This window comes from Cellulomonas fimi (genome assembly GCF_012952065.1).
GTDB lineage: Bacteria > Actinomycetota > Actinomycetes > Actinomycetales > Cellulomonadaceae > Pengzhenrongella > Pengzhenrongella fimi_A.
The window spans coordinates 115,344-173,014 of sequence record NZ_JABCJJ010000002.1 but is presented as its reverse complement, the minus strand read 5'-3'; the positions used below and the strand labels follow the sequence as shown (position 1 = coordinate 173,014).

Annotated in this window: 42 protein-coding genes, 1 tRNA gene and 5 pseudogenes (2 of these 48 cut by a window edge); 18 read left to right on the top strand and 30 right to left on the bottom strand. The window is 70.8% G+C overall.

Annotated features, from left to right (window positions below; all coding sequences use genetic code 11):
• Nucleotides 1-734 (top strand): annotated as a pseudogene (poxB, locus tag HIR71_RS02280) (ubiquinone-dependent pyruvate dehydrogenase) (it extends 993 nt beyond the left edge of the window).
• Nucleotides 735-1,056: 322 nt separating this feature from the next.
• Here poxB and HIR71_RS02275 read toward each other — a convergent pair.
• Complete coding sequence (locus HIR71_RS02275) at nucleotides 1,057-1,446, bottom strand: universal stress protein (RefSeq protein WP_169323015.1); 390 nt, start codon at nucleotides 1,444-1,446, stop codon at nucleotides 1,057-1,059.
• Nucleotides 1,447-1,504: 58 nt separating this feature from the next.
• Entirely contained in the window at nucleotides 1,505-2,167 is a 663-nt protein-coding gene (locus HIR71_RS02270; protein ID WP_169323013.1) for a GntR family transcriptional regulator, read from the bottom strand.
• Nucleotides 2,168-2,305: 138 nt separating this feature from the next.
• Here HIR71_RS02270 and HIR71_RS02265 point away from each other — a divergent pair, with 138 nt between their 5' ends.
• From HIR71_RS02265 to HIR71_RS02245, 5 genes are all read left to right on the top strand, one after another.
• A complete protein-coding gene (locus HIR71_RS02265) occupies nucleotides 2,306-3,343 on the top strand; it encodes a Bug family tripartite tricarboxylate transporter substrate binding protein (RefSeq protein ID WP_169323012.1) in 1,038 nt (345 codons plus the stop codon).
• The gene (locus tag HIR71_RS02260) at nucleotides 3,340-3,891 is read left to right on the top strand and encodes a tripartite tricarboxylate transporter TctB family protein (protein ID WP_169323010.1); all 552 of its coding nucleotides are present in this window, start codon (nucleotides 3,340-3,342) and stop codon (nucleotides 3,889-3,891) included. Before HIR71_RS02265 ends, HIR71_RS02260 begins: the two co-directional genes overlap by 4 nt.
• The gene (locus HIR71_RS02255; protein WP_169323008.1) at nucleotides 3,888-5,396 is read left to right on the top strand and encodes a tripartite tricarboxylate transporter permease; all 1,509 of its coding nucleotides are present in this window, start codon (nucleotides 3,888-3,890) and stop codon (nucleotides 5,394-5,396) included. The genes HIR71_RS02260 and HIR71_RS02255 overlap by 4 nt, the downstream gene beginning before the upstream one ends.
• A 37-nt stretch (nucleotides 5,397-5,433) precedes the next feature.
• Complete coding sequence (locus HIR71_RS02250; protein WP_169323006.1) at nucleotides 5,434-6,570, top strand: MFS transporter; 1,137 nt, start codon at nucleotides 5,434-5,436, stop codon at nucleotides 6,568-6,570.
• Between the two features lie 389 nt (nucleotides 6,571-6,959).
• Nucleotides 6,960-8,111: a tyrosine-type recombinase/integrase gene (locus tag HIR71_RS02245; protein ID WP_169323004.1), complete on the top strand. Its 1,152-nt coding sequence runs from the start codon at nucleotides 6,960-6,962 to the stop codon at nucleotides 8,109-8,111.
• Between the two features lie 115 nt (nucleotides 8,112-8,226).
• Here the strand turns inward: HIR71_RS02245 and HIR71_RS02240 are convergent.
• The 6 genes and pseudogenes from HIR71_RS02240 to HIR71_RS02215 form a co-directional block, all read right to left on the bottom strand.
• Nucleotides 8,227-8,730, bottom strand: a pseudogene (locus HIR71_RS02240) (IS5 family transposase); the annotation flags it as partial.
• A gap of 196 nt (nucleotides 8,731-8,926) precedes the next feature.
• Nucleotides 8,927-9,370, bottom strand: a pseudogene (locus HIR71_RS16630) (IS5 family transposase); the annotation flags it as partial.
• Entirely contained in the window at nucleotides 9,318-10,013 is a 696-nt protein-coding gene (locus HIR71_RS02230; protein WP_211373677.1) for a PaaI family thioesterase, read from the bottom strand. The gene HIR71_RS02230 and the pseudogene HIR71_RS16630, both read right to left, overlap by 53 nt.
• A gap of 80 nt (nucleotides 10,014-10,093) precedes the next feature.
• On the bottom strand, nucleotides 10,094-10,948 hold the full coding sequence (locus HIR71_RS02225; RefSeq protein ID WP_169322998.1) for an SDR family NAD(P)-dependent oxidoreductase: 855 nt from the start codon (nucleotides 10,946-10,948) through the stop codon (nucleotides 10,094-10,096).
• Between the two features lie 60 nt (nucleotides 10,949-11,008).
• On the bottom strand, nucleotides 11,009-11,284 hold the full coding sequence (locus HIR71_RS17670) for a luciferase domain-containing protein (protein ID WP_472595084.1): 276 nt from the start codon (nucleotides 11,282-11,284) through the stop codon (nucleotides 11,009-11,011).
• A 236-nt stretch (nucleotides 11,285-11,520) separates the two neighbouring features.
• Complete coding sequence (locus HIR71_RS02215; RefSeq protein WP_169322994.1) at nucleotides 11,521-11,940, bottom strand: DoxX family protein; 420 nt, start codon at nucleotides 11,938-11,940, stop codon at nucleotides 11,521-11,523.
• Between the two features lie 124 nt (nucleotides 11,941-12,064).
• Between HIR71_RS02215 and HIR71_RS02210 the strand changes: the two genes are divergently transcribed.
• Both HIR71_RS02210 and HIR71_RS02205 read left to right on the top strand, forming a co-directional pair.
• The gene (locus HIR71_RS02210; protein ID WP_311836030.1) at nucleotides 12,065-12,388 is read left to right on the top strand and encodes a winged helix-turn-helix transcriptional regulator; all 324 of its coding nucleotides are present in this window, start codon (nucleotides 12,065-12,067) and stop codon (nucleotides 12,386-12,388) included.
• 104 nt (nucleotides 12,389-12,492) lie between these two features.
• Nucleotides 12,493-13,465: pseudogene (locus HIR71_RS02205) on the top strand (IS481 family transposase).
• 148 nt (nucleotides 13,466-13,613) lie between these two features.
• Here HIR71_RS02205 and HIR71_RS02200 read toward each other — a convergent pair.
• Together HIR71_RS02200 and HIR71_RS02195 are read right to left on the bottom strand one after the other, a co-directional pair.
• Nucleotides 13,614-14,627 carry an NAD(P)-dependent alcohol dehydrogenase gene (locus tag HIR71_RS02200; RefSeq protein WP_169322992.1) on the bottom strand — a complete coding sequence of 338 codons (1,014 nt, stop codon included), beginning with the start codon at nucleotides 14,625-14,627 and terminating at the stop codon, nucleotides 13,614-13,616.
• A gap of 273 nt (nucleotides 14,628-14,900) precedes the next feature.
• Nucleotides 14,901-18,011 (bottom strand): efflux RND transporter permease subunit, encoded by a 3,111-nt coding sequence (locus HIR71_RS02195; protein WP_169322990.1) that lies wholly within the window; start codon nucleotides 18,009-18,011, stop codon nucleotides 14,901-14,903.
• Nucleotides 18,012-18,076: 65 nt separating this feature from the next.
• Between HIR71_RS02195 and HIR71_RS02190 the strand changes: the two genes are divergently transcribed.
• Complete coding sequence (locus HIR71_RS02190) at nucleotides 18,077-18,571, top strand: MarR family winged helix-turn-helix transcriptional regulator (protein WP_169322987.1); 495 nt, start codon at nucleotides 18,077-18,079, stop codon at nucleotides 18,569-18,571.
• Nucleotides 18,572-18,726: 155 nt separating this feature from the next.
• Here the strand turns inward: HIR71_RS02190 and HIR71_RS02185 are convergent, their stop codons facing one another.
• The 7 genes from HIR71_RS02185 to HIR71_RS02155 all read right to left on the bottom strand — a co-directional run bounded on the left by HIR71_RS02185 (nucleotide 18,727) and on the right by HIR71_RS02155 (nucleotide 27,617).
• The gene (locus tag HIR71_RS02185; protein ID WP_169322985.1) at nucleotides 18,727-20,010 is read right to left on the bottom strand and encodes a chromate transporter; all 1,284 of its coding nucleotides are present in this window, start codon (nucleotides 20,008-20,010) and stop codon (nucleotides 18,727-18,729) included.
• A gap of 122 nt (nucleotides 20,011-20,132) precedes the next feature.
• Nucleotides 20,133-21,935, bottom strand: coding sequence for a sulfatase (locus HIR71_RS02180; protein WP_169322983.1), 1,803 nt, complete (start codon nucleotides 21,933-21,935; stop codon nucleotides 20,133-20,135).
• Between the two features lie 6 nt (nucleotides 21,936-21,941).
• Complete coding sequence (locus HIR71_RS02175; protein WP_169322982.1) at nucleotides 21,942-23,267, bottom strand: sulfatase family protein; 1,326 nt, start codon at nucleotides 23,265-23,267, stop codon at nucleotides 21,942-21,944.
• A gap of 26 nt (nucleotides 23,268-23,293) precedes the next feature.
• Nucleotides 23,294-24,136, bottom strand: a complete 843-nt coding sequence (locus HIR71_RS02170; RefSeq protein ID WP_169322980.1) for a carbohydrate ABC transporter permease — start codon at nucleotides 24,134-24,136, stop codon at nucleotides 23,294-23,296.
• On the bottom strand, nucleotides 24,129-25,001 hold the full coding sequence (locus HIR71_RS02165) for a carbohydrate ABC transporter permease (protein WP_169322978.1): 873 nt from the start codon (nucleotides 24,999-25,001) through the stop codon (nucleotides 24,129-24,131). Before HIR71_RS02165 ends, HIR71_RS02170 begins: the two co-directional genes overlap by 8 nt.
• 83 nt (nucleotides 25,002-25,084) lie before the next feature.
• Complete coding sequence (locus tag HIR71_RS02160) at nucleotides 25,085-26,548, bottom strand: ABC transporter substrate-binding protein (protein ID WP_169322976.1); 1,464 nt, start codon at nucleotides 26,546-26,548, stop codon at nucleotides 25,085-25,087.
• A gap of 58 nt (nucleotides 26,549-26,606) precedes the next feature.
• Nucleotides 26,607-27,617 carry a LacI family DNA-binding transcriptional regulator gene (locus HIR71_RS02155; protein WP_169322975.1) on the bottom strand — a complete coding sequence of 337 codons (1,011 nt, stop codon included), beginning with the start codon at nucleotides 27,615-27,617 and terminating at the stop codon, nucleotides 26,607-26,609.
• 250 nt (nucleotides 27,618-27,867) lie between these two features.
• Here HIR71_RS02155 and HIR71_RS02150 point away from each other — a divergent pair, with 250 nt between their 5' ends.
• Entirely contained in the window at nucleotides 27,868-28,836 is a 969-nt protein-coding gene (locus HIR71_RS02150; RefSeq protein WP_169323192.1) for a formylglycine-generating enzyme family protein, read from the top strand.
• A 55-nt stretch (nucleotides 28,837-28,891) separates the two neighbouring features.
• Here HIR71_RS02150 and HIR71_RS17335 read toward each other — a convergent pair whose 3' ends face one another.
• The 4 genes from HIR71_RS17335 to HIR71_RS02130 all read right to left on the bottom strand — a co-directional run bounded on the left by HIR71_RS17335 (nucleotide 28,892) and on the right by HIR71_RS02130 (nucleotide 36,618).
• Nucleotides 28,892-32,005 (bottom strand): anaerobic sulfatase maturase, encoded by a 3,114-nt coding sequence (locus tag HIR71_RS17335; protein WP_211373675.1) that lies wholly within the window; start codon nucleotides 32,003-32,005, stop codon nucleotides 28,892-28,894.
• A gap of 241 nt (nucleotides 32,006-32,246) precedes the next feature.
• On the bottom strand, nucleotides 32,247-32,585 hold the full coding sequence (locus HIR71_RS02140) for a hypothetical protein (protein WP_169322973.1): 339 nt from the start codon (nucleotides 32,583-32,585) through the stop codon (nucleotides 32,247-32,249).
• A 41-nt stretch (nucleotides 32,586-32,626) separates the two neighbouring features.
• The gene (mobF, locus tag HIR71_RS02135) at nucleotides 32,627-36,121 is read right to left on the bottom strand and encodes a MobF family relaxase (RefSeq protein ID WP_169322972.1); all 3,495 of its coding nucleotides are present in this window, start codon (nucleotides 36,119-36,121) and stop codon (nucleotides 32,627-32,629) included.
• A 236-nt stretch (nucleotides 36,122-36,357) separates the two neighbouring features.
• Nucleotides 36,358-36,618, bottom strand: a complete 261-nt coding sequence (locus tag HIR71_RS02130) for a hypothetical protein (protein WP_169322969.1) — start codon at nucleotides 36,616-36,618, stop codon at nucleotides 36,358-36,360.
• A gap of 224 nt (nucleotides 36,619-36,842) precedes the next feature.
• Between HIR71_RS02130 and HIR71_RS02125 the strand changes: the two genes are divergently transcribed.
• Both HIR71_RS02125 and HIR71_RS02120 read left to right on the top strand, forming a co-directional pair.
• Nucleotides 36,843-37,265: a hypothetical protein gene (locus HIR71_RS02125; protein WP_169322968.1), complete on the top strand. Its 423-nt coding sequence runs from the start codon at nucleotides 36,843-36,845 to the stop codon at nucleotides 37,263-37,265.
• Entirely contained in the window at nucleotides 37,256-38,620 is a 1,365-nt protein-coding gene (locus tag HIR71_RS02120) for a hypothetical protein (protein WP_169322966.1), read from the top strand. The genes HIR71_RS02125 and HIR71_RS02120 overlap by 10 nt, the downstream gene beginning before the upstream one ends.
• 36 nt (nucleotides 38,621-38,656) lie before the next feature.
• Here HIR71_RS02120 and HIR71_RS02115 read toward each other — a convergent pair whose 3' ends face one another.
• From HIR71_RS02115 to HIR71_RS02105, 3 genes are all read right to left on the bottom strand, one after another.
• Nucleotides 38,657-39,790: a DUF3644 domain-containing protein gene (locus HIR71_RS02115; protein ID WP_211373674.1), complete on the bottom strand. Its 1,134-nt coding sequence runs from the start codon at nucleotides 39,788-39,790 to the stop codon at nucleotides 38,657-38,659.
• Between the two features lie 330 nt (nucleotides 39,791-40,120).
• A tRNA-Met gene (locus HIR71_RS02110) sits at nucleotides 40,121-40,194 on the bottom strand.
• A 73-nt stretch (nucleotides 40,195-40,267) separates the two neighbouring features.
• Nucleotides 40,268-43,267: a UPF0182 family membrane protein gene (locus HIR71_RS02105; RefSeq protein ID WP_169322964.1), complete on the bottom strand. Its 3,000-nt coding sequence runs from the start codon at nucleotides 43,265-43,267 to the stop codon at nucleotides 40,268-40,270.
• A gap of 155 nt (nucleotides 43,268-43,422) precedes the next feature.
• Here HIR71_RS02105 and HIR71_RS02100 point away from each other — a divergent pair, with 155 nt between their 5' ends.
• Nucleotides 43,423-44,016, top strand: coding sequence for a PPA1309 family protein (locus HIR71_RS02100; RefSeq protein ID WP_211373673.1), 594 nt, complete (start codon nucleotides 43,423-43,425; stop codon nucleotides 44,014-44,016).
• A gap of 23 nt (nucleotides 44,017-44,039) precedes the next feature.
• On the opposite strand, the gene HIR71_RS02095 is transcribed toward HIR71_RS02100, so the two are convergent.
• Complete coding sequence (locus tag HIR71_RS02095; RefSeq protein ID WP_311836028.1) at nucleotides 44,040-45,206, bottom strand: YlbL family protein; 1,167 nt, start codon at nucleotides 45,204-45,206, stop codon at nucleotides 44,040-44,042.
• Between the two features lie 192 nt (nucleotides 45,207-45,398).
• Here HIR71_RS02095 and HIR71_RS02090 point away from each other — a divergent pair, with 192 nt between their 5' ends.
• The gene (locus HIR71_RS02090; RefSeq protein ID WP_169322960.1) at nucleotides 45,399-46,943 is read left to right on the top strand and encodes a zinc-dependent metalloprotease; all 1,545 of its coding nucleotides are present in this window, start codon (nucleotides 45,399-45,401) and stop codon (nucleotides 46,941-46,943) included.
• A 255-nt stretch (nucleotides 46,944-47,198) separates the two neighbouring features.
• Here the strand turns inward: HIR71_RS02090 and HIR71_RS02085 are convergent.
• A pseudogene (locus HIR71_RS02085) lies at nucleotides 47,199-47,801 on the bottom strand (M48 metallopeptidase family protein); the annotation flags it as partial.
• Nucleotides 47,802-48,048: 247 nt separating this feature from the next.
• Here HIR71_RS02085 and HIR71_RS02080 point away from each other — a divergent pair.
• Both HIR71_RS02080 and HIR71_RS02075 read left to right on the top strand, forming a co-directional pair.
• Entirely contained in the window at nucleotides 48,049-48,207 is a 159-nt protein-coding gene (locus HIR71_RS02080) for a DUF5679 domain-containing protein (protein WP_169322958.1), read from the top strand.
• A 209-nt stretch (nucleotides 48,208-48,416) separates the two neighbouring features.
• Entirely contained in the window at nucleotides 48,417-49,457 is a 1,041-nt protein-coding gene (locus HIR71_RS02075; protein WP_169322956.1) for a ThiF family adenylyltransferase, read from the top strand.
• 16 nt (nucleotides 49,458-49,473) lie between these two features.
• Here the strand turns inward: HIR71_RS02075 and HIR71_RS02070 are convergent, their stop codons facing one another.
• On the bottom strand, nucleotides 49,474-49,833 hold the full coding sequence (locus HIR71_RS02070) for a WhiB family transcriptional regulator (protein WP_311836027.1): 360 nt from the start codon (nucleotides 49,831-49,833) through the stop codon (nucleotides 49,474-49,476).
• Nucleotides 49,834-50,340: 507 nt separating this feature from the next.
• A complete protein-coding gene (locus HIR71_RS02065) occupies nucleotides 50,341-52,332 on the bottom strand; it encodes an ATP-dependent helicase (RefSeq protein ID WP_169322954.1) in 1,992 nt (663 codons plus the stop codon).
• A gap of 125 nt (nucleotides 52,333-52,457) precedes the next feature.
• On the opposite strand from HIR71_RS02065, the gene HIR71_RS02060 reads away from it, so the two are divergent.
• Nucleotides 52,458-52,736 (top strand): mycoredoxin, encoded by a 279-nt coding sequence (locus HIR71_RS02060; RefSeq protein WP_169322952.1) that lies wholly within the window; start codon nucleotides 52,458-52,460, stop codon nucleotides 52,734-52,736.
• A 26-nt stretch (nucleotides 52,737-52,762) separates the two neighbouring features.
• On the opposite strand, the gene nudC is transcribed toward HIR71_RS02060, so the two are convergent.
• Entirely contained in the window at nucleotides 52,763-53,719 is a 957-nt protein-coding gene (gene nudC, locus HIR71_RS02055; RefSeq protein WP_169322950.1) for an NAD(+) diphosphatase, read from the bottom strand.
• Nucleotides 53,720-53,797: 78 nt separating this feature from the next.
• Here nudC and HIR71_RS02050 point away from each other — a divergent pair, with 78 nt between their 5' ends.
• The gene (locus HIR71_RS02050; protein ID WP_169322949.1) at nucleotides 53,798-54,736 is read left to right on the top strand and encodes a phosphotransferase; all 939 of its coding nucleotides are present in this window, start codon (nucleotides 53,798-53,800) and stop codon (nucleotides 54,734-54,736) included.
• 41 nt (nucleotides 54,737-54,777) lie between these two features.
• On the opposite strand, the gene HIR71_RS02045 is transcribed toward HIR71_RS02050, so the two are convergent.
• On the bottom strand, nucleotides 54,778-57,671 hold the 3' portion of the coding sequence (locus HIR71_RS02045) for an ATP-dependent helicase (protein ID WP_169322948.1). 388 nt of this gene lie beyond the right edge of the window; 2,894 of the gene's 3,282 nt are visible here — the last part of the coding sequence; the start codon falls outside the window, past its right edge — the gene reads right to left on this strand; its stop codon occupies nucleotides 54,778-54,780.

Sequence of the window (57,671 nt, the reverse complement as noted above, 5' to 3'; positions counted from 1 at the left end):
ACGACGCCCGCGACCACTACGCCAAGACACGCGCCAGGCTCGACGACCTCGCCACGGAGTCGCGGGGCGACCGACCGATCCACCCCCAGTACGTGGCGCGCCTGGTCGACGAGCTGGCCTCCGACGACGCGGTGCTGATCCCCGACGTCGGCTCACCGGTCATCTACGCCGCCCGCTACCTGCACGCGGGAGGCGGGCGCCGGCTCATCGGGTCGTTCACCCACGGCACGATGGCGAACGCCCTCTCCCACGGCATCGGAGCCCAGAAGGCCTTCCCGGACCGGCAGGTGATCGCGCTCAGCGGGGACGGCGGGCTCGCCATGCTCCTCGGCGAGCTGCTGACCCTCACCCAGCACCGCCTGCCGGTCAAGGTCGTCGTCTTCAACAACTCCTCGCTCAACTTCATCGAGCTCGAGATGAAGGCCGCCGGCTTCGTGAACTTCGGAACCGAGCTGAAGAACCCCGACTTCGCCGCCGTGGCCGAGGCCATCGGGATCAAGGGCATCCGGGTCGAGCGGTCCGCAGACCTCCGCTCCGGCCTCGCAGACGCGTTCGCGCATCCCGGTCCGGCGCTCGTCGACGTCGTCACAGAGCGGGACGAGCTCAGCATCCCGCCCAAGATCACCGCCGAGCAGGTCAAGGGCTTCACCCTCTACGCCATCCGCACCGTGCTGTCAGGACGCGGGGACGAGCTGCTCGACCTGGCCACCGCCAACTACCGACAGCTCTTCTGAGACGCGCCCTCCTCCGCTGAGGGCGGATCCGACAACGGGTGTCCGGGCAGGCTGCAGATGCCGGTGGGTCATCATGCGCTCGGTGAACACCGCGGTCGGGTGGGCGAACCGCTCTGACCGAGATCGTCCAGGCACACGCGACCGGGTCAAGGCGGGACCACTGGTAGACGCCCAGCAGGCGTCCGCCGGGACTGTCGAGCGACCTCGGGCAGTTCCTTGATCACCTTCGAAAATCTGTCTCTCGACCGACGGCAAACGGCGTTCCGGCGGTGCGTCGATCTCTGTCGCGATCTCCACAGGAGCTCTCCTGGCCCGGCCCCTCTCAGGCCTTGACGGCCAGCACAGGGACGTCGACCGAGAGCAGGATCTTCTGGGCGTTGCTGCCGAGGACCAGCTTGCCCACGGGTGAGCGCTTGCGCAGGCCGATGACGAGCAGGCTGGCCCCTAGCTCGTTGGTGATCGCGTAGAGCTCGTCGGCCACGTCCTTGCCCCGCATGAGCTGGCGGACCTCCCCCTTCACACGGGCGTCCGCGAGCTGGGCGCGGACCTCGTCCAACTCGTCCTCGCTGGCGAGCAGCGGGTCAGCGTAGGCCTGCCCTGCCGAGACGTTGAGGACGAGCACGTCCTCGGCGTGGGCCTGGGCCTCGTGGATGGCGCGGGCGAGCGCAGCCCTGCCCTCGGGCTTGGTGGTGTAGCCGACGACGATCGTCATCGCGGTCCTTTCTCGGTCGAGGCGGTCGGGGTCTTGGCTGTCGGCGCGGTCCACAGAGCTAGCTCGGACACTCCGGCGGCAGAGCACGCCGGGCGGCGACGGCGCTGCTTACCACGTGCTCCTGCATCACCCGGTCGGCTGCGTCCGGGTCCCCGGACATCAGGGCATCGAAGATGGCGCGGTGCTCGACCGCGGCCTTCGCCGGCCTGCCCGGATCGCTCGTGGCCCAGGCCTTGTACCGGTCGACGTGGCCGCGGATCTCGTGCAGCAGCTGGCTGCACCAGGGGTTGTCGGCGCACTCGGCGACGGTAGCGTGGAACTCCCGGCCAAGGCGCAGGATCTCGGACTCGTCGCCTTCCGCACGGTCCATCCGCTCCAACAGCTTCTCGAGCCGCGACCTCGCCTCGAGCGTCATCCGCAGGGACGCGTCACGGGCAAGCAGGCCCTCGAGCCGTGCCCTGATGTCGAAGATCCGGGCGAGATCCTCCCGCCGCAGCGGCGCCACGCGCAGGCCGCCGGAGAGCTGACGGTGGACGAGCCCCTCAGCGAGCAGGAGGCGTAGCGCCTCGCGCACTGGGGTCCGGCTCACATTCAGCCGCTCGGCGAGAGCCGGCTCGGTCAGCCGGTCCCCCGGGCCTAGCGACCCGTCGATGATCTGCCCGCGGACCGTGGCATACACCGTCTCCAGACCTGTCCCCCGTCGGACGTTGGCAATCGACATGCCAGTTAGTCTTTCAGCAGATCTCGACCTTGCATACATGCATACACCGCAGTAGGTTCCGGTCAGCACCCGCGCTGGCGACCGGTCGACCGGGGGCAGACACTGACAACGATGTGCAGTCGAACCGGAAGGTCTCCGATGCGTCCTCGCAGCCCCCTTGGCCTCCTTGCCCTCACCACCGTCGCCCTGACGCTCGCCGCCTGCGGAGGCGGCGACACCGGCACCGGCGCCGCTGGCGGTGAAGAGACCTCCGCCACGGGCGGCGGCGCCGCGGCCGCCGAGCCCATCACCCAGCTGGAGATCATCGCACCCGCCGCCCCGGGCAGCGGGTGGGACCAGACCTCCCGCGCCGTGCAGGCGGCGCTGCAGGACGAATCGCTCGCCGAGCAGGTCACTGTCACCAACGTTCCCGGCGCGTCCGGCACGGTCGCCCTGGCGCAGATCGCCCCGCAGACCGGCAAGGAGGGCCTGTGGATGGCCTCAGGGTTGGCGATGATGACCGGCATCATCACCAACAACGCCGACATCACGCTCGATGACGTCACCCCTCTGGCCCGGATGATCGGCGAGTACGAGGTGATCGTGGTCCCGGCCGCCTCGGAGTTCCAGACCCTCGACGACCTGCTCACCGCCATCGAGGAGGACCCGGCCGCCGTGCCGATCGCCGGCGGCTCGGCGGGTAGCGCCGACCACCTCTTCCTCGGTCTCCTTGCGGAGGCACGGGGCATCACCCCGAGCGACCTGAACTACGTCCCGTTCTCCGGCGGCGGCGAGGCGACGACGGCGCTGCTGGGCAACCAGGTGGCGGCCGGCATCTCCGGCACGGGCGAGTTCGCGGCGCAGATCGAGAGCGGCGAGCTCCGTGCGCTCGTCGTCTCCTCCCTCGAGCCGGTCTCCTCCATCCCCGACGCCCCCACGCTGACCGACGAAGGCCTCGAGGACCTGGAGTTCTTCAACTGGCGCTCGATCATGGCCCCGGCCGACCTGCCCCAGGAGACCATCGACCAGTACATCGCCACGTTGGACGCCCTGCAGGAGTCCGAGACGTGGCAGCAGACCCTCACCGACAACGCCTGGGACGACGCCTACCTCTCCGGTGAGGAGTTCGGTACGTGGCTCGAGGAGGAGAACACCCGCGTCACCGAGGTTCTCGAGGGCCTCGGTCTCGTCCAGTGACGGCCGACGGCGGCGCCCGGCGGGCGACGCCGAAGACCCCCTCCGCCCCGGATGGGCGGGCTCGCCGCCATGTCGCGTGGGGCGAGCTCGTCCTGGGCGTGGCCGTCCTGGCCGTCGGCGTCCTCGTCGTCCTTGACGCCCGCTCGCTGCCGGCCTCGACGTCGGCCTCGGGCATCGGGGCGGGGTTCTTCCCCACCATCGTCGCGGTGGTGACGATGGTGGTGGCCGCGGCGCTCATCGTGCACGTGCTCCTCGGTGGTCGTGGAGACCCGGACGAGGGTGAGGGCGACGTCGACGTCGACGTCGCTCACGTCCGCTCCGCGCTCATCGTCCTGGTCGCGATCGCCTGGTACGGGCTGACCCTCGAGCGGCTGGGCTACGTGCCGACCGCCCTGGTGACGTTCTGGGCCATCGCGTACGCCTTCGGCGCCCGCCGCTACGTCCGCGACTTCCTCATCTCCGCGACGCTCGCCGTCGTGATCTACGTGGGCTTCACGAAGGGCTTGTCGATCCGCCTGCCCCCGGGCCTGCTCGAAGGGGTGTTGTGACCGACTCGCTCAGCTCCCTCGCGCAGGGCTTCGCCGTCGCGCTGACCTTGACGAACCTGCTCTACGCGCTGGCCGGCACCGCGATCGGCACGCTGGTCGGCGTGCTGCCGGGCATCGGTCCTGCGCTCACGATCGCCCTGCTGCTGCCCTTGACCTACGGCCTCGAGCCGTCGAGCACGTTCATCATGTTCGCCGGCATCTACTACGGCGCGATGTACGGCGGCTCGACGACGTCGATCCTGCTGAAGACCCCGGGCGAGGCCGGGTCGATCGTCACGGCGATCGACGGGAACAAGATGGCGCGCGCCGGCCGGGGTGCCGCCGCCCTGGCGACGGCGGCCATCGGCTCGTTCGTCGCCGGCGCCCTGGCGACGGCGGCCCTGGCGGTCGCCGCGCCCGCGATCGTGCGCGTCGCCCTCAAGCTGGGCCCGCACGACTACTTCGCGCTCATGGTCATGGCGTTCCTGACGGTCAGCGCGCTGCTGGGCCGGTCCGTGCTGCGCGGCCTCGTCAGCCTCTGCCTCGGCCTCGTCATCGGCCTGATCGGCATCGACTTCCAGAGCGGGCAGGCCCGCCTGGACTTCGGGCTGGTGCGGCTCCTGGACGGCATCGACGTCGTCCTGGTCATCGTCGGCCTCTTCGCGATCGGCGAGGTGATCTACGTGGCCGCCCACCAGACGGGGGCGGCGTTCTCGATCACGAAGCTCAGCGGACGGATGATGTCGGGCGAGGACTGGCGCCGCTCCTGGAAGCCGTGGCTGCGTGGCACCGCCATCGGCTTCCCGATGGGGACGATCCCGTCCGGTGGGTCGGAGATCCCGACCTTCCTGTCCTACTCGCTGGAGAAGAAGCTCTCCAAGCACCCGGAGGAGTTCGGCAACGGGGCGATCGAGGGCGTCGCGGGACCGGAGGCGGCGAACAACGCCAACGCCGCCGGCGTCCTGGTGCCCCTGCTGACGCTCGGCATCCCGACGTCGGCGACCGCCGCGGTCATCCTCGTGGCCTTCCAGCAGTACGGCATCCAGCCGGGCCCGCAGCTGCTGACCACCCAGGCCCCGCTGGTGTGGGGCCTCATCGCGAGCCTGTTCATCGGCAACGTCATGCTGCTCCTGCTGAACCTCCCGCTGGTGCGCGTATGGGTGAAGATCCTCCAGATCCCCAAGCCGTACCTCTACGCCGGGATCGCGCTGTTCGCCCTCCTCGGCGCCTACACGCTCAACGGTGCGGCTTTCGACGTGTGGGTCATGGCCGCGATCGGGCTGCTCGGGTACGTGATGCGCCGGTTCGGCGTCCCGGTCGCGCCGCTCATCATGGGCGCCATCCTCGGCCCGCTCGCGGAGCTCCAGCTGCGCCGGGCGCTCGACATCTCCGCGGGCGACCTCGGCATCCTGGTGAGCTCGCCGTTCTCCATCGTCGTCTACGTGCTCCTCGTGGTCGCGGTCGTGCTGCCGCGGGTGCTGGCCCGGCGGACCGCCGCGCGGGCTCGCGTCGACGCCGCCGTGTGACCCGATGGGCGTAGCACGAGGATGGCCGGTCGCCCTGATGTGCCACGCCGTCGTGGTTCAGGCGCTCACCTACGTCCTTCGCCCGACGACGGCGTACCGTGCCCTCGAGCTCGAGGTCCCGGCGAGCCAGCTCGGCCTGCTCTCCGGGGCCTTCGCCGTCGTCCCCCTGCTCATCGCGATCCCGGTGGGGCGGATGACGGACCTGCGCGGCGAGCGGCTCGTCCTCTGGACCGGCGCGGGCCTGATGCTGGTGGCGACGGCCGGGCTAGCGTGGCTGGCCGACTCCTTCATGGCGCTGCTGCTCTGGAGCGTGGTGCTCGGCGTCGGGCACCTGCTGACCATCGTCGGCGAGCAGACCACCGTGACCGTGGCGCGCAGCGCCCGCAGCCTGGACTCGGCGTTCGGGCGCTACACCCTGTCGGTATCGTTCGGCCAGATCGTCGGCCCGGGCTTGATCACGCTGCTCGGCGGCGACGGCGCCATCCCGGACACCTCGGCCATCTTCGACGGGGCGGTGGTGCTCGCCGTCGTGCTCGTGGTCAGCACCGCAGCGCTACGCACCTCGCGGTACGAGCCCGTCCGCGACGCCGTGCCGGGAAGCCTACGGCAGGCGATGAGCGTGACCGGACCCGTGCGCAGCGAGCTCCTCACTGCGATCACGGCCTCCCTCGTGCTGATCGCGGCCATCGACCTCCTCGTCGTCTACGTGCCCGCGCTAGGTGCGCAGGCGGGGATCAGCGCGGGAACAGTCGGCCTGCTGCTCTCGGTGCGGGCGGCGGCGTCGATGGTCTCGCGCATGTTCGTCGGCGGTCTTGTGGCTCGCTTCCGCCGCATCCCGACGCTCGGCGCCTCGCTGGCGATCTCCTCGCTGGCCGTCGCCGCCATCCCGGTACCGATGCCGCTCGCCGTGCTGTTCGCCGTGATGGCGCTGGGCGGGCTGACGCTCGGGATCGGACAGCCGCTGACGATGGCCTGGGTGACGGAGGCGTCGCCGCCCGGTGCCCGCGCCACCTGGCTGTCGGTGCGGCTGACCGGCAACCGGCTGGGGCAGACCATGGTGCCGACCGTCGCCGGGCTCGCCGCCTCCTCCGCCGGGGTCGGCGGCGTGCTGTGGGTGATGGCGGCCGCCCTGGCCGGCGTCGCGCTCGTGGTCCGGCGGGGCCGTCCCGCCTGATCTGAGCGAACCGCACCGGACCAGGTGGCGGGAGGGGGCCGACGCCGGACCACTCACCTGACACGGCGCGCCGGTCCAGGCGGAGCGGTCATGTCCGCGAGCGGCTTTCGTTGACGAACCGCTCACAAGAAAGTCCGAGGCCCTCCCGCTCTACTGAGCGAAAGGGCCTCTGACCTGGTACTTCACTTGTAGCGGGGGCAGGATTTGAACCTGCGACCTCTGGGTTATGAGTGCAGCCCCTGTTGTGCCCGCACCCCGCCTGAGTAGGCTCGCTGCATGTATCTGCGCACGTCAGCGCCCCTCATGCGTACGCCTGCGTTCGCGCCGGTCCGCCGGTGGTCGGCTACGTCTGCCCACATTGCGCCCACATCTGGGACACGGTGGTCGCGATGGCCTGGGTGACCGTCCGGCGGGCCGACGACGGCAGGAAGCGGTACCAAGGCCGCTACAGGGACGGGTCAGGGGCCAAGCGCACCGCCGGCACGTTCAGCACCGAAAAGGCCGCGATGCAGGCCGCCGTCCGCGCGGAACTCGCCCTGGCCGAGGGGACGTGGATCGACCCACGCGCTGGGCGCCTCACCTTCAGGGAGTACGCCGAGAACGTCTGGCTGCCCTCACGACACCTGGAGGTGACCACCTACGCCGCCTACGCCTCGAACCTGCGCATCCACTTCATCCCGTTCTTCGGGGACTACCCGATGGCGCGGATCATGCCCGCGATGGTGCAGGCGTGGGTCAACCAAGCCGGCACGCCGAAGACCGTCGCCGGCAAGGAACGCAAGGGCCTGTCCGCACGCTCCATCGTCAAGTACCACGTCATGCTTCACTCGATCTTCGCCCGCGCAGTCGCCGACCGGATCATCCCGTTCAACCCCTGCGCGGCTACCGACCTGCCCAAGGTCGTGGCTACCAGGACCCGCACCCTGACGCCCGACGAGTACACCCGGCTGCTGGCACAGATCCCACCCCGGTTCACCGTGATGGTCATGACAGCGATCGAGACCGGGCTGCGCTGGGGCGAGCTGGTCGCCCTCCGACCCCGGCACATCGACACCAACAGCTGCACCATCACGGTGCAGGACACCATCGTCGAGGTCTCCGCGAAGGACTCCCCCACCGGACAACGCATGCTCGTCAAGCCCTACCCCAAGGACGACGAACACCGGACCCTCGCCGTCTCCCAGGAGTTGATCGACACCCTCACATCACGCATCCACGATCTCGACCTCAGCGACGACGACCTCCTCTTCCCCTCCCGTGAGACCGCGGGCGGCCAGCCCCTCTCACGAGCCACGTTCAACACCCGCTACTGGCGGCCAGCCGTCCAGCGCTCCGGCATCGACTTCCCCGTCCGCATGCACGACCTGCGCCACGCCCACGCCTCATGGCTCCTCGCCGGCGGCGCCGACCTGCGATCCGTCATGGCACGCATGGGCCACGCGCAGATCCAGACCACCCAGAAGTACCTGCACACCCTCGACGACGCCGATCAGCGCGCACTCGCCGCCTTTCACGCCACCCGCTCTCGCGCCTCGAGGTGACCCCCCGGGGCGTTAAGCGCGCGGTTCCGCGGACCTCCGGCGCGTGGCGGGTTCAGGGTCGGACTGGAACGCACGCGCACAGGATCGCCGCCAAGACACGCACTAGAGCGTGTCTCTAAAGGTGCTTCAGCCAGATGGTGATCGCGCGCAGGACGGCCGCGCCGCGGTAGACGATCGCGAGCTTGTCGTAGCGGGTGGCCAGGGCTCGCCACTGCTTGACGGTGTTGAAGGACCGCTCGACGACGTTGCGGGCCTTGTAGAGCTCGGAGTCGAAGGCTGGTGGTCGTCCGCCGCGTGAGCCGCGGCGTTGGCGGTTGCGGATCTGGTCGCAGGGTTCGGGGATCACGGTCTTGACCCCGCGTGAACGCAGCAGCGTGCGGTGCGCTCGTGCGGAGTAGGCCTTGTCGCCCAGGACGGCGTCCGGTGTGGTCCGGGGCCGCCCGGGCCCGACGCGGTCGACGCGCAGGTGGTTCAGCAGCACCGGGAACATCGGGGAGTCGTTGGCCTGCCCGGGGCCGACCAGGACGACCAGCGGTCGGCCGCGACCGTCGACGAGGTGGTGGATCTTGGAGGACAACCCGCCACGCGAACGGCCGATGCCATGATCGACCGGCTCGTCATAGAGCCCGAGCGCGACCTCAGGAGCGTCCTGACCTGCCCGAATCGCAGAATCCTTGTGATTCGACCCAGCCCCCTGTGGGGCCCGCGAGGAGCCCGACGACCGCACGAGCCGACGCATCGACCCCTGCGGGGCCGAGCGGGGTCGAGGCGTCGCCGGTCACCTCCGATGCGATCTTCGGGTCGGTCTTGGGCTCCCGGGGCAGGTTCGTCGCGTGCCGGTGCGCGCGGTTGATCGTGGAGTCCACACTGACCGTCCAGTCGATCTGGTGCGCGGCGTCGGCCTGGGCCAGCAGCGTGGCCAAGATGGCGTCCCAGGTCCCGTCGCCGCTGAACCGGCGGTGCCGCTTCCACACGGTCTGCCACGGCCCGAACGAGGCCGGAAGATCCCGCCAGGCGATGCCGCAGCGATACCGGTAGATGATCCCCTCCACGACCTGCCGGTGATCACTCATCGGGCGTCCACGACCCGAGCGTTGAGCCGGTAGCAGCGGCTCGATCAGCTTCCACTGGCCATCGTCGAGAAGGGCTTCACGAGTCACCAGACCGGCCTGCGCGACCCACCCCCCAATCCTTTGGAGACACGCTCTAGCCGCGTTGCTGACCCATCTCGCCCTCCCGACCGGTGTCACGGTGGTCATCCGCGACGGGTGGCGTCGGGCTACCGCCGGAGACGCCTCCGTGCCGGGCGAAGTGTTCGACGTCGACCGTGATGAACACCGCGCTCGACGTGGCCACTGTGCGTTCGTCGAAGTCGCTCACGGTGGCGGCGACGAAGACCTTCCGGTCCTCCCGGCTCGTCACCGTCGCCTCGATCCGGTAGCTGACTCCGACGAGCACCGGGGACAGGTAGTCCACCGTGAGCTGGCGGGTGACGGCCGGCGTCCCCACCAGGTAGGGGAGGAACCCGAACAGGTCATCGAGAACGGTGGCAACGGCGCCGCCGTGCACGACTCCGGGAGCTCCGACGTGGCGCTCGTCAAAGACGTGGTCAGCCACCACCCCGTCCCCACGGCGGTGGACCTGTAGGTGATGGCCGTGGGGGTTGTCGAGGCCGCAACCAAGGCACCGTTCGTGGTGCGGTGGCAGGAGGGCGCCGTCTGAGTGGGGCCCGGCCCTCTCGGCCCAGTGCGCGAGCATCGTTCCCATGTCAGGCATCATGTCGTTGACCTTTCGCCATGCCGCGACCAGCGCCGCGGTCCGTGTTCGCCGGAGGGATCGGGTGGTGGCGGCCAACAGCACGACCGCGAAGACCTCTGCGCGAACAAGCCAGATCGGCGGCACCAAAGGGTCGGCGGCGTCGGTGACCGTCAGTCGCGCGGAGGCCAGGGAGCGTCGCCGAGGGCTCGCCTACATCCTCCCTGTCAAGCGGTAGGGGCATTGGTCAACTTCTTCATCACCTCTCCGAAGATCTGCTCGATCTCGGGGTCGGGGCGGCCGACGCCGCCGCCTGCGACCCAGCCGCCGTCAACGACCAGGTTCGCGCCGGTGACGTAGTCGGCCTCGTCTGAGCAGAGGTACACCGCTGCCATGGCGATGTCCTCGGGTCGCCCGATGCGGGGGTTGAGCAGTGCGCGCTCGACCGGTGCGCGCCCGCCGGCCTCCAGGAGTGATCGGGTCGCTGGGGTGTCGATGAATCCGGGGGAGACGGTGTTGACGCGGATGTTCCACGGTGACAGCTCGACGGCGAGATTGACGGTCAGGCGCAGGACGGCGGCTTTGGCCACGTTGTGCACGAGGTTGCCCGCGACGTTCCCGGGCATGGCCGCGCCGACCATCGCGGCGACCGAGCCTGTGTTGAGGATGGTGCCGCGGCCCTTGCGCTTGAAGACCGGGAGAGCTTTCTGGATCGCCAGGAACAAGATGGTGACCTCGTTGGTCATGTCGAAGTCCCAGTCCGCGCGGGTCAGGGACTCGATGGTGCCGCCGCGGACGCCCGAGGCGTTGTTGTACAGGATGTCGAAGTCTCCGTACTGGTCGACGGCGAAGTCGATCCAGCGCTGCACCCCTGCTTCGTCGCCCAGGTTCAGCGGCTGCATCGAGACCATCTCACCGCCCTGCGCCCGGACGAGCTCGACGGTCTGTTCGGCTAGGTCCGCCTTGAGGTCGCACCCGACGATCTTGGCGCCTTCAGCGGCGAAGGCGAGTGCGGCGGCCCGTCCCTGGCCGTCCGCCGTGCCGGTGATGAGGGCAACCTTGCCCTCGAGTCGTCCTGCCATGAGGTACTCCTCCTTGAGTAGTTGTCCGTACCAGCGCGACCCGCGAGCCGGACCGCGGCGTCAGTGCCCTATCAGGTTCTCGGTGCTGCGCGGAAGTTCCGAACCGGTTGCGTAGGCGTAGGACGCCCGGACGAGGTCGGCGGCGATGTCCGCCTCGTGCGCGTCACGCGGGGCGTAGACCATGACCGCTCCCGGCGAGATGATCCCGAGGCGGGCGATGGGGTGCTGCTCGGCCCAGCCGGCATCGATCGCAGCCTCGGCGGCCGCCGGCGGCAGCACCAGGTGCAGGGAGTGGTCGGGGGCTGGGTGGAGGTGGGCGAACTCGGTGCCGATCATGAACGCGTCGGGTGGCCCTTGGACTGGGCCTTCAGGCAGCGTGAGGGCTCGTGCACCCGGGACGGAGATCAGCGAGCCCGCCCAGACCACACCTGGCAGGTGGGCGAGCTGCCCGATGAGGTGCTGCCGCGGTCGGTCGTCGCTGGGCTGCTGGTCAAGCTGGGTGTGTGGGTTGGTCGGGGTCGTCGAGGGTCGCGGGCCAAGGCGCTGAGGCATGGCCACGGGGACGCCGTCCCTCACGAGAGGGTGAACAGCGGGTCGACCAGGACGAGGCCGAGCTCGTCACCGAGGTAGGCGAAGACGGCGAACATCACCAGTGCCGCACCGGCCAGGGCCAGGTCCTTGAGGAACTGGGTCTGTTCCATGGCCTTGGCTCCGGGGTCGGTCTCGGCCCAGAAGCCGTGCATGACGAAGGCTGTGGGAACCAGGAAAGCCACCAGTAGCAAGGCACCGACGTCGGGCCAGATCCCCAGGGCCACCATCAGTGCGCCGACCAGGAGCTGCAGCCCCGTCAGCGGGACCATCACGTTGGCGGCAGGCACCCCCTTGCCGGCGGCGTAACCGGCCATCATCTGCCGCTGTGCGAGGTGTCCGTAGCCTGAGCCGAGGAAGAGCAAGGCGAAGACCACCCTGCCGACGAGCACCAGAACGTCCACATCGTCCTCCGAAGATCGTCGCTTACAAAGCGTAAGTGATTGAGGTATAGCAGTACCCTGGGAGAAGGTCAATCACGCTTGAGCGGACGTGGGGGTCGAGGTGACGGACGGGACGATCGGCCTAGTGGGCGATGACTGCGGACGCTACTGCCCGTCGTTCCACCAGACCGTCGAGCTGCTCGGTCGACGGTGGAACGGTGTCATCCTTCACGCGCTGATGGCCCGCGCCGAGCGCTTCGGTGAGATCCGGGCCGTGATCCCCGGGCTGTCCGACCGCCTGCTGGCCGAGCGGCTGCGAGAGCTCGAACGCGAAGGACTCCTCTCCCGCATCTGCCCGGGCACCTCAGGCGCCCCGCGGTACGTGCTGACGGCTAAGGGACAGGCTCTGGGGCCGGTCATCGACGCGATCTCGTCCTGGGCAGCAGACTGGGCCCAGGCAGCCGACTAGCTGTACTCGGCCAGGACGTTGGTGACGTCGGGGGTCGTTGACGAGAGGAGAACCTCCGGGTGGGCTGTGGCTTGTCGAAGGCCCACACCCACCCGGAGGTTCTCGTGCCTCACGCTAACGCCCGTCTCAATCTGCGTGGCCGCCAGCTGATGATCAAGCGCGTCGTGCATCAAGGGCGACCGGTCGCCCACGTCGCCCACGAGCTGGGATTCGCCCGCCAGACCGGCTACCGATGGGTGCGCCGCTGGCGTGCCGAGGGAGCGAGCGGCCTGCTGGACAGGGCCTCCCGGCCGCACTCAAGCCCGGGCAGGACGCCGACCGCTCTGGAGGACGCGATCTGCGAGGCGCGAGCTCGCGAGCGGTCCGGCCCGGACGTGCTCAGCGGTGAGCTCGGGGTCCCGGCCCGGACGATCACCCGGGTCCTGCGCCGGCGCGGCATGCCGCTGCTGCGCGACCTGGACCCCCTGACCGGACAGGTCATCCGGGCATCGAAGGCCACCACGGTCCGCTACGAGCGTGACCGGCCCGGCGAGTCCGTGCACATGGACGTCAAGAAGTTCGGACGCATCCCCCGACGGCGGCGGTTGGCGAGCCAGCGGAGGGACGCTGGCCAGCCACCAGGCACGCGTGGACAAGACCCCGATCGGGTTCGACTACGTGCACTCGATGGTCGACGACTACTCCCGGCTGGCCTACTCCGAGATCCTGCCCGACGAGAAGGGCCCCACCTGCGCCGCCTTCCTGGCCCGGGCTGCGGCCTACTTCGCAGCCCACGGCATCACCCGGATCGAACGGATCATGACCGACAACGCCTGGGCCTACCGCTACTCCCTGGGCGCGGTCGCCGCCGACCTCGGCGCCGAGCAGGTGTTCATCAAGCCGCACTGCCCCTGGCAGAACGGGAAGGTCGAACGCCTCAACCGCACCCTGCAGACCGAGTGGGCCAACCGGCAGGTCTTCACCAGCAACGACGAACGCGCCGCAGCCCTTGCCCCCTGGCTCGAGGACTACAACACTCGCAGACGCCACAGCGCCCTCGGAGGACTCCCACCCATCAGCCGCCTGTCACCAACGTGACGGCCGAGTACACCTAGCCCGGACCTAGGGCAGACCTAGGGCATGTCCCCTGTCTTCAGGCGGGTGATGATTGTGGCGAGGACGACGGCGTCAGCGCACGATAACGCTCGCCGTGGCAGACGCGCCCTAGCGGGAGGTTGAGGAGTGCTCAGGGGATCAGGACGGCACGGCCCTGGATCTGGCCGGCGGCGAGGCGCGCGAACACGTCGTTGATCTCGCTCAGCGGATACCGCTCGATCGTGGAGACCAGGCGTCCGGTCCGGGCCATGGCAAGGACCTCCTCCAGCTCGTTGCGGCTGCCCCAGCTGCTGCTGGTCAGCGTCGCCTGGACCGGCAGGGAGAAGAACGAGAACGGGAAGGACCCTCCCGCCAGACCCACCAGGACGAACAGGCCCTGCGGCCCGAGCGACGACGCGCCCAGTGTCATCGTCGCGTCGGCCCCGACGAAGTCCAGTGCGACCGCTGCACCTTCGCCGTGGCTGGCGGCCTTGATCTGCTCCATGGCGTCGGCGTCCGCCGGGTCGACCACCTGGTCGGCGCCGAGTTCGAGGGCGAGGCGCCGCTTGTCCGCCGAGCTGTCGACGACGACCACCGTCGCCGCGGAGAGCAGCTTGAGGAACTGCAGCCCGTACTGGCCGAGCCCACCGGCGCCAACCAGCACCACGGTGGTACCGGGCACCAGACGCGGGAGGGCCTTCTTCACGGCGGAGTACGGGGTGAGCGCCGCGTCGGTCAGCGGGGCGGCGAGCGCCGGGTCCAGGTCGCCAGCGGCCAGCAGGTGCCGGGTGCTCGGGACGAGCATGTAGTCCGCGTAGCCGCCGTCGGGGCCGATGCCGCCCCACCGCATGGTGTCGCACAGCTGCTCTTGGCCGCCCAGGCACAGACGGCAGTGGCCGCAGCCCCACCCGCCGAACACCACGACGGGTTCACCGACCTCAAAGCCCTCGGCGCCCTGACCGATGGCGTCGACCCACCCGGCGTTCTCGTGCCCCAGCAGTGCGGGGAGGTGGACGGGGATCTCCCCCGCCCGGACGTGCAGGTCGGAGTGGCAGGCACCCGACCCGCCGACGCGGACCCGTACCTCACCGGGACCTGGCTCGGGCGTCGGGACCTCCTCCACCACGAAGTCACCGCCGAACTCGTGCAACCGTGCTGCCTTCATCGCCAACCCCTTCTTTGAGGTCGTGCCGCAGGAGCCTGGCCCGGGATCCCGGACGACTCGTTGAGCGTGCCACAGCCACCGCAGCGGTGTGAAGGTCCGCGAAGTCGTGCGGGGACCGGCAACTGAGGCCGGCGTGGCGCCGGCACTCGAAGATCGCCGAGGCGCGCTCGGCATGGTTGGGCCAGGCGCGCCGGTCCACGAACTCGAGCTGCAAGGTCGACCGGGAGCGACTGTGAATCACGAGCCGCTGGACGCCGCCGGGAGGTGTCAGGGTCATGCGGGGAGGGTGGCGGCCGTCCGGCGGCCTCGGCGCTCACGCAGGGCTGTGCTGGCGCGTTCGGTCAGGTTGTACAGGACTGGGACGAGCACCAGAGTCAGGACGGTAGAAGTCGTCAGTCCGCCGATGACGACCAGTGCCAGCGGCTGGGAGATGAAGACGCTGCCCCCCGTCAGTCCCAGTGCCATCGGGGTCAGGGCGCCGATCGTCGCCGCTGCGGTCATCAGGATCGGCCGCAACCGGTACCGGGACCCCTCGATCACGGCATCGTGAATGCTCAGGCCCTGCTCTCGCTTCTGGTTGACCAGGTCGATGAGCACGATCGCGTTTGTCACGACGATGCCGACGAGCATGAGCAGCCCGATCAGCGAGGGCACACCGAGGGGTGTGCCGGTGAGCAGCAGCAGGGCCAGTGCGCCGGTGGCGGCGAACGGCACCGACACAAGCAGGATGAGCGGCTGCAGCAGGGAGCGGAACGTGGCGACCATCACGAGGTAGACGATGGCGATGGAGGCCAGCAAGGCCAGGAACAGGTCGGCGAACGCCGATTGCTGCTCGGCGCTGACGCCTGCGATCTCGGCTTCTGCTCCGTCGGGCAAGTCGAGGGTGTCGAGCTGTTCCTGCAGTCGGGTGGTGATCCCGCCGAGGTTCTGGTCGGTCGCGGTGGCGGTCACCGTGGCGGTGCGCTCCCCGTCCTGGCGGGTCAGGCTGGTCGGCTGTTGGACCTCGCTGACCTCGGCGACCCGACCGAGGGGCACGATCCCGGTGGTGGTGGGGATGGGGGTGTCGCGCAGGGCCTGGACATCGGCGGGGGCCTGGCCCAGGAGCACCACGACGTCGGTCGTGCGTCCGGCGATGTCCGCCTGGCCGATCGGGGCACCACGCAGCAGGCCGGCCACGGCCTGTCCGATTGCGGTCTCGCTGGTGCCGGCCAGCGTGGCCGCCTGTCGGTCGACCTGGATCTGGACGGCTGGTGCGTCCGAGGCCAGGTTGTTCACGACGTCGGTCGTGCCCTGGACATCCGCCATGGCCTCGGCGACCAGGTCTGCGGCCTGACGCAGCGTCTGGTCGTCGTCGGCGCGGACCACGACCTCCACCGGGGGCAGACCGAACCCGGCCTGGCCGGTGCTCACGGTCAGCTGTCCGACGTCATCCAGCTCCGCGATCGCGGCACGAAGATCCCGTTCGACGCGGGCCTGGTCGGCGTCCAAGGCTGTGGTGATCGCGAAGGTGGCCGTGTTCGATCCGCCACCACCGCCCAGGAAGGCGGTCTGCAGCCCGTTGCCGCCCGAGCCGACGGTCACCTGGTAGGTCTCGACGCCGTCCAGAGCAGCGACGACCTCCTCGACCTGTCGCGCGGCGGCGTCGGTGACATCCAGGCTCGTCCCGGCCGGCAGCTGCTGGTCGACGCTGAGTGTGTTCTGCCCGGCGTCGCCGATGAAGTTGGTCTCCAGCCGCGTGGCCCCTGCGAGGGTCCCGCCGAGCACGGCGACGGCGATGGCGAGGGTGATCACCGGGTGGGCGATGGCCCCCCGGAGCACCGGAAGGTAGCTGCGCTGGAGGACTCCGTGCCGCTCCCTCTGCTCGACACGGTCCCGGTCCACAGCCGTGTCCGCGCGCTCGGCCGGGGCGCGCAGGAACCAGTACCCCAGCACCGGGACGATGGTCAAGGAAACCACCAACGAGGCCAGCAGTGCTACGGCAACCGTGAAGGCGAAAGGCTGGAACAGCTCACCCACCTGACCTCCGACGATCCCGATCGGCACGAACACCGCCGCGGTGGTGATCGTCGACGCCGTCACGGCGCTGGCGACCTCGCGCACCGCGGTCAAGATGGCCTGCGCTTTCGGCTCCCCGTACCCGAGGTGTCGCTTGATGTTCTCGATCACCACGATCGAGTCGTCCACGACCCGCCCGACCGCGACCGTCAGCGCCCCCAGGGTCAGGATGTTCAGCGAGTACCCACCGACCAGCAGACCGGTCATCGCGATGAGCAACGACAGCGGGATCGAGATCGCGGTGACCAGCGTGGAGCGCAGCGACAGCAGGAAGAGCATGATCACGATCACCGCGAAGATCAGGCCGAGGAGGCCCTCGGTGCTCAGGTCCTCGATCGACTTCTCGATGAACGGTGCCTGGTCGAAGACCACGTCGACGGCAGCCCCCTCGCCCAGTGCGGCCTCGATCCCCGGGATGAGATCCCGCACGTCGTGCGAGACGCTGACGGTGTTGCCGTCAGGGGTCTTGGTGATCGCCAGGGCGATGCTGGCCTGACCGTTGGTCCGCGCATAGGAGGTGGCGGGGACCGCGGCCTGCCGGACAGTGGCCACGTCGCCCAGCAGGACCGGTGCCCCGGAGGGGGCAGCGGCGGGCAGCGCGATCGCGGCGATGTCCTGCACCGAGGACAACCGCTGGCCCACCACGACGTTCAGGCTGCGCTGCCCATCGGTGACCGTGCCGGCCGGGATGACCACGCCGTTGGCCTGCAGTGCCGAAGTGAGAGCATCGAGACCGATCCCCGCGGTCGCCAGGGCCACGGGGTCCGGAACGACCTCCACCCGGACCTCCCGCGCCCCGGACAGGGTGACGTCACGGACCCCTTCCAGGCCGCGCAGCCGCGGAACGATCTCGTCCTCCACCCGGGTCACGAGCTCCTGCTCATCCAGCTGCGGGGCGGCCACCGCCAGTTGCACCACCGGAAGCTGGTCGATGCTGCCGGTGATCACAGACGGTATGACGCCCGCCGGCAGGCCGGTGCCCGCCCGGGACAGCGCCTGCTCCAGGTCCTGCTGGGCCGCCTGCATGTCGGTGCCGTAGGCCAGCTCCACCGTCACCACCGACAGGCTGTTGCTGCTCGTGGATTCGGTCCCCTCCAGACCCTTGACACCGCTGACGGCAGCCTCGACCACCTCGGTGACCTGCCGCTCGACCACGTCGGGCGCCGCGCCCGGGAGAGGGGTCACCACCACGGCGAGCGGGATCTCCAACGAGGGGATGAGTTCCTGCTTCAGCGACGTGGTCGACAGGACGCCCACGACGATGAGGATCAGCGTGGCCAGTGCCACCACGGCGCGGTTTGCAAGGCTCAGGCGGGCAAGACGAGTCATGGAGATCTCCCGTATAGTCGCAGCAAGTCGAATAGTACGGGTCGACCGAAGGATCGGGGTACACGGTGGAACGCGACGCAGTGATGGCGGCGATCGCCGAGGACGAGGCCGCGTTGATCCGCCTCTTCTCGCGGGCGCAGTTCACCGCTCTGCTGCAGACGACCTTGACGATGCAGCAACTCAAGGTCCTCCTGCTGCTGCACGTCGACGGCTCCCTCATGAGCCACGAGCTGGCCGACGCGCTGAAGATCAGCCCGGCCTCAGTTACCGGTCTGGTGGACAGACTCGCGGACCGAGGCCTCGTCGAACGCGTAGCCGACCCGACCGACCGGCGCGCCCGACACGTACGCCCCACAACTCAAGGCTCACACCTGGTGGAGCAGTTGATGGCCGAAGGCGCCGGACATCGCGTCGCACTCCTCTCCCGCCTCGACGACGAGAGCGTGCAGACCATCGCCACGGCGTTCGCGGCGCTGCGGCGAGCCGCAGAGCAGATTTACGGTGACGACGTCAGTGGCGCGCCAGGCGAGCCATCAGGGCGGGGTTACCCAGCCGGCTGAGGCAGTCAATACCGTGCGCGCGGTCAGAGCCGCCGTCCGCGCCCGCGGCCGGTGAGGGGCTCACGTGCACCGTGCGAACCCGCCCGCACGTACGGCGTCCGACGTGCGACAGTCGTGTTCGGCGCCGGGGGTCCTCGTCGGGCGTCAGGGGGGCGTCACGCCGCCGTCATCGCGGCGAGCGAGGCGGCACCGCACAGGAGGATCAGGACGGCGTCGTGCACAGACCTGCGGTGGCGCAGCCACGTGACGAGGACGGTCGCGGCGAGCGAGAGCCACAGCGTGAGCCACGGCTGGACCCCGGCGCGAATCGACACATCCGCCCCGGCGTTGAGCATGGAGAGCGACGTCGTGATCAGCAGGCCGCAGATGACGGGGAGGATGTAGAGGCCGATGTCCCGTACGACGGCGGAGCGCTGGGCACGGTGGTACGCGCCCAGGACGAGGACGGCGACGGCGGTTCCCACGGTGACGGCCAGGAGGGCGCCGGCAGCCGCGACCACCCACGCGGCCGTCGCTCCCTGGGTGGGCGCGGTGGCGCCGTATCCCACGCCGGCGGCGATCTTCACCAAGATCGGGCCCGGGAGCGCATTGGCGACGGGAACGACTTGGCTGTAGAAGACGTCGGCGCTCAGGTGCCCGCCACCGACGAAGAACCCGTCTGCGACCCCGACGTATGCTTCCCCCCCGCCGAAGGAGGTGAGTGTCGACAGCGCTACCAGGGCCATCAGCGCCAGCGCCTCCTTCCCGCCGACCAGGGCTGCCGCCGCGGTCGCGCCAGCGGCCACGCTCAGCAGCAGTGCGGTGGACCGGAGGACCGCCGCGGCGCCGAGCCCGCCATCGTGCCCGATGGCCGGCAGCCGTGCCGGGTGCCCGCGCCTCAGAGCGGCCCGAAGAGCGATGATGACGAGCGCTGAGGCGACGAGCTGGACCGCGGTCAGTCGCGGGACCGACGGCTGCCACTGCCGTCCGATCAGGTGACCGATGAACTCAGCGGCGTCGGCGGCGCCTGTGGCGAGGAAGGACAGGGTGGCGATCCCGGCGGCGACGAGCCAGCCGGACCCCTCGGACGTCAGGACCTTGCCAACGTAGTGCACCAGGAGCGCGATGATGAAGACCGTGACTCCCACGGACGCCAGCTCGACGTAGCGGATCACCCCCTGCCCACCGGAGCGGACCGCGGAGAGGATCCCGACGGTGGCGGCGGTTCCCGGAAGCGAGACCAGTGTCGCCATCGTCAGGCACAGCCAGGCTCCGCCGACGGTGGTCCCCGCCAGGCCACCGAGCTTCACGGGCAGGGCGCCGGGGGTGATGCTGGCAACCACGATGTGCCTGCTGAACGTCGCCCGATCGAGGATGCGACGACGGGCCACCAGCTCGTCCTCCATGAGGGGGATGAGCGCGCTGCCGCCGCCGAATCCGATCAGGCCGACCCTGACCATGGACGCAAGCGACGCTCTTGCAGGGCCAGCGGGCATCGGTCTCCTCGGGTGTCTGGCGTCTCGGGGCAGCTTCGGGCACCGCCACGTGCCCGACCTCTCAATGGTCAGGTCGTGCCGCGGCCTCATCCAGCGGTGGGCGCATCCGCGGGCGGCAGTTCCGCCAGGTCGGCCGCGATCACGCGGAGCACGTCCCAGGGCAGCACGCCGACAAGGCCGGCTGCGGCCCGGTACAGCGGGATCTCTCCGCAGACGCGACCGAAGGGGCCGACCGTGACCGGCGTGCAGTGCCGGCGCAGGATCTCGGCGGCCGGGGGGTGGTTCAGCAGCTCCTTGACCGGGGTCCGGACGCTGAAGGGCGAGTCCGGGAACTCCTCGATCCGCGGTGCTTGCCGCCGCGCGAGCAGGACCTGCTCGTGCTGGGCGGCGCACAGCAGGTGGTTGTCCTCGACGGGGCCGACCTGGGGCAGCCCGAGCCGTTCGTACTGACTCCCCGGTGCCTCGCTCTGCCTGAGCATCTGCACCAGAGCACTGGCCATCCGACGTTCCGTCTCGTCGTCGACGAGGGGGTGCTGCTGCCGCGGGTCGTTCTCCAGGTCGAACAGCAGCGTTCCGAAGGCGAAGGGGTCGGTGAAGACGTGCCCCTCGGTGCGCAGCACCGGCACACCCTTGGTGAAGGAGAACCCTTCGTCGAGCGTGGCAGCCGACAGCTCATCGATGCTGAAGAAGCCGCGCATATGGGTCGGCATGAGGGTGTGCTCGTACAGGGGCCGGTTCCCAGGTTCCCGGCAAGCCCGCATGTACACGTACCGACCGTCGGTGATCGACACGTGGCCGCCGAACGCTCCGAAGATCGCGTACTCGCGCACGGGTCGGTCGGCCTCGATCACCTCACGCAGCGACGCCCCCTGCATGTCCGGGGTCCGGTCGACGCCGAAGAAGTCTAGGAGCGTGGGGCCGAGATCGATCGTCTGGACCAGCCGGTCACGCTGTTCACCGCGTACGCCGGTCCGGGGGTCCCAGACGAACAACGGCGTGTGGATCGTCTCGTCGTACCAGGGCTGGACGCTCTTGCCCCACCAGCCCTGCTCGCCCAGGAGGAAGCCGTGGTCGGTGCAGACGATCAGCAGCGTGTCCGACCAGAGCGCGTACTCGTCCATCGCGTCCAGCACCCTGCCCAGCGACGCGTCGCACATGGACACCAGCGCCGCGTAGTGCCTGCGGACGTTGGCCCGGACCGCGTCGCTCTCGACGACCTGGGCGTAGTCCGGCCAGTCGTACTCCGGGACCGATACGTCGTCGCCGCCGTACACGTCGAGGAACGAAGGGTCGCTGAAGAACGGCTCGTGCGGATCGAACGTCTCGATCTGCACGAACCACCTCTGCTCACGCGCATTGTCCCGGACGAACTCCAGGCCGGCGCCGAAGGTGCGGGTCTGGGGGTGGTCGGCCAGACCGTTCAGGTACTCACGGTTGATACGGTCCTGACGCCACGTACCACTCCGCTGGACGCGCAGGCTGTCCGGGACCTCCGGGTCCGCCACGCGTCCCTTCCAGGGGTCACCCTGCTGTCCGCGGATGAGGGAGCAGGTCCCGTACCGCGTGTGGTAAGTGGCGCCGCCGTCCTCCCAGTAGTGCATGTGGTCGGTCGCCAGGTGTGTGGTGACACCGGCTTCGCCCAGCATCTGGGGGACGGAGTCGTCGAAGGGCTCGATGGGCCCCCAGCCACGATGGAGGAAGTTGTACCTGCCGGTATGGAGCTCACGCCGCGCCGGCATGCACGGCATGCTGCCGCCGTACGCGTTGTCGAAGCGGACACTGCTACGGGCCAGGCGCTCGAAGTTGGGGGCGGCCGTTCCGCAGTCGGGGTCGTAGGGCGGCAGGTAACGGCGGTTAAGACTGTCGAACATGACCACGATGGCGCGCATGCGACGTCACCTTCCTGCCGCAGCTGCGGCTTGTGGTGAGCACGCCGTCCGAGGGTTGCAGGGCGGTCCTGGCGGGGGGACGTCACCGCGGAGAACGGGGTCGTCACTGTGCTCGAGATGGTCGACGAGCCGCGCCGCAAGGTCCTTCCGGAGGGCTTCGCACTCCGGGTCCTCGGCACGGTTGTCCAGCTCCCACGGGTCGTCCTCGAGCAGGTAGAGCTCCTCCTCCGGTCGCGGTGCCAGGTGCGCGTCCCCCATTCCCTGCCGTGTCTCGCTCCGTTCGAGGTCCAGCGACAGGGGAAGCCTGGGGCCGGGCACGAAGTTGCGGATGTACTTCGCCGAGGCGGTCCGGACCGCGCGAATCGGGTCGTAGCGGTCGTGGTAGGTCTTCTCCAGGAAAAGCACCCGGTCGCCTGTTCCGGACGGGCTGCCCTTGATGTGGTTGAGGATGCTGACGCCCTCGAGGTCCTCGGGCGGATCCACGCCGACGAGCTCGAGCAGCGTCGGGGCTACGTCCAGGTGGCTGACGAGCTCGGAGCGCCGGCCCGGGGATAGGCCCCAGGACGGCGGAGGGCTGACGATCATCGCGACCTTGACACCGGCGTCGTACAGCGTGCTCTTGGCCCCCGGAAACGCGACACCATGATCGGTGGTGAAGATGATCAGCGTGTCGGCGCCGCCGGGTCCTGAGCGAAGAGCGCGGACGATGCGGCCCACGGCCTCGTCCATCTGCCGGATTGCACCGTAGAACCCGCTGATGTCACGTCGGCTGTGCTCGTTGTCCGGCAGGTATGGGGGGACCGTGACGGACTGCGCATCGACCGGGTCGTAGTCCTCGTTCGGCCAGGGCCGATGCACCTCCCACAGGCCGATCGCAGTGAAGTACGGCGTACCCGCGTGAGCACGGCGCGTCTCCACCCAGCGCTCAGTCAGCCGGGCGACCTCGAGTGCGCGCGGGAGGAAGCCGAGCCCATGGACCTCGTCGTAGCCCAGCACTCGGGCGTCCATGTCTTCGTGCTGCAGCCCGAGCAGGGCCGTGCGGTAACCGGCCCTCGCGAGCAGCTCCGGCAGGGTAGTCACGCCGGGGCCGTACCGCCACCCGTCGTGTGCGAGCCCCATGAGCCCGTTCGCGTGCGGCAACCGGCCCGTGAACAGCGAGGAACGGGCAGGCGTGCACAGGGGGGAGGTCGCGAACGCCTTGTCGAAGACGATCGAGGTGTCCGCCAGCTCCTGGAGGTTCGGGCTGGGCACGGCGTTCCACCCGTAGCAGCTGAGCCAGTCCCCGAGGTCGTGGCAGTGGATCAGCGCAATGTTGGTCAGGGATGTCGTCATCTGCACTTTCCCGATCGGTAGTGTGGTCAGCCTTTGACAGCGCCGCGTGTCAGCCCGGCCACGATGTGCCGGTTCGCCACGATCGCAAGAATGATGATCGGGACGGCGGTGACGGCCCCGACCGCCGCCATGGGTCCGAACTTGATCTCCTGTGGCTGGATGAGCGTTGCGATCCCCACGGTGATCGGGGCTTCCCGCCCGCCGGTCGTGAAGACCAGGCCGAAGAGAAACTCGTTCCAGACTTGAATGGCTGTGAAGATGGCGACGGAGGCGATCCCGGGCGCCGCCAGGGGCAGCATGATCCGGCGGAAGGTCGCAAACTCGCTCGCACCGTCGATCGCTGCCGACTCCCGCAACTCTGTGGGCAGCGTGTCGAAGTAGAACTTGATGAGGATTACGGCGAACGGAAGGTTGAACACCGTGTTCAGCAGGATGAGGCCGCTCAACGTGCCGTTCAGGCCAAGGGTCTGCAGGGTCGCGAACAGACCAGGAACGAGCGTGACCGGAGGGATGACCTGGAGCAGGCCGGCGCCCCCGAGAATGGACGCGACCGTTCGCCGTGACCAGTGCAGCTGGCTCAGGCTGTAAGCGGCGAATGCTGCGATGACGAGAGTGATCGCGGTCGAGACCAGCACCAGGATGACGCTGTTGACGACCTGGGCTCCGTAGACCTGGCGAGGCCCGAAGACTTCTTCGAAGTTGGCCAGTGAGAACTCGAAGGTCCAGCCCGGCGAGATGATCGCGCGGGGGCGCTGGAATGCGATGAGGAGCAGCCACAGGATCGGCAGGATGGTCGAGACGACGGCGCCCGTGAGGAGGATCCGCACGAGCCAGGAGCCCTGGTGGTTCCGGTGGATGGCATCAGGCACGACGGACTCCTCGGATCAGGCTTCGGACCGCGAGCGCGACGAGCAGCGCGACGAGGACCAGGACGACTACGGTCACGCTGAGCGCGGAGCCGAAGCCGTACTGGAAGGATTCGAAGAACACCGACCGCAGGTAGATGCTGATCACCGTCGTTGCGGTCCCGGGGCCCCCGAAGGTGAGCAGATACATCTCGTCGAAGACCTTCACGCCCATCAGGACCCGGATCGCCACCGCGCCGAGGATGGCCGGGGTCAGCAGCGGCAGGACGATGTAGCGGACGGTGGCGACGTAGTTCGCTCCGTCGATGCGCGCGGCCTCGAGGACAGACGGGTCCAACGAGCGCAGTGCGGTGTAGATGAGAAGGAAGACGATGGGCGTCCAGTGCCAGACGTCGATGACGACGACGCTGGCCATCGCACCGAACGGATCGCCCAGCCAGCTCTGCGGGGATGCCCCCAACGACCGCAGGATCTTGTTCACCAGACCCACCTGCGGGCTCAGGATCAACAGCCACGCGACGCTGATCACCACAGGGGCGACGATGGCGGGCCAGAGAAGCACGTTCTGGACCAGCTTCTGGCCGCGTACCAGGCGGTCGGCCGCGAGCGCCAGCGCGATGCCCAGGACCACGGTGATCACGACGGTGAAGAAGATGAACACGAGGGAGTTCCACAGGGAGATCCGGAACGTCTCGTCCCCGAGCATCCGCTCGTAGTTGGCCAGCCCCGCGGAGTCCCAGATCAGCTCGCCCGCGGTAAGCCGCACGTTGCCGAACGACATCCAGATCATCTGCCCGATCGGGAAGGCCACGAGCATGACGAGCACGAGGAGCAGCGGGAGCAGCGAGAGCACCTTGAAGGGGGACATTCGACGGGGGTCCCGGCCGCCCGGTGCTCGCAGCGCAGTGCGAGCACCGGTGACGGTCGGGACCACGGGGGCCGGCGTGGTGGTCACGACCCGTAGCCAGCTTCCTCCACCACCCGGGTCAGGCCGTCCTGGATCCGGGTGATGGTCTCGTCCAGCGACATCGTACCGGCCAGGTACTCGCCGATCGCCGGGTCGGTGACCTCCAGCATGAGCGGTGCAAAGGTGTAGCGGAGGCCGCCGCGGATCATGTCGGCGGAGTCGATGATGACCTGCAGTTCGGGACGGTCGCTCTCGATATCCGTCCGGGTCGTGATGCCACCCACCTCGGCCCACTTCTGCATGGCCTCCTGGCTCGTCAGCCAGGTGATGAAGTCGTAAGCGGCCTGTGCACGCTCGTCCGGCAGGCCCGCAGGCACGCCGACGGTCCAGGTGCCGCTCACCGGTGTCTGACCGGGCAGGACCGCGTAGCCGATCTTCCCCGCGACGGTCGAGGAACCCTCGTTCTCCAGCGGCGCCGCCACGGCCGAGACGAGAGTCGCCTGGAGCACGGATCCGCCCTGCATGAGCGAGGTCGCCTCCGCTTGGGCAACGGTCTGAGGTGCGTCTGGGCCGATCTCGGCAAGCGCCTTGAACTGCTCGAGCGCAGACCGGAACTCCGGCGTGTCCGCGCCCGGGGTCCAGTCACCGTCCTGCTCGCCCGGGAACCAGTCCCCGTCCAGGGAGAACAGCAGCGCGCTGAAGTCGTACGTCGGCGTCTTGCCGCGCAGCACGTAGCCGTTCTCGATGCCTGCAGCCAGACCGGCCTTGCCGTTGGCGATGACCTCCTCCCAGGTCGTCGGTACCTCAAGGCCGAGCTGGTCGTAAAGGTCCCTGCGGTACATGAACTCGTGAATGTTCCCGTTCATCGGCAACGCGTACGGCACGCCGTCCATGGACGTCGTCCGGGCGTCCGCGTCCCATCGGCCGACCCCGTCGAACTCGATGAGGTTGGGGTCCCACTCGAAGTCGGGGTCCACCTCCTCGAGCGGCTGCACCCACCCGTTGTCGTAGAACTGCCCGACCCACTGCTCGTTCATCTGGAACACGTCGAACGCGTTCGAACCGTTCTGAGCCGCGTTCGCCTGCTGTGTGAGCAGGCCGTCGAACGGGAAGACCTGCAGGGTGACCGTCACTCCGGTCTTCTCCTGGTACAGATTCGCCATCTGCTCGTAACTCGCCAGCCACGGCGTCTCAGCGGTCGCGACGACGATCTCCTCGACCTGGCTGGCGCTGGGCTCGCTGGTCTCGCCACCATCATCCGTCCCGGGTTCTTCCGAGCTGCATGCGGTCAGCAGGCCGACAGCGGCCAACCCGGCCACAGCGGCCGACACTCGCCTAGACACTGGCCTTCTCATCACGATTCTCCCTTGGATCGATCCGAAATCGATGTGCCCTGAACGTGGTGCCGCGCTGACGAACGATGCCGACACCGGTGCAACTTCGACGACCAAGTGACCGGGGTCACCTTGGATCGATCCGAGGCTAGGGACGCGGCGCGGGCCTGTCAATGGGGCTGGACACGACGATGTGCCCGCCCGCCCGGGGTGCTTGCCGTCCGGGCCGGGCTCACGTGTCGTGCGAGCCGCACGACTCTCGCGCCTGGAGCGTGGGGGTGAAGACGACGGTCCGGCCACTCGCCGAAGTCCTCGGGTGGTCGATCCTCTCGAGCAGCAGCCTCGCAGCCGTACGGCCCATCTCCTCGCTCGACACGGAGACCGAGCTGAGGGAGGGGGACCACGACCGAGCGTGCTCGAGATCGTCATAGCCAAGTACTCGCACGTCACTGCCGACGGTGAGACCCGCGTCCCGCAGTGCACGCATGGCACCGAAGGCGATCGCGTCGCTGTGGCAGGCGACCCCCTCGGGCGGCGGACCTGACTGCAGCAGGGTCCGAACCGCTTCGTACCCTGCGGAGCTTGTGGTCTCGGTTCCTCGCGACCATTCCTCGACGAACCTCAGGCCAGCAGCGCGGGCCGCATCGACGAACCCGCCGTACCGGGTGGCGCGCGCGTAGGTCTCCGTCGGGCCGCCGAAGTACGCCAGCGACCGGCAGCCGTGGTTCACGAGGTGCTCAGCCGCCAACGTCGCGCCCCGACGGTCGTCCGAGCCCACCCAGTCGCCGCCAGCCCCCACCACCCGTCGTGTCAGCAGCACGTGCGGGACGGCGAAGCGCTCGATCGCGTCGAGGACTTCGCGGCCTGAGCCGATGGCCGGAACGATGAGCAGGCCGTCGACCCGATACTCCAGCAAGGTCTCCACCACGGCCTTCTGTCGCTCCGGCCTTTCGAGTGTGTTGGCCAGCAGCACAGTGAAGCCGGAGGGACCGAGTTCCTCTTCCACCGCCTGCACCAGAGCGGCGAAGAACGGGTTGGCAAGTCCGGGGATCAGCAGGCCGATCGTGTGGCTCTTTCGGGTCCGCAAGGCGGCCGCGCGGCGGTCGTAGACGTAGCCGAGCTCCTTGGCGGCCGCGAGCACCGCCGCCTTCGTGGTCGCTGCAACCATCGGGCTGTCCTGGAAGACGAGCGACGCCGTCGAGCGCGAGAAGCCGGCGTGGCGAGCTACGTCCGCAAGGGTCACCCGCCGTCCGCTCCGGACCGTGTCCATGGCCACTAGTGCCCCCTCCGGAACCGGGCGCTCCTTGACGAGCTAGCCGCTTGGACCGATCCTACGACGACAACCACGCGGGTATCGGCTGCTCGAGCACCGCCCCACGCCAGACCCCCCGCGGTCAGTCACGGATCCACGGGCGCGCGGCGGTACCCCGACGCCACCGCGGACCCAGGGCAGGCGAGGGCGGCATGTGAGCGCGGAGAGGAAGGTCGACACCTTGGCTCAGGACACCAGTGGTCCGTACGGCGCGTGCTGCACCCCTGCGCGGTCGAGTACCGACTCCGAAGCCGTGCCGCCGGGTGACCGGCATCCGACCAGCCGCGCGAAGCATGCGATCGGGCAGGTCCGGGTGCCTGCCGGCGAGTTCTGGATGGGGGATCACCACGGCGACGGGATGGCCGCCGACGGGGAAGTGCCCGTGCACCGTGTCGACCTCCAGACGTTCACCATCGACGCGACCACCGTGACGAACGCGGCGTTCGCCGGCTTCGTCGAGGACACCGGCTACGTAACCGAGGCCGAACGCTTCGGAGACTCAGCGGTGTTCCACCTGGCGCTCGCCGCCGATCCCGACGACGTCCTCGGACGTGCGGCGTCGACTCCGTGGTGGCTCGCTGTGCGCGGCGCGGACTGGCGGCACCCGGAGGGCCGGCGATCAAGCCTCGAGGGACGCGACGACCATCCGGTGGTCCACGTCAGCTGGAACGACGCACAGGCGTACTGCGCTTGGGCCGGGCGGCGCCTTCCCACCGAGGCCGAGTGGGAGTACGCGTCGCGAGGTGGCCTTGGGGCCGCCCGCTATCCATGGGGAGATGAACTTCATCCACCCGGCGCGTCGACGTGGCGATGCAACATCTGGCAGGGTCGCTTCCCGGTCGTGAATGCCGGGGACGACGGCTTCCTCACGACCGCACCGGTGCGCGCGTACCAACCCAACGGGTTCGGCTTGTGGCAGACGGTCGGCAACGTGTGGGAGTGGTGCAGCGACTGGTTCTCACCGACCTACTACGGCAGTTCGCCGTCCGCAGCACCACAGGGCCCGGCGCACGGAACCGCAAGGGTGATGCGCGGTGGGTCGTTCCTGTGCCACGACTCGTACTGCAACCGGTACCGCAACGCCGCCAGGTCGTCCAACACACCGGACTCCTCGATGGCCAACGGCGGATTCCGGACGGTATCCAGGTGAGGATGGCGCCCCGGAGGACGGCTTCTGCGCAGGCAGACTGCAGCGAAGACGGGCGCTACGGGCGGGCAGCGTCTTCCATGATCCTTGATGCCGGCTGCCCAGCCCGTAGGAGATGCGCCATCCGCTCGAGCGCGGGTCGGATGTGGCTGTAGTAGCGGTAGTAGCCGGCGCACAGGTAGTTGACGGGCGGTCGGCCGTCCGTCGTCGAGGCGAACCTGTCTTTCGGGCAGCCGCCGTGGCAGGCCCACCGGACGGGGCACGTCCGGCACTTCGTCGGTAGGGCGGTCAGTTTCGAACGGCCGAAGGAGCGCTGCTGGCCGGACTGGAGCATCGACTGGAGCGGGGTGTGTATGACGTTGCCGAGACAATGACCCGGTTCGACGTAGTGGTCGCAGGAGTAGACGTCGCCGTTGTGCTCGACCGCGATCGCGGTGCCGCACTGGGGGGCCGTGACGCACAACGTGTACTGGCCCAAGAGGTTGCCCAGCGCCACGTCGATGTCGCGGACGAAGACCTCTCCCACGTCACGCGACACCCATTCGTCGAAGATCGCGACGAGGAACTCCCCGTACGCGCGCGGATCCACCGAGCGGGAGGTCACCCGGTCCCCGTGCTGGCGGTAGAGCACCGTCCGGGGACCATGGTCGCCGGCTCGCCAGCCCTGCTCGGCAAGGGCCGACGACTCGGCCGGTACTCGTTCCACGACCGGGATGAACTGCAGGTACCGTGCACCGAGCCCATCGCGGAAGTAGCGGTAGACCTCTACGGCGTGGTCCTGGTTCGCGGCATTGACCGTGCAGAGGATGTTTACGTCCACCCCATGACGGGCCAGGACCTCCCAGCCGCGCTGGACCTGGGCGTGGGTACCCCGACCGGCCTTGTTGACCCGGAATGCGTCGTGCAGGTGCTGTGGCCCGTCGAGTGAAAGGCCCACGAGAAAGCCGTGCTCGGAGAGGAACCGGCCCCAGTCGTCGTTCAGCAAGGTGCCGTTGGTCTGGATGACGTGCTGCACCTGCTGCCGCGGGCGGCGCAGCTGCTCGGCCAGGGCGACCGCGCGACGGAAGAAGGGCAATCCGCGCATCGTCGGCTCACCACCCTGCCAGGCCACCTCCACCGGGCCGTCGGGCGATGACGACAGGAGGTTGGCGAGGTACGCCTCGAGCGCCCGCTCGGACATCCGTTGGGAGTCGTGGTCGTACAGAAGCTGCTTCGACAAGAAGTAGCAGTACGCGCAGTCCAGGTTGCACGCGGCCCCCATCGGCTTCGCAAGCGCCGAGAACGGCAGACGCCGAACCCCGGGTGGCGGACCGCCCGCGCTCACGCCGTCGTCCCCGCCCGGTCGAGCGTCTGCCGTCATACGCCTCAGCCTAAAGGGGAAGGGAGTCTGACCCGCTTCCCCGGACACCTGCCGTGAGGTGACGATGTCATCTCCGAGAGGAGTCCTTGTGCCTGCAGCCAAGCCGAACACCCTGTACCTGGAGAAGTCCATTACTGACGCGACTGCGCCGGCGGACGGTGGGGTTCCATGCTGAATGCCGTTCCGTACGCGCTGGAAGCGTTTCGCCAGCAGGTCTACCTCGTTCTCGAGTTCCGCAAGGAGGCGCAGGCAGGTCCCGGCGTCACCGATACTCAGCAGCCAACGCGCCGCGATCCGTCTGCTGCGGGTGTCTTCGACGCGCTCGAGCAGCTCCTCTTTCCGCTCCCAGGCGACATTGAAGTGATAGATGCGATCAACCCGGACAGCGCGCGCGAGCTCCGTATCGGTCCCCAACGGACGCGAGAGGCACACCTGGATGGTCCTCATGATGCCGGTTCGCCATGTGTGCATCGGCCACTCCTCGACGAGCCTCTCTTCGAGTTCACTGGCGTTCTCGAGGCGACCGAACGTTGCGAGGTGGTCGTGCGCAGCGTCGTGCAAGGCGAGGACCGTGCGCTCATCAATCGCGCGCGACGCGCTGGGGTGTTGCCAGGGGTCATCGGCTTGACCCGCCTCACCGAGCATCCGCACGGCCTCAGCGAGGTCCGGGGCGATCTTCGTGGCAAGCAGTCGCCCGACGAGAGGACCGTGCTCGGCCAGGGACTCAGCAAACGCGTTGCGTCCGTAATGCGCTCCTGTGTCAGGAGGGTCGACGGTATCCATGCCGGGCGGCCCCCACTCCTCGACCACCTCGCCATCCACAACGAGCAAGGACGGGCTGCGACGGCGCCATGCCGCGCCGCCGCCTTGAAGCCGTGCGACGTCGAGCATGAGTTGAACCTCCCGAGCTGCCTCCTCAACTGCGTCGCGGGTCGGCCCTTCCCCGAGTTCGACTCTCGCCAGCACCACATAGGGCCGACGACTGCTGTCCGGCGTCCAGTTGTGTTCGTCGAAGCTCCAGTTGTGCCCGCTCGCCGCAAGGGCGCGCAGCTCATCGCGAAACGCGAAGTCGTGACCGTTGCTCGCGATGGCGTTCGGAAGGCACCAGTCCGCCTCCACGAAGGTGACCGGTCCAAAGGTCGCTACGAACTCGCGCAGGTCGGCGCGCTCATAGGTGAGCCACACGACGCAGTCGCGAGCCGGCACCCGCCTGGTAAGAGCCCCGGCGGCCCGCTCGAGCCGCATGGCGAGCGATGGGATAGGGCCGACGTCGCCGCGCGACTCGTTGCCAACGACGTACCAGGCAACTTCTTGCAGCCGGCGGGAACCGTCGACTCCCCAAGCGCTCAGCTGCGACTGGAGACACTCTCTGCACCAGGCCGCGGCATCGTCATCAGCATCCCGGAGTGCGTCGACCAGGTCGAGCCACGTCGCAATGACCGCGTCGGGGGTGACCATGGACCCAAGCAGTGTCTCGCCGAGACTTCCGCCCGCAGCGTCCTTGGCTCCTGTCGCGGTCGCGAACACACTGACAGCCCACCGGACATGCTCCTCCAGCGCGGGGGCGAGAACTGACCTCAGGTGGCTGCCTGCGCCGGAGGCGCTCGACTCCAGATCCGCCGCGAGTGCCCGCCTGTTCGCCTTAGCTCGCCACGTCTCGGACGTCGCCACGCGCATCCAGTCCTCGAGCTCACCGATGGCGAGGCGCAGGGCGAGAGAGGACGAGGGCGCTGGGCCGGACGCGAGAAGTTCGACGAGACTACGAACCCACTCTGGATCACCCGAGCACCTGTCCCAGTCGATGACGAGCACGACGCGACCATAGACCGGCATGGACGCCATCTCGTCGGCCGTTGCTCCGCTTCGCCGTGCCGACTTCAGAAACGCTCGCGACTACGACCCGAACTCTCCGCCGCGATGGACCGACGACCGAACGTCCGTGACCGAAGCCCGCGCATCGATGAAGTTCCTGCCGTCGGCGCCTCGATCCTCGATCTTGGTGCCGTAGTGGTCCCCCAGACGCGGGAGCCCTCCCGCTCGCCCGCAGACTGGCTCATGGCCGGTGGTCGCCGGCCCGGCAGCCAGTACGAGCCACCCACTCCGCGAGCCTCGTCCGCGCGACTGCGAACCGCTCGTGCCAAGCCAGAGGTGCGTCGTCGTGGGAGGTCGTCGCGTAGGCACCTTCCCAAGCAAGCTGGAGAGCCGAGAGCTCCTCGATGAGCTCCCAGTGCTTGGTCCAGCACTCGGGAACGTAGCGGCGGTCGAGGCGGTAGTGGTCCACGAGCCACCTGACCCATACGTCGAGACCCTCCAAGAGGTGGCGCTGCTCCTCGCGGGTGTAGGCGGACCACATGATCGGTTCGGGTGGGAAGCTCGGCTGGCTGTTCACCATTTCGGGAAGGAAGCCTCGGTCAGTTCCTCTGCTCGTGCCGCTCACAGGGTCACGCTCCTCTCGCTTGCCGCTCGGTACACCGGCTCAACCGTCGTCGGCCGGTAGGCAGGGACGTGGCCCTCGAGGGCCGGGTCGGCGTCGCGGACGCTGCCGAACGCTGCCGAACCCAGAGCGTCTGCACGTTCGGCGAGGATGTCGTCCACCTGGTCGAGCAGTGCGCCGATGTCCGTGGAGCCGTCATCGGCGTCCGGGGTAATCGCCACCTCGGCCGGGTCCTCCGTTTGCGCCCGTAGCCACTCGTGCACGCGGTGGTGGAGCACCGCTGCGGTCTCCGCCGCCGGATGTGGTCCGTCGAGCGGCCGGGCGGCGATGAGACCCACGAGGACCTGGTGCATCGGGTGACCGAGCGCGCGCCCCCGCTCGAGCGCGGTGAGGAGCGGCCCGCGCGCGGGCGACGTCGCGATCTGGTTGCACTGCTCCGCAGTCAGCCCGACGGTTGAGAACACTGCGGCCCATCGCTCGGCTGCGGCGTCGGCGAGGAGCGTGTGCCGGATGGGCAGCAGGCGCCTGGGCGAGGCCACTTCGTCCTGCGAGGCTGCGATGGTCTCGGTCGCGGAGAGCTCTGCACCCGGCGTCGTGAGGATGGCTTCCAGCGCGTCGCGGCCGCCTTGGGAGATCTGGTGCTCGGGCGGGTAGTCGCAGGCGGCCTCGATGCTGTCGAGGGCGACGTAGACGTGGTTGTCGCAGCAGCCGCGGGTCATGGCGACGTAGAGGTTCTCGCGGACCATGCCGGGCCCGGCGAGCACATGCGCACGATCGACCGTGATGCCTTGGGCGCGGTGGGTCGTAGTCGCGTAGCCGAGCTCGACGTGCTGGGAGGCGTAGGGAGCAGGAAGGACGACCTCGTCCGCCCGCGCGTTCGCTGCGCGGTCCCGGCGGGAGAGCGGCACGACGGTCAGGGCGCCATCGCGTGCGACAGCCGTGACCTGCCACAGGTCGCCGTTGCGGACGTGCCCGTTGGGTGTGCGAAGGCGCCGGTCGTTTGCTCGCGTGATGACGTGGTCCCCGACGCCGATCTCCGTGCCGGCGCTGGTCGTGACGCCGGTGGCCGTAACGAGGCCGTCGGTGACCCGGTCGTTGTGAGCCCGAGTGTTGAGGATGTCGACGGTGCGTGAGTCGGAGGCGATGAGGATGGCGCTGGCTCCGCGTTCGGTGTCGGTCTGCCAGGCGGTGTACGCGTCCTCGCACATGGCCTCGGAAGGGCCGGCGCTGATGCGGGCGTGGTCGGCGTAGTCGTCGATGACGCGGGTGTCGCCGGTGCGCAGGCGCAGCGTCGCTGCGGCCTCCCACGGGTGGCTGAAGCGCCACAGCGAGGTCAGCGTGGCTGGTCGCCCGCGCTCGGCGAGGAGGTGGAAGGCGCCGCCGGCGTCGACAGCTGAGAGCTGCTTGTGGTCGCCGACGAGCAGCACCTTTGCGCCGGCTTCGCTTGCCTGGGCTGTGAGGGCGTCGAGCGCGAAAGTGCCGGCGAGGGATGCCTCGTCGACGATCAAGAGCTGGCCCGTGCGGAGCTGGAACCGGTCACCCTGAGCGGTCAGGGTGGTGATCGCGGTGTCGATGGCTCGTAGCCGCGCCCGCTGGTCCAAGCCCGTGGCGCCGGCGCGTTCGGTGTGGAGGCGGGCGAGGACTTCGGTGCGGCGCTCGGCGCCCGCGCCTGTGGACTCGTAGAGCCACTTGGCCGTGTTCTCGCACGCGATCCCAAGGGTGTGGCCGAGCTCGGCGGCGGCGGTTGCCGATGGGGCGAGTCCGACGACGCTGCCGCGTCCATGGCCCTGCTCCCAGGCCGCCTTGAGGGCCGCGAGGGTTGTGGTCTTGCCGGTGCCGGCGGGACCGACGAGGACGTTGAGGAGGCGGGTCGAGCCGGCGATGTGCTCGACGGCGGCCGCCTGGTCCTGCGCGAGCGTGGCCGTCCTGCCGTCGGTGCGGTGGATCGGCCGTGACGTGACGGCCTTGGCGAGCCATGCGGCGGTCGTGGGTGCGTCGGTCTCGCGGGTGGCGGCGTCCAGGAGGCGGGCTTCGGCGTCGAGCACCTGGTGGTGGGTGTACCGGCCTTCGTCGACTCTGGTGAACTGCGAGGTGCCGTCGGGCCGGGTATAGCGGGCGGGGACGACGAGCGGGTCGGGCGCCTGCAGGCTCGTGCACGAGCGAAGTGCCGCGTCGGTGACGCGCTCAAGGAGGGCGACGCGGTCGGCTGGGCCGGTCATGCGGATCGCCCGGGTGGCGCGCGCCGCCTCGGCCATGACGTTCCACCGGGTCCACGTCGAGCGCCGCGTCATCACCTGCTCGAGTGTGTGCTCGGCGAGCCGGTCGATGACGGCATCGGGGATGCGATCACACCCCAGCGGCGCGGCCTGGGACGCCTTGAGCACCGCGGCGGTGAGTTCGGCGGGCGTCCTGCCGGAGCGTTCCGCGGCCCGGGCGCGCCACAGCGTCATCAGGTCAGCCAGGGGCGTGACGTGCTTCTTCGGCCGAACGGAGCGGGTCACCTGCTGGCGCAGCCGGACGATCTCGATGCGGTTCGGGCCGCGCCCGTGGGTCGCGTAGAAGTCGGCGAGCACGCCCGTCATCGCCTCGTCTATCTGCGTCGCACGACTGGAGAACTCCGTCATCAGCTCGTCATCGACGCCGTCGAGCTCGAACGCCGGCGAGCGGCGCGGGCCGCGATGACGCCATCCGAACCGGACCGGTAGGCGACGGGCGACCTCGTCGGCCAGCAGATCGTCATACAGCTCGGAGACCACCACAACGGCGTGGTGCAGCGCCCGGGAGTCCACCGACAACCAGGCACCGCCGGGGCCCTGGACCTTGTTCGCGACGACGAGGTGGGTGTGCAGGTTCGGGTCCCCCGCGCGGGAGTCCCAATGGTCGAAGCCGGCCGCGATGAGGCCGGAGACCTTGTGCTGGCGGCAACCAGCGGTGCCCGTGCGCGTGAACGCGGCGGTGTCCTCCAGGAAGGCGAGCGCCTGCCCGACGGCGGCGCGGTGGGCCGCCAAGAGGGCGGCCCGTGTGTCGTCGTCGGCCACCGCCCAGAGGGTGGAGACGGACTTCGTAGCAGTGAAGGTCAGGTCGAACCCCGCGACCGCTGTAGGCGTGCGCTTGGCGAGCTCGACGCGGGTGATGGTCGCGACCGCGGCCTCGCGGGCCTCGTCCGTGAGGCCGGCCGGTAGGGCGGCGACCTGCTTGGCGATCCGCTCCGCCGCGGGCGTGTGCCTCGGGTACGGGCGGCCGAGCGACGTGCCGGTCCGCGGGTCCTTGCCCTCGCCGTACAGGTTCGCCATCTGCTCCTCCGTGACGTGAGCACCCTCGCCCGGGCCGCCGCTGGCGAGCCCCACGAGCCCACGCCCGTACCAGCGACCGGGCGGGTTCCCAGAAGCCATGTAGTACGTCGTCAGGTCCGACGCCGCGGGACGGTCAAAGTCGCCCGACGCGGTGCTGCGCAACAGGTACTGGTAGCCGCTGCCCGCGGTCAGGCGGTGCATCGTCATCACCACGGCGATGCACCGCCAACCACGGCTGCTCCCGGCGTCCGAGAGGCCCGGCTCGCCAGGACCCGCTGTCGCGTCGTCTCCACGCCAAGATGTGTGCCCGCAGGGATACCAACCTGAGGACCGGCGCCACCCAAAGTGCCAGACGAGTCAAGGGCCCTACCGCTCGTCGATCACCGCCGGTGGGGCCGGGCGTGGGGCCGGGCGTGGTACCGACGTCGACCGCGCGGTCAGAGCCGGTCGAAGTCCTCGGTACTCATGACTTCCAGCGCGACCAAGGATGCGCCGGCGACCTCGGCCGCGATGGCGACTGCCATGTCCGCGGCGTGCGGGATGTCGTGGGCGAGGAAGGTCACGTCCGCCTGCGCGCGGCCGAGCGGCGACAGCGACACGGCCGGGTGGTACGCCTGCAGCCCGTCGATGAGCTCATCACCGAAGTCGTCGATGTCCGTGCGGTCGAACTCGAGACGGGCGTTGTGCTGGGTGAGCATGGGTTCTCCGATCGTCGTGACGGGCGGCCGCTGATTGCGGCCTAGGTGCACGACGTCGCCATGGCAACCCACGGTAGGCGAGCCGACCTCGGCTAGGACAGACGTCCACGGCCGGCGCTCCACCGCCCGCCCCGCCGCACCTCCGTCCCGGAGGTTGGCACCTCCGCGGGCACACCTCTTGGCAGGAGCGACGGCGACGTCGCAGGGCCACTGAGGAGGAAGCGATGACGGCGACGTGGACCCGCTCCGCGGAGACGCTGCTGGGCGAGGCGGACCAGAGCTGGTCCGGCATCTGGGTACTCACCCACGCCGCGGCGATGGGCGCCCTCAACATGGCGATGACCGTGCCCCTGGGCGTGGGGGTCTCCATCTCCTACGCCGCGATGGACTTCCGCGAAGCTCAGGACGAACTCGAGTGGGCCAGGCCGGACGTCCGGGGCACAGCCGCACCGGTGCAGTTCGGAGCACTCCGGCCCGACGACGTGCCGGAGGCCCGAGAGGTCCTCGACCGGCTCGCCGCGTCCGCCCTGAACCGCGCGGCAGCCCTCGCGGAGGTGGAGACCGATCTGGGCGCCCAGGCCGCCCTGTCCCGCGTGATGGCCCGACTCATCACCGGCCGCGCGAAGGTCAGCGGGCGGTGGGCATGACCACCTACGCCGAGCTCCTCGCGCAAGCGACAGCCCACCTGCGCGAGGGCTCCACGACCCTCCGAGGAGACCGGTTCTGGACACCGGACGAGGCGCTCGACGCCATCGGAGACTTCCACGGGCTCCTCGACGCCATCGCCTCCCACGGGCGCCGCCTCCTTCGCCCGGCCCAACTCGGCCGGCTCGGCCTGACCCGACACCGCGACGGCCTCCCACCCGTGGAGCGGGCGTCGATCGACCTCATCACGCGGCTCGAAGCCCTGACCGGGGATGCGAGACCACACCCCTCCCAAGTCCGCCTTGGGACGACGCCGTGGGCCCGATCGGCTCTTGCCCTGCGCGCTGCCGCCGACCTCGTCGGAACGCACTTCTCGACGGACGGACGACCTCGGAGCCCGGACGCAGCTGCGGCCACCACCGCGAGCTTCGACGCGGGCCTCGTCGACCTCGGCCACCTCGCCGTGGCGGCCCTCGCACATGAGGGCCCCCTCGCTCTACGGGCCATCCAGGCTGGCGTGCCCCGCACCATCGTCACCAGGCAGCTGCCTGGGTTCGAAGCTCTCGCCGACGCCGCGCGCGAGCTCTCCACTCAGGGCGCGGGCCGCCCCGAGACGCTCCTCAACTCTCTCGGCCAGACCCAGCTTCGCGTACGCACCGACGACCCAGCGGCGGAGCTGAGCGACCGCATGGTGCGACTCCGCCAAGGTGTCTGGAGCCTCATCGCCGACCACGCCGACGTCCTGCCGTCCCTGCGGCTCACGGCCGGCCTCGGCGTTGCCGTCCACGCACATGCCGCGGCGCTCCATGGCGGCGACCTCACCGCACCGGACGGGGCCGGACCGACGGGGCCTGGCGCCCTCGTCGCGCACGGTCGAGCCTGGCAGCGCCTGCACCATGCACTCTCGCAGTTCGCGGTCTTGGCGCCTCCGGCCGCGAGCGTTCGGGCTGACGCCGTCGCGGCCGCCCGGCTGCTCAGCGAGCTCGTGCCACTCGATGCCCCCCGTGATCGCGCCCGCACCGCAACCGTGGATCGCCACGTCGGCGCGGCGCTCAATGGGGCCGTCCAGGTCATGGCGGACATCGCCGTCCACGAAGGCGCCGCGTTCGACCGCCTCTCACGTGCGGGCCTGCTCCACATCCCCGCGCGCGCACTTCCCCGTGACCTGGTTACCGACCACCCCGACGTCGCAGCGGCCCGGCTCAATGGCCGCACGGTCCCGGCGCCGAACGAGATCCTTCGCGCGGTGGCCACGATGTACGCGGAGGTCGCGGCCCACCCCATCGGAGTGCCTGCACCGAGGCCATCCGATCACCGCGCCCTGAGGTCTCAGGTCGAGCCGCTCTCGATCTCCTGACTATCGCGCTTGCCGACGCGAGTCACCCGTCTTCGCCTACGCCGACTCCTCCAGTCGAGAGCCCATGGAGGGCGCCGCCGGCGACGGGGCGGACTTCGTCCGCTTCAGTCTCGGCGCCTTGCCGACGACGCTCCTGAAGCCTGCCTCCGTGCTGCACTCCCGCACGAGCTTCTTGATGTACGCCTCGGTGTATCCGTAGTCCTTGTGCAACTCGTCGTAGACGCAGTACTTCTCCTCGGTCCGCTCCGGATGGGCCGAGCCGTACGGGGGGCGCACCTTGAGGTTCTTCCACGCCTCGGTGAAGTGAGCGACGTTGAACGCAAACGGGATCTGAGCCTCCACCTCAGCGGCGGCCCGTGTCGGCTTCAAGAGTCCATGGCCGAGGACGGGGCGACGACGCTCCTTGACCACGACGAGGCCCTTCTTTCCTGCCTCTTCAACCGCGGACTTCTGCTCATCAGTCATGTCGTCGAAGCGCGTGAACTGAAGCGGAAGCGTGTCCGGTCCCGCCTTCGGGGCCAGCTCCTGGAAGACTCGCAGACGGAGTTCGAAACGAGGGTCGTTCGCAACGGACTGGCTGAGACTGGCCTCGTACGCAGCTATGTAGGTCCGAAGAGCGGCAGGCAGGTGCTTGCGTAGCCGAAGAAGCGCCTGCTCGCCGGCCGTCGTGAAGGAGCCGATGAAGACTGGGAACCGGAGCCTGGTGGCGAGAGAACGCTCAACACCGAACTGGGCGACGAGTTCCTCTTCGTAGTTGAGGAGCAGTGCCTGAGCCTGGCCGCCGAGAACCGCGGTGAGTGCGACTTGAGCTCGCCTCGCGTAGCGGTGCTCGATCTTGTTTCGGAGCCCAATGAAGAACTCAAGGTTCGCCCGGACTGGTTCCTGATCACTCGGCCATCTCTCCCGGACCGACCTGGCGAGTTCCCACTGCTTGGGTTCCCCGTCGATGCGCTCGAGGTACTTCCGCTTCCCGACCGTCCTCCAGTAGCGGCAGTCGACCTTGTCGCGGGCGAACTGAGCATGCAGGAGGTACAGCCACGCGACGTGCATGTGAACGATGAACGCCTCGAACGACCGGGACTCGGCCGGGTCGTTGTACAGCCGCACGGCAAGCTGCGCTTCGTCCTGGGACGCTTCGACCATCTGCATGTACTTGCTGGGGGGAGCCACGGTGCACCACCTCGGTCTGGTGAAGCCAGGCTAGACGCCTGCCCCGACGCGGGCGGCGATGACACGAGAGGTCGTTGGAACGTCCAGCGCTTCTCGAAGCGAACCTGATGCCGGCCAAGCACACCCAGCTTGGAAGATCGACTACGCATGGTGATCGATCGCTTCCGCCGCAACCCACGCGCGCGGCCCCTTCGCAACTCCCCCGTCGCCGCCGGCCGCAGAAATCCGCCCACGTCCGCGGGCGGCCGCCGCCCACATCCTGCCCACATCAACACCAGAGGCCCTCCCGATCTCTCGATCGGAAGGGCCTCTGACCTGGTACTTCACTTGTAGCGGGGGCAGGATTTGAACCTGCGACCTCTGGGTTATGAGCCCAGCGAGCTACCGAGCTGCTCCACCCCGCGTCGGTGTCTCCACCCTACGTCACCCGGACCGCCTCTCCAAATCGGGCAGGCGGTCCGGGCTCCGCACCACGGCCTACTCCGCGAGCGCCGCCTCGGCCGCGATCGCCCGGTCGAGGGCCTCCCGGAGCCGGGTCTGCGCCTCGCCGTACGCAGCGAAGTCGCCCGCGGCGAGCGCCGTCTGGCCCGACTGGAGCGCGGCGTTCGCGTCGGCGAGCGCGGCGTCGAGCTGCTGCCGTGCGGCCGCGGCGTCCGGGCTCGCGCCGTCGGCCGGCGTCGTCGGCGCCGGGGTGGGCGTCGTCGGCGCCGGGGTCGGCGTCTCGGTGCCCGGAGCCTGCCCGTCGGCGTCGGGGGCGATCGGGCCGGTGTCGGTCGTCTCCTCGCCCACCTCGACGCCGGAGTCGCCGCCGAACACCTGGTCGAGGGCCTCCCCGAGCGTGTCGGCGAACCCGATCGTGTCGCCGAAGGCCACGAGCACCTTCTGGAGCAGCGGGATCTGCGTGCCGCTCGACGACTGGACGTACACGGGCTGGACGTACAGCAACCCGCCGCCGACGGGCAGGGTCAGCAGGTTCCCGTTCAGCACGTTCGAGTTCCCCTGGGCCAGCAAGTTCAGGGTCGTCGAGACGTCCGGGTCCGCGTCGAAGTTGTTCTGCACCTGGCCCGGACCGGGGACGGTCGAGTTCCGCGGCAGCTCGAGCAGCCGCAGCTTGCCGTACCCCTCGGCCGGCTTGCCCGCCTCGTTCCCCGCCTCCGCGTCCGCCGCGAGGAACCCGGTGAGCACGTCGCGCGTCCCACCGGCCGGGATGTACGCCGAGGTCAGGGAGAACGACGGCTGCTCCTGGCCGGGCATCTGCAGCGTCAGGTAGTACGGCGGCTGCTTGACGGAACCGCTCTGGGTCGGGTCGTTCGGCGTCGTCCAGAAGTCCTGGTTGGTGTAGAAGTCGCCCGCGTCCTGCACGTGGTAGGTCGAGAGCAGCTCACGCTGCACCTTGAAGAGGTCCTCCGGGTACCGGATGTGGCTCATCAGGTCGCCGCTGATCTCCGAGATCGGCTCGAGCGTGCCCGGGAACACCTTCTGCCACGCCTGCAGCAGCGGGTCCTCCGGGTCCCACGCGTAGAGCGTGACCTCGCCGGTGTACGCGTCGACGGTCGCCTTGACCGAGTTGCGGATGTAGTTCGCGGTCTGCGGCGCCAGCTGGGCCACCGTCGTCGAGCGCTCGGTCAGCGAGTCCGCGGTGACGTCGTCGAGCGACGCCGACTTCGAGTAGGGGTACGCGTCCGTGGTCGTGTAGCCGTCGACCATCCAGACGACCTTCTCGTCGACGACGGCGGGGTACACGCGGCCGTCGATGGTCAGGTACGGGGCGACCTTCTCGACGCGGTCACGCGGGTCGCGGTCGTAGAGGATCTGCGACTCGGTCGTGACGCGATCCGAGAACAGCAGCTCCTCGTCGCCGAACTTCAGCGCGTAGAGCAGCTTGTTCCAGTAGTTGCCGACGCTGGGGCCCGCCTGGATCTCGTCGGTGGGGAACGTGGTGTTCTCCTGCCCACCGGACTCGTCGTCCGGGTAGTCGAGCTCCCACTCGGGCGCGCCCTCGGGCGCCCCGACGATCGAGTACGACGGCGAGTTCTGGCCGAAGTAGATGCGCGGCTGGTACGGGCTGAGCTCACCTGTGGACGGGATGCCGCCCTCGAAGTACGCAGGCTGGCCGTCCGAGCTCGTGGTGTTGCCGAATGCCGCCACGACCCCGTACCCGTGCGTGTACACGGTGCGGTCGTTGACCCAGTTCCGCGCCGACGGGCCGAGCCCGGCCAGGTTGAGCTCACGCACGGCGATGACGGTGTCGCGGCTCTCGCCGCCGATGTCGTACCGGTCGACCGAGAGCGCGTCCGCGAAGTTGTAGTACTGCTTGTTCTGCTGCAGCTGCCGGAACGACGGGCTCACGATCGCCGGGTCGAGCAGGCGGATGCTGGCCGCGGTCTCGGCGTCCTGGCGCAGCGCCCCGGCCGAGGCCGTGGTGCTCGCCGAGTACGGCGTGACCTCGACGTCGTCGAGCCCGAACGCCGTGAGCGTCGCGTCGATGTTGCGCTGGATGAAGTCGGCCTCGAGCTCCTGCGCGTTCGGCTGGACCTGGAACCGCTGGACCACGGCCGGGTAGATCCCGCCGATCGCCACCGCGGAGACGACCATGAGGCCGACGCCGATGGCGGGGATCCGCCAGTTGCCGCGCACCGCGGTGACCAGGAAGAGGGCGGCGACGAGGACCGCGACGACCGCGAGGATGCCCTTCGACGGGATCACGGCGTTGACGTCGGCGTAGGACGCGCCCTCGAACTTCTCGCCCGCCTTGGTCAGCAGCGAGTAGCGGTCGAGCCAGTAGTTCGCCGCGACGAGCAGCAGGAACGCCGCCGCGAGCACCGAGAGCTGGACGCGCGCGGCACGCGTGGTGCGCGGTCCCTGCCCCCCGAGCCGCAGCCCGCCGTACAGGTAGTGCGTCGCGATCGCGCCGAGCCCCGAGAGCACGACGACGGCCATGAGGAAGGACACGACGAAGCGCAGGCCCGGCAGCGTGAAGACGAAGAACGACAGGTCCAGACCCCACTGCGGGTCGGTCCGACCGAACTCGACGGAGTTGAGCCACAGCTGGATCGTCGTCCACTGCTGCGACGCCGCTGTCCCGGCGAAGAGCCCGAGCAGGGCCGGACCGGCGACCATGACGAGCTTGCGCAGCGGCTCGACGGCCTCGCGGTACTGGTCGAGGTTCGCCTGCTCCTGGGTCGACGGCGCGTACACCGGGCGCGAGCGGTACGCGACGTTGAGGCTCGCCGCGACGGCTCCGGCCATGACCACGAACCCCGCGGCGAAGAGCAGCGACCGCGTCAGCCACTCGGTCCGCAGCACGTCGAGGTAGCCGACCTGGTCGAACCAGAGGACCTCGGTCCACACCTGGGCCAGGATCAGCAGCAGGACGACCAGCGCACCGAGCACCACGACCGTGGGGCCGAGCGCCCCCCGTCTCTTGCGGGCGGGCGGGGGCGCGGCTGGGCGTCGGGGTGGTCCGGTGAAGCTCACAGCGTGAAGTTCCTCAATCGTCGGTGGAGCGCGTCGGCGGAGCGGCGCGGGCGGCACGGGGATGCGGTGCGGCGGCCGCCGGTGTCATCCGGTGAACGCCTCGGCATGCCCCCAGGTTCCCACATCGGCTCGCACCGGATGCGACGATGGCGCCCATGAGCACCGAGCCCACCGAGCCCACGCCCGCCGGCTCCCCCGCGCCCCCGTCCTCCATTCCCCGCGCGCAGCGCTCGCTGGCCGACGCCGTCGTCGAGATCGAGCAGCACGTCGCCACCGCGGGCTGGGACGCCCCGGTCCGCGTCTTCGCGCTCGTCCGCACCGCGCAGGCCCTCGAGGCGTCCCCCGAGCTGGCGGATCAGCTCGCGCCCGCGGTCGTGGCGGCGGCGCAGGCCGACGACACGCACCTCACGTCGATCGAGCAGGAGGGTCTGCCTCAGGTTGCCGACCTCGAGGAGCTGCTGGGCGGGATCACGTGGCCGCCCAGCGTCGACGGGACCGCGATCACCGTCGAGCGCGTCGTGCTGCCCCCCGCGGCCGAGGAGGGCATGCCGGCCGAGCCCGACGCCGCGCTGGACTACCTCATGAGCCACCCCGACCGCCAGGACGTGCGGATCGCCGTCGGGGTCCTGCGGACCGGGGAGTCCTGGTCGGCGATCCGCACCCGTGCGCACGACGCCGACGACGCCGTCGCGACGGGCCCCGACCTCGTCCCGGGGCTGCTCGTGGCGCTCGGGGCGACGCTGGCCTGACGCCGGACCGAGGGCCGGCGAGGTCAGGGGGCCTCGCACGTCGGCAGCGCGTCGCCCGCGCCCGCGCCGATGGCCTCCATGGCCGCGCGCGCCTCACCCAGCGTCTCGACCCGCACGACGCGAAGGTCGTCCGGCACGTTGCCGACCACCTCGTCGCAGTTGGCCCCGGGAGCCAGGAACCAGTCGGCCCCGTCGCGCACCGCCCCGAAGAGCTTCTGGCGGATGCCCCCGATGGGCCCGACCTTCCCGTCCACGTCGACGGTCCCGGTGCCGGCGATCACCGCACCGTCGAGCTCGTCCTCGGGCGTCATCGTGTCGATGATCCCGAGCGCGAACATCATCCCGGCGCTCGGCCCGCCGATGTCCTCGATCTGGATCGTCACGTCCACCGGGAGGTCGAAGACCGGGTCGATGAACACGCCGAGCTGGCTGCCACCCCCAGCGCGCTCACCTGTGACGACGTCGACGTCGAGCGGCTCGCCGTCGCGCACGAGGCCAAGCGTGACCGTCGTGCCGGGCTCGGTCCTGGCGAGCGTCCGGACCAGCTCGGTGTACGACTCGACCGGCTCGCCCTCGAGCGACAGCAGCACGTCGCCCTCCTCGACCACCCCGTCGGCGCCCGTGCCGGCGACCGCTCCGGCCACCCGAAGCTCCGCCGGCACCTCGTAGCCGAGCTCCTCGAGCGCGGCCACCGTCGCGTTCTCCTGCGACGAGACCATCTCAGCCTCGTTCTGCTGGTCGATCTCGTCCTGGCTGCGGTCGGGCGGGAAGACGGACTCGACCGGCGTGACGACGCGTGCGCCGGACAACCAGCCCCGGAGCACGAGCGGGAGCGTCACGGGATACCCGGGACCGCCCGCGTAGGACACCGTCGTCATGCGCAGCTCACCGGTCGACTCGTACGTCGGGACGCCGTCGACCTCGATCAGCGGCTCGCCGTCGTACGCCCCCAAGGTGTCCCGCGTCGGACCGGGCGACCCGATGGCGTACGGCACCGGGACGAACACGAGCAGCGTGAGCAGGACGAGCGTCACGAGACCCGCGATGCTCAGCGTCGTCGAGCGCGGCGACGGCGGTACCGGGAGCGTCGGGGTGTCGGTCGGGTCGGTCGAACCGGTCGAACCGGTCGACGAGGTGGCCGGCGCGCCGGTGTCGGGGTGGGGGCCGGGGCCGGTCGACGCGTCACGCACCCGACGATCATCCCCCATGACGTGCTGTGACCTGAGCCATCCCCCGAGACGTGCTGCGCCCCGAGCCATCCCCCGAGACGTGCTGCGCCCTGAGCGAACCGCACGCTCAGCGCGGTCCGACGGGACGGCTGACCGCGCCTTGATGTGGTTAACGTGGTCACCCGCGTCCTCCCTCGTCCCAGGAGAGTCACCATGACCAGCGAGCTCCCGACCGGCCCCGGCGACGAGGGTTCGCCGCAGTGGGAGGAGCTGCTGCGCTCGATGTTCGGCGCCGACGCCGAGGAGGCGCTGCGCGAGCTGCGTGAGCGAGGCATGGACCCGACGGCGATGGCGGCTGCCGCGGGGCTGCCCGACGACCCGCAGCTGCTGGGTCAGGTGCTGGGCCAGGTGCAGCGCATGCTGGCCGCGTCGGGGCAGGGCCCGGTCAACTGGGACGTCGCGCACGACGTCGCGCGCCAGGCCGCCGTCATGGAGGGCGACCCGTCGCTCACGCGTGCCGAGGTGCGCGAGGCGGCCGAGGCGCTGCAGGTCGCCGAGTACTGGCTCGACGCCGCCACGGACCTGCCCGCGTCCGGCGGCCCCGCCCGGGCGTGGAGCCGGTCCGAGTGGGTCGAGCACACGCTGCCGACGTGGCGGGTGCTCGCGGAGCCGGTCGCGGCGTCGCTGTCCGAGGCGCTCGCCGCAGCCCTCACCGATCAGCTCCCCGAGGGCCTGGGGGACGGCACAGGTCTCCTCGGCACGGGCGGGCTGAGCGGGCTCGGCGCTGCCGGCCTGCCCGGCTCCTCCGGACCTCCCGGCGGGCCCGGGGGCGCCATCGACCCGGCGCGGCTGGTCCGCCAGCTCGGCTCCGCCGTCTTCGGCATGCAGGTCGGTCAGGCTGCCGGGACCCTCTCGCGCGACGTGTTCGGCGCGACCGACATCGGCCTGCCGCTGCTCGACCACGCCGCGACCGTGCTCGTCCCGGCGAACGTCGCGGCGTTCGCGGCCGGCCTCGACGCTCCCCTCCCCGAGGTCCGCCTGTTCCTGGCCGTACGCGAGGCGGCCCACGCGCGGCTGTTCACGCACGTGTCCTGGTTGCGCGGGCACCTCCTCGGCATCGTCGAGGCCTATGCACGCGGCATCTCGATCGACGTCGAGAGCCTCGAGGAGGCGGTGCGGTCGATCGACCCGACCGACCCGACCGCGCTCCAGGGCGCGCTGTCGGGCGGAGTCTTCGCCCCTCAGACGACACCCGAGCAGCAGGCCAGCCTCGCCCGCCTCGAGACGGCGCTCGCCCTCGTCGAGGGCTGGGTCGACGAGGTCGCGGCCGCCGCGACCCAGCCGCACCTGCCGCACGCCGTCGCGCTGCGCGAGATGATCCGCCGACGCCGCGCGGCCGGGGGTCCGGCGGAGCAGACGTTCGCGACGCTCGTCGGTCTCGAGCTCCGACCGCGGCGCTCTCGTGACGCCGCCTCGCTCTGGGCCGAGATCGCACGCGTCGCGGGTACGGAGGCGCGCGACGCCGTGTGGGACCACCCGGACCTGCTGCCGGCCGCGCACGACCTCGACGACCCGTCGGGCTACGCCGGCAGGCGGACGGCAGCGGCCGACGAGCACGCGGACGTCGACCGGGCGCTGGCCGAGATCTTCGGCGCGGCCGGTGGCGACGCGACGCCGCAGCCGTCCGACGAGGATCCGGGCACCGGCGCGGACGGCGACAGCGCGGACGGCGACGGCGCCGCCGGTGAGAGCCGCTGAGTCAGTCGGTCGCGGTCAGTCGCGCCGAGCGCGCCCGACCACGCCACCGGCAGGCTGCGAACCGGTGGCCGAGGAGGGCCGCCTCCCGGTGACCGACGCGACGCGACCGGTCTCGGCCGACGCCACGGCGTCCTCCGTGATCGCGACATCGGTGACGCCGTCCGACTCGGCGGACCGGTCGGCCTCGTCGACGTCCACGTCGTCGGCCACGTCCACGTCGTCGACCATGTCCACGTCGTCGGCCACGTCCACGTCGTCGGCCACGTCCGCGTCGTCGGCCACGTCCACGTCGTCGGCGGCGGGTCCGTCCGCGGGCGAGAGGTCCCTCCCGGCGCTCACGTCGCGTCCGCGCTCCTCGCCGAACGACACCCCCTCGAGGTATCCGCGCGCCCGCTCGGTGCGCGGGTAGCCCTCGAGAACCGCCCAGAACTCCGGGCCGTGACCCGCGTGCAGCAGGTGCGCGAGCTCGTGGAGCAGGACGTAGTCGAGCACCCAGCGCGGCATGCCGCGCACGCGCGTCGAGATGCGGATCGTGCCGTCGACCGGCGTGCACGATCCCCAGCGGCGACCCTGGTTGCCGGACCAGCTGACGCTCGTGGGCGTCGCCCGTCCGCCGAGGTACCGGGCGGACAACGTGGCCGCCCGTGCCGCCAGCTCCTCGTCGGAGGGACGCCGACGCCGCTCCTGGTCGGCCAGCCGGTTGACCATCCGGAGCACCCACTCGCGCTCCTGGGCGCGGGTGAATCGCGCCGGGATCGCCACGACGGTCCGCTCACCGTCGCGGTACGCCGTCACGGTGCGGAGGCGTTTGCGGCTCCTGCGGACCTCGACCAGGCCCTGCGGATCGTCCGGATGCACCCCAGCACGCTAGCGTCTTGCGACTCCTGGCGTCCGGTTGTCACCCGTTTGTCCTCCCTGCCTCTGGGGGGCCGACGCTCGCAACGTAGGATCAGCCTCGACGGCGCGCCGTGTGCGGTGGGGCGAGGGACCTGTGCGGCCACTATCGTGTCCGTGCACGGGAGCGTGCGGCCGTGGCCGCTCCTCCGTGCCGCCGGCCCGCCAACCCGCGGCGGGCGAGACACAGACATCCGAACGGAGACAGGTCATGGCCGAGAAGTACCAGGGCGAGTTCTACTGCGTGAAGTGCAAGGAGAAGCGCACGACGGAGGGCGACGTCGTCGTCTCGGAGTCGGGCCGCAAGATGGCCAAGGGCATCTGCCCGGTCTGCGGCACCAAGCTGAACCGGATCCTCGGCAAGGCCTGAGCCAGCACGCACCGCCAGGGGCGGCCCGCGCGTCAGTCAGCTGACGCGGCGGGCCGCCCCTGTGTCTTTTCCTGCGTCGTCTTTTCCTGCGTCGCCTCCCTGGGTCATCTCCCCTGTGGACGACGGACCTCCAGGGGCCGGTTGGTGCCAGGGTGGGCGACGACGCGCGGCACGTCTGGTGCCGCGCGACGCACCAGGAGGGGGGCGGGATGCGACTGCGGACAGGGCTGCGGGTGCTCTGGCGAGGCCCGGACGAGGTCCAGGTCGGCACCGACCCGCGCTGGGCCATCCGCATCCAGGGTCTCGAGCCGGCTGAGGTCGACCTGCTCACCTCGCTCGACGACGGGAGCACCGACCGCGCCCTCGTGACCCGGGCGCGCGCCGCCGGCATCCCACCCGCCCGGGTCGAGGAGCTCGTCGCACTCCTCGTGCATGCCCAGCTGACGACGCCCGACGGCGCGGCCCGGCCCGCGGCTCGCCCCCTCGCCGCGTCGGCAGCCCCGGACGTCGCGACCTGGAGCCGGCTGCTGGCCGACGGGTCGGGAGCGGCGCTGGTCGACGGACGCAGCGCGCGGGTCGTCGGTCTGCTCGGCCTCGGCCGGCTCGGCCTGAGCACCGCCGTGACGCTGGCCGCGGCAGGGACAGGCACGCTGCTCCTCGAGGACGACGGGGACGTCGCCGCCGGCGACCTCGGCGTCGGGGGCTACACCGCCCGGGACGTCGGCTCGCCCCGGCGCATGGCGGCCGCCCGCATCCTGCGCGACGTCGCACCCGACGTCCGGACGACCGCACGGCCGGGGGTGCCGCCCGACGTGATGGTGCTCGTGGAGCACGGTGCCGCGGATGCGGTGCGGTCGCGTGCGCTCATGTCCGCAGGCGTGGTGCACCTGTCGGTCGTCGTGCGCGAGGCCGACGTGCTGGTCGGTCCGCTCGTGCGGCCGGGGTCGTCGCCCTGCCTGCGGTGCCTGGACCTGAGCCGGACCGATCAGGACGAGCGCTGGCCTGCGGTCGCGGCCCAGCTCGCCTCGTCGTCGCGGACGCGCGGCGCGGCCGAGGAGTCGGTCCTCGCGGCGATCGGCGGCGCGCTCGCCGCCGGTCAGGTGCTCGCCGAGCTGGACGGCACGGGGCCGCGGACCGTCGGCGCTGCGCTCGAGATCGCCCTGCCGGCCGCGGTGCCCGAGGTGCGGACCTGGAGCGTCCACCCGTCGTGCGGCTGCACCGACCTCCCCGCGGCCCTCGCCTCGGCCTGACGCCGCCGTGGCCCCGTCACGCGGCCGGGGTCGCGGACGCCTCCTTGCGCGGTCGGCCCCGGCCCCTCTTGATGGCGACGATCCGGCCCTCGACGAAGACCTCACCGCCCCAGACGCCCCACGGCTCCTGCCGCTCGACGGCGCCTTCGAGGCACCCGGTCCGGAGCGGGCACTCGCGGCACATCGCCTTGGCGAGCTCCACCTGCGCCGTCTGCTCGGCGAACCAGAGCTCGGGGTCGTTCGAGCGGCACGGGATCAGCCCGGCCACCATCCGGTCGAACTGCCGGCGGTCAGCCGTGACGTCGACCGCCGCGGTGGGGGGCCAGGGTCCGGATCCGCCCTGGTTCACCGTGTCGAGCAGCGTGGTCAGCCGCACGATGTCCTCCTGTGTCCTTGCTGGTGCGATGAGCTGGTGCGTCGCGGGACGCGTTCCGCGGCTGCTGCTCCGCCCCAGGGATCTGGAGGACAAAGATGAAGGCCGCGGGTTCCGAGTGGGACTCCGCGGCCTGGGGGTGTGGTCTGGTCAGACCATCAGGATCCCTGGCGGGGAGTCGAGGGCGGAGACGCCGATACCGGACGTGCGGAAACCGCTGAGGCGATCGCCGACCGTGGGGGTGTCACCGTGCAGAGCTTCGCCCCGGAGTCGAGCCGTGGTGGGCACGAGGGAACGCAGAGCTCGGCACGCGGCATCCGCCGGGGTCGCCGTCCAGTTCAGGTTCATCACGATGCTCCACCCCCTCTCGAGCCAGGCCCACGCCTCTCGGCGCAACCTCCGACAAGGACGGGATCAAACGTAGGGGAGCCGCCGAGCGCAGCACAACGCATTAAATCCGCGAGTTTTCCCGGAGTTCACGCGGCGCTCCTACCGCAGCCGGTACTCGGGTCACGGACCGCCGGCGACCAGGGCCAGGATGCTCTGGCCGAACCGGTCGAGCTTCACCGGCCCGATGCCCCGGATCTGGGCGAGCTGCGCGATCGACGACGGCCGCAGTTCGGCGATCGCCGCGAGGGTGGGGTCGGACAGGACCGTGAACGCAGGCTTGTCCGTCTCCCTCGCCACCGCCGCACGCCAGTCCCGCAGACGCTCGAAGAGCTGCTGGTCGAAGGCGCCCGAGAGCGCAGGTCCGGTGGACCGCCGTCCACCCCGTGCGTGCGCCGACCGCCCGCCGTCGTCGGGCCAGAGCCCGTCGAGGAACCTCGTCCGGCGCCGCGAGGCCCTGCCGCCGGGGTTGCGCGCGCGTCCGTACGACAGCTCCAGGTGCTCGCGGGCGCGCGTGATCCCGACGTACAGCAGCCGGCGCTCCTCGTTCACCGCCTCCTCCGTCTCGGCGAGCGAGATCGGCATCAGCCCCTCGCTCATGCCGGCGAGGAACACCGCGTCCCACTCGAGCCCCTTGGCCGCGTGGAGCGAGGCGAGGGTCACGCCCTCGACGGTCGGTGCGTGCTGGGCGGCCGCACGCTCGTCGAGCTCGGCGATCAGGTCGGCGAGGCCGGCCTGGTGCCGCGCCGCGAGGTCGTCCGCGAGCGCGACAAGCGCCTGCAGCGACTCCCACCGCTCCCGCGCCGCGCCCCGTGCGGCCGGCGCCTGCTCGGCCCAGCCGACCGACAGGAGCACGTCTCGGACCACCTGCGGCATCGGGGTCTCGGCGTCCGCCGCCCGACCCGCTCCCCGCAGCAGCACCAGGGCCTCGCGCACCTCGCGGCGCGCGAAGAACCGCTCGCCTCCCCGGACGAGGTAGCCGGTGCCCGCGGTCGTGAGCGCCTGCTCGAACGCCTCGGACTGGGCGTTCGTCCGGTACAGGACGGCGATCTCGCTCGGGCGCGTCCCGGCCGCGACGAGCCGACCGATCCGGGCCGCGATGCCCGCGGCCTCCGCCTCGTCGTCGTCGTACGCGGTGAACGTGACCGGTGGCCCCGCGGGCCGCTGCGCGACGAGCTCGAGCGCGTGCGCGCCACGCCGGCCGCGCTGCGCGATCAGGCGGTTCGCGAGCCCGACGACCTGCGGCGTCGACCGGTAGTCACGGACCAGCCGCACGACCTGCGCGCCCGGGTGCGCCGCGGCGAACGACATCAGGTGGTACGGCGTCGCGCCCGTGAAGGAGTAGATCGTCTGGCTGGGGTCGCCGACGACGCACAGCTCCTCGCGTCCGCCCAGCCACTGCTCGAGCAGGAACTGCTGGAGCGGGGAGACGTCCTGGTACTCGTCGACGACGAAGTGCCGGTACTGGCCGCGCACCTCCTCCGCGACGTCGCGCCGGCTCTCGAGCATCGAGGCCAGCAGGAGGAGCACGTCCTCGAAGTCGATGACGCCGCGCTCGGTCTTCGCGTCCTCGTACGCCGAGATGAGCCGCGCGACCGTCTGGCGGTCGTAGCCCGCGGGCGCGGGGCGGTCGACGGCGGACGTCGCGCGCACGTAGTCGTCGGCCGGGACGAGCGAGACCTTGGCCCACTCGACCTCGCTCGCGAGGTCCCGCACCGCCACCCGGTCGACCGACAGCGCGAGCCGGGACGCGGCGTCGGCGATCAGCGGCGCCTTGTGCTCGAGGATGCGTGGCGGCGCCCCGCCGACGACCTTGGGCCAGAAGAAGCCCAGCTGGCGCAGGGCCGCCGCGTGGAAGGTCCGGGCCTGCACGCCGCCGACGCCGAGCTCGCGCAGCCGGGTGCGCATCTCCCCCGCGGCTCGTGCAGTGAACGTCACCGCGAGCACCGACGTCGGCCGGTAGACGCCGGTGCTGACGCCGTACGCGATCCGGTGCGTGATGGCCCGCGTCTTGCCCGTGCCCGCGCCCGCGAGCACGCAGACCGGCCCGGTCAGCGCCTGGGCGACCTCCCGCTGGTCGGGGTCGAGCGCGTCGAGGATCTGGTCGGCAGACATCGGGACGATTCTCCCAGCCCCCACCGACAACCGGGACCGGCCCCGGGAAGGGTTCGCGCGGCGGCGTGGTTGTTGACGACGCACACTTCTGGCGACGAGCCAGCCACCCACGCGAACGAGGACCCATGACGACGCAGACGACGCAGACCCCCGACGCGGGCACCGTGACGATGTACTCGACCACGTGGTGCGGCTACTGCCGGCGGCTCAAGACCCAGCTCGACTCGGCGGGGATCGGCTACACCGAGGTCAACATCGAGGAGCACCCGGACGCGGCGTCGTTCGTGGAGCAGGTCAACGGCGGCAACCAGACGGTCCCGACGCTCGTGTTCCCGGACGGCTCGGCCGCCACCAACCCGTCGCTCGCCGACGTGAAGGACCGCCTCGCGGCGTCAGGGAGCTGACGAGCGGCTGACCAGACCGGCGTCGGTCAGTCGCCTGGGAGCTCTCCCCCGAACCACTCCTCCACGAGCGCGCGCGCGATCGACGCCCGCATCGGCAGCAGCACCTCGCCGCTGCTCGCCGCCGCCCCGAGCTCGGCGCGCGTGAACCAGCGGGCCTCGGTGATCTCCGTGCCGTCGACCGTGATCGCGCTCGTGAGCGCGACCGCGCGGAACGCCAGCATGAGTGACGCCGGGAACGGCCACGGCTGGCTGCCGCGGTAGCTCACGGCGCCGACCGTGACGCCGACCTCCTCCGCGACCTCCCGCCGGACCGCGTGCTCGAGGGGCTCGCCCGGCTCGACGTACCCCGCCAGCGTGGAGAACCGCCGCTCGGGCCAGTGGCCGGCGTGACCGAGGAGGATCCGGTCGGCGTCGTCGACCACCGCCATGATCACCGCGGGGTCCGTCCGCGGGTAGTGGTCCGACGCGTCGACCGGGCAGCGTCGCACCCAGCCGCCCTGCACCGGCTCCGTGACCGACCCGCAGCGCGGGCAGCGCTGGTGCGTCGTGTGCCAGGAGGCGAGCGCCACGGCCGTCGTCGCGAGCCCCGCGTCGCGCGCCGTGAGCCTGGCACCGACCGTCCGCAGGTGCGACCACTCGCGGCCCGGCACGAGGTCCGGCCCCGGTTCGACCACGAAGCCCTCCGCGTCGCTCGCCTGCGTGCCGAGGTCGGCGAGGACGAGGCCGAGGTACGACGTCGGCCCGTCCGTCCCGAGGAACAGCCAGTCCCGCCCGGGTCCGGTCGCGTGGCCGACCGCCGACGGCGCGAACAGCTCGAGCGCGACGGCGTCGCCCTGGGTCGTGGTCGCCACGAGGCCGCGGTGGACGAGCAGGACGCGAGTGCCGTCCTCGGCGAGCAGCCGTTGGACCAGATCGGGTTCCGTCCGGCGCTCCGCGGCACGGTCGACGGTCGCGCGCGCGAGGGGCAGGTCGGTCCAGTCCACGCGGCAACCGTACGCGGGCGTGCGGACACGCCCGGAGCGGGCCACGGAATCGCGCGGGCGGACGCCTACCCTGATCGTGTGCCCCGCTCACCCCTCGCCCTCGCCGCCCTCGCGACGGTGGCGATCCCCGGCCTCGACGCGTTCGACGTGCGCCCGCTCGCGCACAGCGGGGCGGACTTCGACGTCGCGGTGGTCATCGACGCCACCGGGCGGAGGTGGGTCGTGCGGGCGCCGGTGCGCCCCGCCGCCGGCGCGTCGCTCGAGGCGGAGGTCGCGTTGCTCGAGCGACTGGGCGAGCACGTGGACTCCGGTGCGCTCCCGTGCGCCGTGCCACGTCCCGCGGGGTTCGCGCACCTGCCTGAGGGTGGCCGCGCCGTCGTGCACGCGGAGGTGCCCGGTGCGGCCCTGCGGCTCGACGCGCTGCGCCCCGGACCGGGACTCACCGCCTCGCTCGGCCGAGCCATCGCCGCCGTGCACCAGCTCCCGGTCGAGCTCATCGACGGTGTCGGCCTCCCGACCTACGATGCGGACGCGTACCGCGAGCGCCGCATGGCCGAGGTGGACGAGGCCGCGCGGACCGGCAAGGTGCCCCCGCGCTTGCTGCGGCGCTGGGAGGCCCGGCTCGAGGACGTCGCGATGTGGCGGTTCCAGCCGACCGTCGTGCACGGGGACCTGACCGCGGAGCACGTCCTGACGGACGGACGGACGGTCACGGGTCTGCTGACGTGGGGAGACGCCAAGGTCGCGGACCCGGCCGACGACCTGGCCTGGCTGCTGGTCGCGGCGCCCGAGGACGCCGTCGACTCGATCATGGAGGCGTACCAGCTGGGCCGGACCGAGCTGAAGGACCCGCACCTCACGGCGCGCGCGCTGCTCGCGGGCGAGCTGGCCCTGGCGCGGTGGCTGCTCTACGGCGTGCGGTCGGGCGACGCCGACGTCGTGGACGACGCGGTCCAGATGCTCGAGGAGCTCGACGCCCACACCGCGGTGCGTGAGGACGAGGCGTCGCTCGCCTGAGGGTCGTTGTCGGCCTGAGAGCCTCGGCCTGAGCCACCCCGTCAACCCGCCGCGTCGAGGAGAAGCGCCTCGATCTCGCCGGCGTCCAGCAGCCGCTCGGGCGTCACGGTAACCCCGGCGCCGACGTAGCAGAACGCCGCCTCGACCCGTTCGAGCGGGACACCCGTCCACCGGGACCAGGCGAGCCGGTAGACGGCGAGCTGCACCTCGCGCGTGCGGGCGGCCGCCGCATCCGCCGGTGGCCGTCCGGTCTTCCAGTCCACGACCACGACACCGCCGCCCGGCGTCGGGAACACGGCGTCGATGCGGCAGCGGAGCACGTAGCCGGCGACCGGCGTCTCGATGTCGACCTCGACCGCGAGCGGCCTCCGGGCCGCCCAGGGTGTGGCGAGGAAGGCCTCCTGGAGGTCGGCGAGGTCGGCGTCCGCGGGCACCGAGTCGTCGTCGGCCCCTGGCAGCGCCTCGACGTCGACCAGGGACGCCGAGCCGAAGTACTGCTCGACCCACGCGTGGAACGACGTGCCGCGACGGGCCTGCAGCGACGGTTCGAGCGGGACCGGCCGGCGCAGCGCGTGCGCGAACGCCTCGGGATCGGCCGCGAGGCGCACGACCGCGGACGCCGAGAGGTGTGCCGGCAGCTCGACCTCACGTCGTGGCGTGGCGGTGCGGTGCCGCTCGGCCAGCAGCAGGTCGGCGACGCGCTCGAGCTCCGACGGCACGCCGTCGGAGCTCGACTCGCCGGCGAGCGCGGCCTCGACCGCTGCGGCTGCGGCGACGACGCCCGCCCGCCGTGGTCCGGGACCGAACGGGTCGGTCGGCCAGGCGTGCGTGACCGCCTCGGCGGTCCGGGGGTTCGACGCGCCGTCCACGGGCGCCGCCGCCCACTCGTCGAGCCGCACGTGACCGGCCTCCACGAGCTCGGCGAGGAACAGGGACGGGCGCTGCGCCTCCTTGCGGTCACGCCACCACGACCCGGTCAGCAGCAGCGACCGGCGCGCCCGCGTCAGCGCGACGTACGCGAGCCGGCGCTCCTCCGCGACCTCGTGGGCGCCGATGTCGTGGCGGAGCTGCTCCCGCCGCAGGTCGAGGTCCTTCTGGTCCACCGCGGCCGCGACGTCGAGCACCGGCAGGTCCGCCGCGTCGCCGCGCAGGGGATACGGCAGCACGCCCAACCCGCTCAACCAGCCGCTGGCCCGAGGGCCGTGACGACCCGACGCCTCGGTCGCGGGCAGCACGCCGTCGGTGACGCCCGGGACCGCCACCACGTCCCACTCGAGGCCCTTGGCCGCGTGGATCGTGATGAGCTGCACGGCGTCCGGGTCGGGTTCGGTCACGGGCCGCTCGAGCCCGCGCTCCTCGCTCGCGGCCGCGTCGAGCCAGGCGAGGAACGCGCCGAGCGTCGGAACGTCGGCGCCGTCGGAGAACTGCACCGCCACGTCGCGGAAGGCGTCGAGGTTCGCGCGCGCCCGGCCCGGACTCGTGCCCGGTCGAGCCGCGACCTCGATGTCGAGCCCGAGCAGGCGCTCCGCCTCGCCGACGAGCTCAGGGAGCGACAGGTACGTGTGCGAGCGGAGCGTGGTGAGCAGTCCCGACAGCTGCCCGAGCCGGTCGTGCGCGACCTCGGAGAGCACGCGCCCGGTGCGGCTGCGCCATCCTCGGCGAGGCAGGTCGTCGAGCGCGTCGACGATGCTGCGCTCGTCGACCACGTCCCCCTCGACGACCGCCCCGCCACCGTCCGCGGACCCGTCGCCGCCGCGCGCGACGCCGTGGCGGTCGGCGAGCTCACCCGCCCAGGCTGCCAGCGCGTGCAGGTCGGCGATGCCGAGCCGCATGCGGGCACCGGTCAGGAGCCGGACCAGCGCGTCCCCGCGTGAGGGGTCGTGCGCGGCCCGGAGCGCGGCCACGAGGTCCACCACCTCGGGCGTCTGGAGGAGCCCGCCGAGCCCGACGACCTCGACGGGGAGCCCGGCGCCGCGCAGGGCCTTCTCCACGGCGTCGAACTGCGCACGCTTCCGGCACAGCACCGCCGCCGTGACGCGGGTCGTGGTCGGTCCGCCCGGCCGCCAGCGCTCCGCGACGAATCTCGCGACCGCGGCTGCCTCATCCTCCACGGTGGCCGCGTAGGTCGCGTGCACCGCTCCCGCACCGGCGCCCGGGCGCGCCTCGAGCCGCGGGACCACCACCGCGGCAGCGTGGGCCCGGAGCGGTGCGGCCACGTGGTTCGCGGCGTCGAGGATCGCCCGGTCGTTGCGCCACGAGGTGGCGAGCACGTGCACCGGAGCGGGGGCGCTGGTCCCGTCCAGCACCACGGGGAAGCGCTCGGGGAACCGCCCGAGCCCGCCCGCGCTCGCCCCGCGCCAGCCGTAGATCGACTGGTGCGGGTCCCCCACCGCGGTGACGGGGTGACCGTCACCGAACAGCGCGGAGAGCAGCTCGAGCTGCGCGTGCGACGTGTCCTGGTACTCGTCGAGGAGGACCACCCCGAACCGGCTGCGCTCCGCCGCGCCGACCGCCGGGACCTCGCGCGCGAGCCGTGCCGCGATCGCGACCTGGTCGCCGAAGTCGATGACGTCGGCCATGCGCTTGCGCCGGCGGTACTCGACCACGAGGTCGAGCACCCGGCGGCGCTCCGCCAGCGACCTGAGCAGCCTGGTGGTGCCGGAGTACGGCCCGACCTTCCCCTCGGACGCCGGCACGCTCAGCATCTCCTCGACGAGGGCCTCGATCCGCGTGCCGGCCTCGTCGGGGTCGACCAGGTGCTCGGCGAGCGACCCGGAGAGCGTCAGCACGGCCTGCACCACCGTGGACGTCGCGGCGTCGGTCGCCAGGTCCCCGGCCCACGACTCGACGACCTGCGTCGCGAGCTGCCACTGCCCCGCCTCGCCCAGCAGACGCGACGACGGCTCGATGCCGAGGCGAAGTGCGTGGTCCGTGA

Coding starts and splice junctions, on each gene's coding strand:
- HIR71_RS02275 (WP_169323015.1), bottom strand. CDS start 1,446: ATGACGATCGTCGTCGGCTACACCACCAAGCCCGAGGGCAGGGCTGCG.
- HIR71_RS02270 (WP_169323013.1), bottom strand. CDS start 2,167: ATGTCGATTGCCAACGTCCGACGGGGGACAGGTCTGGAGACGGTGTAT.
- HIR71_RS02265 (WP_169323012.1), top strand. CDS start 2,306: ATGCGTCCTCGCAGCCCCCTTGGCCTCCTTGCCCTCACCACCGTCGCC.
- HIR71_RS02250 (WP_169323006.1), top strand. CDS start 5,434: ATGTGCCACGCCGTCGTGGTTCAGGCGCTCACCTACGTCCTTCGCCCG.
- HIR71_RS02245 (WP_169323004.1), top strand. CDS start 6,960: ATGGCCTGGGTGACCGTCCGGCGGGCCGACGACGGCAGGAAGCGGTAC.
- HIR71_RS02225 (WP_169322998.1), bottom strand. CDS start 10,948: ATGGCAGGACGACTCGAGGGCAAGGTTGCCCTCATCACCGGCACGGCG.
- HIR71_RS17670 (WP_472595084.1), bottom strand. CDS start 11,284: ATGATCGGCACCGAGTTCGCCCACCTCCACCCAGCCCCCGACCACTCC.
- HIR71_RS02200 (WP_169322992.1), bottom strand. CDS start 14,627: ATGAAGGCAGCACGGTTGCACGAGTTCGGCGGTGACTTCGTGGTGGAG.
- HIR71_RS02195 (WP_169322990.1), bottom strand. CDS start 18,011: ATGACTCGTCTTGCCCGCCTGAGCCTTGCAAACCGCGCCGTGGTGGCA.
- HIR71_RS02185 (WP_169322985.1), bottom strand. CDS start 20,010: ATGGTCAGGGTCGGCCTGATCGGATTCGGCGGCGGCAGCGCGCTCATC.
- HIR71_RS02180 (WP_169322983.1), bottom strand. CDS start 21,935: ATGCGCGCCATCGTGGTCATGTTCGACAGTCTTAACCGCCGTTACCTG.
- HIR71_RS02175 (WP_169322982.1), bottom strand. CDS start 23,267: ATGACGACATCCCTGACCAACATTGCGCTGATCCACTGCCACGACCTC.
- HIR71_RS02165 (WP_169322978.1), bottom strand. CDS start 25,001: ATGTCCCCCTTCAAGGTGCTCTCGCTGCTCCCGCTGCTCCTCGTGCTC.
- HIR71_RS02140 (WP_169322973.1), bottom strand. CDS start 32,585: ATGGTGAACAGCCAGCCGAGCTTCCCACCCGAACCGATCATGTGGTCC.
- mobF (WP_169322972.1), bottom strand. CDS start 36,121: ATGCACCGCCTGACCGCGGGCAGCGGCTACCAGTACCTGTTGCGCAGC.
- HIR71_RS02130 (WP_169322969.1), bottom strand. CDS start 36,618: ATGCTCACCCAGCACAACGCCCGTCTCGAGTTCGACCGCACGGACATC.
- HIR71_RS02125 (WP_169322968.1), top strand. CDS start 36,843: ATGACGGCGACGTGGACCCGCTCCGCGGAGACGCTGCTGGGCGAGGCG.
- HIR71_RS02100 (WP_211373673.1), top strand. CDS start 43,423: ATGAGCACCGAGCCCACCGAGCCCACGCCCGCCGGCTCCCCCGCGCCC.
- HIR71_RS02090 (WP_169322960.1), top strand. CDS start 45,399: ATGACCAGCGAGCTCCCGACCGGCCCCGGCGACGAGGGTTCGCCGCAG.
- HIR71_RS02080 (WP_169322958.1), top strand. CDS start 48,049: ATGGCCGAGAAGTACCAGGGCGAGTTCTACTGCGTGAAGTGCAAGGAG.
- HIR71_RS02075 (WP_169322956.1), top strand. CDS start 48,417: ATGCGACTGCGGACAGGGCTGCGGGTGCTCTGGCGAGGCCCGGACGAG.
- HIR71_RS02065 (WP_169322954.1), bottom strand. CDS start 52,332: ATGTCTGCCGACCAGATCCTCGACGCGCTCGACCCCGACCAGCGGGAG.
- HIR71_RS02060 (WP_169322952.1), top strand. CDS start 52,458: ATGACGACGCAGACGACGCAGACCCCCGACGCGGGCACCGTGACGATG.